General features: G+C 58.9%; 49 protein-coding genes, 4 pseudogenes and 1 riboswitch (2 of these 54 cut by a window edge). Of the genes and pseudogenes, 40 read left to right on the top strand and 13 right to left on the bottom strand.

The features are described 5' to 3' along the window. A protein-coding gene (istB, locus tag FCU66_RS26895) for an IS21-like element helper ATPase IstB (protein ID WP_136617834.1) crosses the window boundary here: on the top strand, positions 1-492 show its 3' portion. Its footprint begins 243 nt before the window's first position; only the last 492 of its 735 coding nucleotides appear in the window; the start codon falls outside the window, past its left edge; its stop codon occupies positions 490-492. Between the two features lie 318 nt (positions 493-810). Here istB and FCU66_RS26885 read toward each other — a convergent pair whose 3' ends face one another. From FCU66_RS26885 to FCU66_RS26870, 4 genes are all read right to left on the bottom strand, one after another. After that, positions 811-1,569: an enoyl-CoA hydratase-related protein gene (locus FCU66_RS26885; RefSeq protein ID WP_246094024.1), complete on the bottom strand. Its 759-nt coding sequence runs from the start codon at positions 1,567-1,569 to the stop codon at positions 811-813. 29 nt (positions 1,570-1,598) lie between these two features. Further along, positions 1,599-3,287 (bottom strand): AMP-binding protein, encoded by a 1,689-nt coding sequence (locus FCU66_RS26880; protein ID WP_136617837.1) that lies wholly within the window; start codon positions 3,285-3,287, stop codon positions 1,599-1,601. 264 nt (positions 3,288-3,551) lie between these two features. Further along, the gene (locus FCU66_RS26875; protein WP_136617838.1) at positions 3,552-5,000 is read right to left on the bottom strand and encodes a dipeptidase; all 1,449 of its coding nucleotides are present in this window, start codon (positions 4,998-5,000) and stop codon (positions 3,552-3,554) included. Positions 5,001-5,035: 35 nt separating this feature from the next. Continuing rightward, a complete protein-coding gene (locus tag FCU66_RS26870) occupies positions 5,036-5,554 on the bottom strand; it encodes an aminotransferase class III-fold pyridoxal phosphate-dependent enzyme (protein WP_246094023.1) in 519 nt (172 codons plus the stop codon). Positions 5,555-6,095: 541 nt separating this feature from the next. Between FCU66_RS26870 and FCU66_RS26865 the strand changes: the two genes are divergently transcribed. From FCU66_RS26865 to FCU66_RS26800, 14 genes are all read left to right on the top strand, one after another. Next, entirely contained in the window at positions 6,096-7,472 is a 1,377-nt protein-coding gene (locus FCU66_RS26865) for an aspartate aminotransferase family protein (RefSeq protein ID WP_246094022.1), read from the top strand. Between the two features lie 14 nt (positions 7,473-7,486). Further along, complete coding sequence (locus FCU66_RS26860; RefSeq protein ID WP_136617839.1) at positions 7,487-8,617, top strand: phosphotransferase; 1,131 nt, start codon at positions 7,487-7,489, stop codon at positions 8,615-8,617. Between the two features lie 219 nt (positions 8,618-8,836). Continuing rightward, entirely contained in the window at positions 8,837-9,994 is a 1,158-nt protein-coding gene (locus tag FCU66_RS26855) for a M24 family metallopeptidase (RefSeq protein ID WP_168991862.1), read from the top strand. A gap of 772 nt (positions 9,995-10,766) precedes the next feature. Next, a complete protein-coding gene (locus FCU66_RS26850; protein WP_136617840.1) occupies positions 10,767-11,762 on the top strand; it encodes a succinylglutamate desuccinylase/aspartoacylase family protein in 996 nt (331 codons plus the stop codon). A 531-nt stretch (positions 11,763-12,293) separates the two neighbouring features. Further along, entirely contained in the window at positions 12,294-13,400 is a 1,107-nt protein-coding gene (locus tag FCU66_RS26845) for an ABC transporter substrate-binding protein (RefSeq protein ID WP_136617841.1), read from the top strand. A gap of 244 nt (positions 13,401-13,644) precedes the next feature. After that, positions 13,645-14,643, top strand: a complete 999-nt coding sequence (locus FCU66_RS26840; RefSeq protein WP_246094030.1) for an ABC transporter ATP-binding protein — start codon at positions 13,645-13,647, stop codon at positions 14,641-14,643. Between the two features lie 20 nt (positions 14,644-14,663). Beyond that, positions 14,664-16,442 (top strand): ABC transporter permease subunit, encoded by a 1,779-nt coding sequence (locus FCU66_RS26835; RefSeq protein ID WP_136617842.1) that lies wholly within the window; start codon positions 14,664-14,666, stop codon positions 16,440-16,442. 558 nt (positions 16,443-17,000) lie between these two features. Continuing rightward, positions 17,001-18,437 (top strand): amidase, encoded by a 1,437-nt coding sequence (locus FCU66_RS26830; protein WP_136617843.1) that lies wholly within the window; start codon positions 17,001-17,003, stop codon positions 18,435-18,437. 632 nt (positions 18,438-19,069) lie between these two features. Further along, complete coding sequence (locus tag FCU66_RS26825; RefSeq protein WP_136617844.1) at positions 19,070-20,752, top strand: ABC transporter substrate-binding protein; 1,683 nt, start codon at positions 19,070-19,072, stop codon at positions 20,750-20,752. After that, positions 20,749-21,738: an ABC transporter permease gene (locus tag FCU66_RS26820; protein ID WP_136617845.1), complete on the top strand. Its 990-nt coding sequence runs from the start codon at positions 20,749-20,751 to the stop codon at positions 21,736-21,738. Before FCU66_RS26825 ends, FCU66_RS26820 begins: the two co-directional genes overlap by 4 nt. After that, positions 21,735-22,667, top strand: coding sequence for an ABC transporter permease (locus FCU66_RS26815; RefSeq protein WP_136617846.1), 933 nt, complete (start codon positions 21,735-21,737; stop codon positions 22,665-22,667). The genes FCU66_RS26820 and FCU66_RS26815 overlap by 4 nt, the downstream gene beginning before the upstream one ends. After that, entirely contained in the window at positions 22,664-23,671 is a 1,008-nt protein-coding gene (locus tag FCU66_RS26810) for an ABC transporter ATP-binding protein (protein WP_136617847.1), read from the top strand. The genes FCU66_RS26815 and FCU66_RS26810 overlap by 4 nt, the downstream gene beginning before the upstream one ends. Further along, on the top strand, positions 23,664-24,665 hold the full coding sequence (locus tag FCU66_RS26805; RefSeq protein ID WP_136617848.1) for an ABC transporter ATP-binding protein: 1,002 nt from the start codon (positions 23,664-23,666) through the stop codon (positions 24,663-24,665). The genes FCU66_RS26810 and FCU66_RS26805 overlap by 8 nt, the downstream gene beginning before the upstream one ends. 334 nt (positions 24,666-24,999) lie before the next feature. Beyond that, on the top strand, positions 25,000-25,971 hold the full coding sequence (locus FCU66_RS26800; protein ID WP_136617849.1) for an alpha/beta fold hydrolase: 972 nt from the start codon (positions 25,000-25,002) through the stop codon (positions 25,969-25,971). Positions 25,972-26,047: 76 nt separating this feature from the next. Here FCU66_RS26800 and FCU66_RS41315 read toward each other — a convergent pair whose 3' ends face one another. After that, positions 26,048-26,332: a hypothetical protein gene (locus tag FCU66_RS41315; protein WP_168991863.1), complete on the bottom strand. Its 285-nt coding sequence runs from the start codon at positions 26,330-26,332 to the stop codon at positions 26,048-26,050. A gap of 79 nt (positions 26,333-26,411) precedes the next feature. On the opposite strand from FCU66_RS41315, the gene FCU66_RS26790 reads away from it, so the two are divergent. The 14 genes and pseudogenes from FCU66_RS26790 to FCU66_RS26725 all read left to right on the top strand — a co-directional run bounded on the left by FCU66_RS26790 (position 26,412) and on the right by FCU66_RS26725 (position 41,979). Beyond that, positions 26,412-28,535, top strand: coding sequence for a prolyl oligopeptidase family serine peptidase (locus FCU66_RS26790; protein WP_246094020.1), 2,124 nt, complete (start codon positions 26,412-26,414; stop codon positions 28,533-28,535). A 282-nt stretch (positions 28,536-28,817) separates the two neighbouring features. Beyond that, a pseudogene (locus FCU66_RS26785) lies at positions 28,818-29,111 on the top strand (hypothetical protein); the annotation flags it as partial. A gap of 125 nt (positions 29,112-29,236) precedes the next feature. Further along, positions 29,237-30,490, top strand: a complete 1,254-nt coding sequence (locus FCU66_RS26780) for a methylaspartate ammonia-lyase (RefSeq protein WP_136617904.1) — start codon at positions 29,237-29,239, stop codon at positions 30,488-30,490. Between the two features lie 11 nt (positions 30,491-30,501). Then, on the top strand, positions 30,502-31,653 hold the full coding sequence (locus FCU66_RS26775) for a CaiB/BaiF CoA transferase family protein (RefSeq protein WP_136617851.1): 1,152 nt from the start codon (positions 30,502-30,504) through the stop codon (positions 31,651-31,653). Between the two features lie 133 nt (positions 31,654-31,786). Continuing rightward, positions 31,787-32,689 (top strand): HpcH/HpaI aldolase/citrate lyase family protein, encoded by a 903-nt coding sequence (locus FCU66_RS26770; protein ID WP_246094019.1) that lies wholly within the window; start codon positions 31,787-31,789, stop codon positions 32,687-32,689. Between the two features lie 122 nt (positions 32,690-32,811). Next, positions 32,812-33,738: a LysR family transcriptional regulator gene (locus FCU66_RS26765; RefSeq protein ID WP_136617906.1), complete on the top strand. Its 927-nt coding sequence runs from the start codon at positions 32,812-32,814 to the stop codon at positions 33,736-33,738. A 198-nt stretch (positions 33,739-33,936) separates the two neighbouring features. Then, entirely contained in the window at positions 33,937-35,370 is a 1,434-nt protein-coding gene (locus FCU66_RS26760) for an NAD-dependent succinate-semialdehyde dehydrogenase (RefSeq protein WP_136617852.1), read from the top strand. A 6-nt stretch (positions 35,371-35,376) separates the two neighbouring features. After that, positions 35,377-36,921 (top strand): fumarate hydratase, encoded by a 1,545-nt coding sequence (locus FCU66_RS26755; RefSeq protein ID WP_136617853.1) that lies wholly within the window; start codon positions 35,377-35,379, stop codon positions 36,919-36,921. 69 nt (positions 36,922-36,990) lie between these two features. Then, a complete protein-coding gene (locus tag FCU66_RS26750; RefSeq protein ID WP_136617854.1) occupies positions 36,991-37,488 on the top strand; it encodes an Lrp/AsnC family transcriptional regulator in 498 nt (165 codons plus the stop codon). 159 nt (positions 37,489-37,647) lie between these two features. Then, the gene (locus FCU66_RS26745; RefSeq protein ID WP_136617855.1) at positions 37,648-39,054 is read left to right on the top strand and encodes an aminotransferase; all 1,407 of its coding nucleotides are present in this window, start codon (positions 37,648-37,650) and stop codon (positions 39,052-39,054) included. Positions 39,055-39,728: 674 nt separating this feature from the next. Continuing rightward, on the top strand, positions 39,729-40,454 hold the full coding sequence (locus FCU66_RS26740) for an autoinducer binding domain-containing protein (protein ID WP_136617856.1): 726 nt from the start codon (positions 39,729-39,731) through the stop codon (positions 40,452-40,454). A gap of 100 nt (positions 40,455-40,554) precedes the next feature. Then, a pseudogene (locus tag FCU66_RS26735) lies at positions 40,555-41,176 on the top strand (acyl-homoserine-lactone synthase). A gap of 1 nt (position 41,177) precedes the next feature. After that, positions 41,178-41,429 (top strand): transcriptional regulator domain-containing protein, encoded by a 252-nt coding sequence (locus tag FCU66_RS26730; RefSeq protein WP_136617857.1) that lies wholly within the window; start codon positions 41,178-41,180, stop codon positions 41,427-41,429. Between the two features lie 121 nt (positions 41,430-41,550). After that, the gene (locus FCU66_RS26725; protein ID WP_136617858.1) at positions 41,551-41,979 is read left to right on the top strand and encodes a DUF2285 domain-containing protein; all 429 of its coding nucleotides are present in this window, start codon (positions 41,551-41,553) and stop codon (positions 41,977-41,979) included. Positions 41,980-42,008: 29 nt separating this feature from the next. On the opposite strand, the gene FCU66_RS26720 is transcribed toward FCU66_RS26725, so the two are convergent. Continuing rightward, entirely contained in the window at positions 42,009-42,260 is a 252-nt protein-coding gene (locus tag FCU66_RS26720; RefSeq protein WP_027033327.1) for a DNA -binding domain-containing protein, read from the bottom strand. 125 nt (positions 42,261-42,385) lie between these two features. Between FCU66_RS26720 and FCU66_RS26715 the strand changes: the two genes are divergently transcribed. The 3 genes and pseudogenes from FCU66_RS26715 (at position 42,386) to FCU66_RS26705 (ending at position 43,369) form a co-directional block, all read left to right on the top strand. After that, complete coding sequence (locus FCU66_RS26715; RefSeq protein WP_097571932.1) at positions 42,386-42,598, top strand: helix-turn-helix domain-containing protein; 213 nt, start codon at positions 42,386-42,388, stop codon at positions 42,596-42,598. A 217-nt stretch (positions 42,599-42,815) separates the two neighbouring features. Continuing rightward, positions 42,816-43,061, top strand: a complete 246-nt coding sequence (locus FCU66_RS26710; RefSeq protein ID WP_136617859.1) for a helix-turn-helix domain-containing protein — start codon at positions 42,816-42,818, stop codon at positions 43,059-43,061. A 133-nt stretch (positions 43,062-43,194) separates the two neighbouring features. Beyond that, positions 43,195-43,369 (top strand): annotated as a pseudogene (locus FCU66_RS26705) (helix-turn-helix transcriptional regulator). 6 nt (positions 43,370-43,375) lie between these two features. On the opposite strand, the gene FCU66_RS42875 reads toward FCU66_RS26705, so the two are convergent. Further along, positions 43,376-43,669, bottom strand: coding sequence for a hypothetical protein (locus FCU66_RS42875; protein WP_136617860.1), 294 nt, complete (start codon positions 43,667-43,669; stop codon positions 43,376-43,378). 329 nt (positions 43,670-43,998) lie between these two features. Here FCU66_RS42875 and FCU66_RS42870 point away from each other — a divergent pair, with 329 nt between their 5' ends. From FCU66_RS42870 to FCU66_RS42580, 5 genes are all read left to right on the top strand, one after another. Next, the gene (locus FCU66_RS42870) at positions 43,999-44,322 is read left to right on the top strand and encodes an ArsR/SmtB family transcription factor (RefSeq protein WP_136617861.1); all 324 of its coding nucleotides are present in this window, start codon (positions 43,999-44,001) and stop codon (positions 44,320-44,322) included. 57 nt (positions 44,323-44,379) lie between these two features. Further along, the gene (locus FCU66_RS26690) at positions 44,380-45,717 is read left to right on the top strand and encodes a serine hydroxymethyltransferase (RefSeq protein ID WP_136617862.1); all 1,338 of its coding nucleotides are present in this window, start codon (positions 44,380-44,382) and stop codon (positions 45,715-45,717) included. 54 nt (positions 45,718-45,771) lie between these two features. Beyond that, a complete protein-coding gene (gene metK, locus FCU66_RS26685; RefSeq protein WP_136617863.1) occupies positions 45,772-46,947 on the top strand; it encodes a methionine adenosyltransferase in 1,176 nt (391 codons plus the stop codon). Between the two features lie 100 nt (positions 46,948-47,047). Next, the gene (locus FCU66_RS26680; RefSeq protein WP_136617864.1) at positions 47,048-48,040 is read left to right on the top strand and encodes an adenosine kinase; all 993 of its coding nucleotides are present in this window, start codon (positions 47,048-47,050) and stop codon (positions 48,038-48,040) included. 376 nt (positions 48,041-48,416) lie between these two features. Continuing rightward, positions 48,417-49,016 (top strand): cold-shock protein, encoded by a 600-nt coding sequence (locus FCU66_RS42580; RefSeq protein WP_136617865.1) that lies wholly within the window; start codon positions 48,417-48,419, stop codon positions 49,014-49,016. Positions 49,017-49,275: 259 nt separating this feature from the next. Here FCU66_RS42580 and FCU66_RS26670 read toward each other — a convergent pair whose 3' ends face one another. Further along, positions 49,276-49,740, bottom strand: a complete 465-nt coding sequence (locus FCU66_RS26670; RefSeq protein ID WP_136617866.1) for a Ros/MucR family transcriptional regulator — start codon at positions 49,738-49,740, stop codon at positions 49,276-49,278. A 244-nt stretch (positions 49,741-49,984) separates the two neighbouring features. Here FCU66_RS26670 and FCU66_RS26665 point away from each other — a divergent pair, with 244 nt between their 5' ends. Both FCU66_RS26665 and FCU66_RS26660 read left to right on the top strand, forming a co-directional pair. Beyond that, complete coding sequence (locus FCU66_RS26665) at positions 49,985-50,287, top strand: DUF982 domain-containing protein (RefSeq protein WP_136617867.1); 303 nt, start codon at positions 49,985-49,987, stop codon at positions 50,285-50,287. A gap of 271 nt (positions 50,288-50,558) precedes the next feature. Beyond that, positions 50,559-50,807 (top strand): DUF982 domain-containing protein, encoded by a 249-nt coding sequence (locus FCU66_RS26660; protein WP_136617868.1) that lies wholly within the window; start codon positions 50,559-50,561, stop codon positions 50,805-50,807. Between the two features lie 711 nt (positions 50,808-51,518). On the opposite strand, the gene metE is transcribed toward FCU66_RS26660, so the two are convergent. The 5 genes and pseudogenes from metE to FCU66_RS26635 form a co-directional block, all read right to left on the bottom strand. Then, complete coding sequence (gene metE, locus FCU66_RS26655) at positions 51,519-53,849, bottom strand: 5-methyltetrahydropteroyltriglutamate--homocysteine S-methyltransferase (protein ID WP_136617908.1); 2,331 nt, start codon at positions 53,847-53,849, stop codon at positions 51,519-51,521. Positions 53,850-53,965: 116 nt separating this feature from the next. After that, positions 53,966-54,165, bottom strand: a riboswitch (cobalamin riboswitch). Positions 54,166-54,439: 274 nt separating this feature from the next. Then, positions 54,440-54,732: pseudogene (locus FCU66_RS26650) on the bottom strand (cytochrome P450); the annotation flags it as partial. Next, positions 54,699-55,931, bottom strand: coding sequence for a cytochrome P450 family protein (locus FCU66_RS26645; protein ID WP_136617869.1), 1,233 nt, complete (start codon positions 55,929-55,931; stop codon positions 54,699-54,701). The gene FCU66_RS26645 and the pseudogene FCU66_RS26650, both read right to left, overlap by 34 nt. 96 nt (positions 55,932-56,027) lie before the next feature. Then, positions 56,028-56,720, bottom strand: a complete 693-nt coding sequence (locus FCU66_RS26640; protein WP_136617870.1) for an OmpW/AlkL family protein — start codon at positions 56,718-56,720, stop codon at positions 56,028-56,030. A gap of 230 nt (positions 56,721-56,950) precedes the next feature. Then, positions 56,951-57,268 carry a transposase gene (locus FCU66_RS26635; protein WP_136617871.1) on the bottom strand — a complete coding sequence of 106 codons (318 nt, stop codon included), beginning with the start codon at positions 57,266-57,268 and terminating at the stop codon, positions 56,951-56,953. 314 nt (positions 57,269-57,582) lie between these two features. On the opposite strand from FCU66_RS26635, the gene FCU66_RS42095 reads away from it, so the two are divergent. After that, positions 57,583-57,671: the beginning of an AraC family ligand binding domain-containing protein gene (locus FCU66_RS42095; RefSeq protein ID WP_246094027.1), read on the top strand. Its footprint extends 286 nt past the window's final position; only the first 89 of its 375 coding nucleotides appear in the window; its start codon is at positions 57,583-57,585; its stop codon lies off the right edge, out of view.

Below are 57,671 nucleotides of genomic sequence, written 5' to 3'. Positions count from 1 at the left end.
AACGAACCTCTGATCCGCGATCTCGCCGGCGGTGCTTTCGTTGCCGATCAGCGCAACGTCGTCCTGGTCGGCGGGACAGGCACCGGCAAGTCGCATCTGGCGATCGCCATTGCCCGTTCTCTCATCCGCAACGGCGCACGCGGGCGCTTCTTCAACGTTGTCGACCTCGTCAACAGGCTCGAGACCGAGACCCGTGCCGGCCGGCAGGGCCGCATTGCCGATCACCTTACCCGGCTCGACTTCGTCGTCTTCGATGAACTCGGCTATCTTCCCTTCGCCCAGGCCGGCGGGCAGTTGCTCTTCCATCTGGTCTCAAAGCTTTACGAACGCACCAGCGTCATCATCACCACCAATCTCGCCTTCGGGGAATGGCCGAGCGTCTTCGGCGACGCCAAGATGACAACCGCGCTGCTCGACCGCCTAACCCATCACTGCGAGATCGCCGAGACTGGCAACGAATCCTGGCGCTTCAAGAGCCGCTCTCAAAGCTGAAGTCCGAAAGCCAATCAGTCGCGCCCGATCAGGCTGTGCAACCCCGACCAGCTTCGCCTGATCGGGCGCTTACCGGCGTGCCTCTCGACACCGAAAGCCGGGGTCCCTTTTGCGCGAAAAAACAGGGTCCCGATTCCGCGGTCATTGACAGGCGCTGGCGCGCGTCTTCAGGGCCACCAAGGCTGATCGACTTGGCCTTTTCGCTGATATCGGAGATCAGGCTCCGCATGCGATCCGCGTTGGCTCGGAACGGGTCAGAAGAAGTTGAGATCGAACTGCGGATGACTGGCACCTGGCTCTCCGGAATACTGTATTGGGTCAGACGCCACGCCACACCGGGAGACGCTTTTCATTGAAGGCTGCGGCTCCTTCGACTGCGTCTTCTGAAGCGATGAGAGTCTTCAATAAGTCGTCGTTCATCGCCCATCGCAGGCTACGGCCAGTCGCCAACGACGCCCTCGCCAGATCGAGGCTTGCCTTCCGGGACATCGGGGCATTCAGTGCAATTGCTCTGGCTATCATCAACGCAGTTTCTAATACTTCGGACTCGGGAACGATCCGATTGACGAGGCCAAGTTCGTAGGCCCGCTGCGCGCCGAACAATTCACCAGTCAGAAGGATTTCCGCGGCAATGACTGGCGGGAGTATTTCCCCGAGCCGGAAGGCTCCTCCGGCACCCGCAACCAGACCTCGCTTCGCCTCAGGAAGCCCGAACCTGCATGTGTCCGCAGAAACGACGAGGTCACAGGCCAACATCAATTCAAAACCTCCTGCCACCGCCACTCCGTGGACAGCGGCGACGAGAGGCTTCGTCAGATTTCGACTGACCAGTCCTCCGAGACGTCCTTCCCCAAACAGAATGTCGTCCGCCTCGCCGTCAAGGAACGCTTTCAAGTCCATCCCTGAGCAGAACGCGGCACCCTGACCCTTGATGACAGCAACCGACGCTGACGGGTCCGCGTCGAAGTGGTCGAACGCTTCTCGCAGAGCGCGGCTCAGCTTGCCATCGACGGCATTCCGACGTTCGGGCCGGTTCAAGGATATGAGAGTGATGTCCCGCCGTTTTTCGACGAGCACTGGTTGGTCTGACAAAGTAGCGTCCCCGTTTAATCTTTCTGCCTGGATCGTGCTTCGAGAGCGGCTTCTTCCTGCGCCATCTTCCTGAGCTCTCCCCGGATGATCTTGCCGGTGGTGGTCATCGGCATCTCGTCTATGAACCTGACGACCCGCGGATATTCATGCGCGGCGAGGCGCGATTTCACGTGTGCCGCGATGTCCTCTGCAAGGTTTTGCGAAGGACTGAATCCTTCGCGCAGGACGACGTACGCCGCCACGACGGAACCCCTGATTTCATCCGGCTTGCCGACCGCACCGGCCAGACGCACTGACGGGTGACCGAGCAAGCAATCTTCGATCTCAGCGGGACCGATCCGATACCCTGCGGAGCCGATGACATCGTCGTCTCGTCCGACAAAGCGCAAACGTCCATCATTGTCCCTGACACCTCGGTCTCCGGTAACCAGCCATCGACCCTCGGGTCCATGAATGAACTTCTCCCGAGTGGCATCCGGGTTGTTCCAGTACCCTAGGAACATGACGGGGTCGGGAGCGAGTGCCGCAATAGCCCCCTCCACGCCTGCAGGCTGTCTCAGTCCCGATACCGGATCAAAGACGTCGACATCATGTCCAGGGACCGGCCGTCCCATAGATCCTAGTGCGGGCGGCTCCAGGGCCGCACAAGACGAGACGATCATGTTGCATTCTGTCTGGCCGTAGAATTCGTTGATCGTCACGCCTAACGCGTCCTTGCCCCACTGGATCAGCTCGGCTCCCAACGTCTCTCCCCCGCTGGCGACGGAACGGAGGTCGAGCCCTGAGCATTCCTCAGCAGGCTTGAGTTTCAGCATCTTCAGGGCGGTAGGTGGGAGGAATACGTTTCTGATCCTCTGCGAGCGGATCAGAGTGATCGCCGCCTCGGTCGTGAACTTCGAAAAGCGGCAGGCGACGACCGGAATACCATGATGAAGCGCAGGCATCAGTACGTCGAGCAGTCCCCCAATCCACGCCCAATCGGCAGGTGTCCAGAAGCGGTCGCCGGGCTTCGGCAGAAAGTTATGACTTATCTCCACACCGGGCAGATGTCCCAACAGGACGCGATGAGCATGTAGCGCACCCTTGGGATTGCCGGTTGTTCCAGACGTATAGATGAGGATCGCCGGGTCATCGGAGTGAGTGTCGACGGGGATAAACATGTCCGACTGCTCAGAACACATCTCTTGGAATGAGACTTCGTCGCCGTCCCCCCGGCCGTCCACGCAGACGACGAGTTCTATCGAAGGCACGCGAGACCGGATGCTTGCGACACGTTCGGCGCCGGCACGGTCGGTAATGACTACCCTCGCGCCTGAGTCGCGAAGTCGGTGCTCGAGCGCCTCCGGACCGAACAGGGTGAAAAGTGGTATCGACACACATCCGAGTTTGGTCACGGCGATATGGGCTACCGCAGTCTCGACACGTTGAGGAAGCAACACACCCACTCGGTCGCCCGTTTCACCCACCTGTCGGCCAACGCCATGCCCAGAAAGTGCATTGGCTAATCTGTTCGACATCGTACGCAGGTCGGCAAATGTGTATTCGCGCGTAAAACTAGCCGGATCGACGTCAACTATCGCGAGACGAGTTGGGTCTGCTTCAGCCCACTTGTCGCAGATGTCGACGCCGATATTGAACCGCTCAGGAATAGACCACTGAAAGGATCGGCGGACCTCCTCAAAGCTATCCTTCTCGAAAACCATCTAACCGTCCCCGGCACGCTGCTGCTCCTGCCGCTGGAGCTGCTAGTTAATGTTCAATTCGGTCTGCTTGATACTCGCCACTTTCGGTCAACGAAGAGCGATGTTTGCCTCAAAAGCAGGTCGCCATTGAAACGACTGCCGCAGAACAGTCCCTTCTTCTAAAGGTCAAGCTTTTCTCCACACGAGTAGTTGGTGGAGGGATTCTCGGCCGACCCGATCGCTTAATCCTAGAGACATGCCAAGCCAGGCTCTCCAATGGATGGTTCACGTCATCAAGGCCGCATGCTTCACTTGGGTATCGGATGCGGCCGCCGCAGCCATCGATCGAAACTCATCGACGCTGAGCTCGCCGACTTGCTCTAGTAGCCTTGGCCACGCAGATAGGCCTTCCGCTAACGAGGCCAACCGAAAGAATTCGTTGGGTGCATGAATATCTTCATCATAGAGGGCAAAGCCGAACATAAGCGTCTGAATTCCGAGCAGCTCTTCGAATACCGCGGTGACGGGTATGGACGCGCCCAGACGGACAAGCACTGGCTCTTGGCCGTGCGCCTCGGACAAGACTCTTTTAGCGGCAAGCAGAAGGGGGTGTCCGGTAGGCAGGTTGAAGGCGCGACACCCGGTTCCCGGGTCATCGATCGAGAGCTCAACGCCCGGCGGGCAAACAGCACGCAGATGAGCCTTAAGCGCGTTTGAAACTTGATCGGGGTCCTGTCCCGGCACGGTTCTCAAGGACAGCTTAGCGTTGGCAGTTCTTGGGATCACTGTTTTGCTGCCGGATCCGATGTAACCTCCCCACATTCCGTTTATGTCCAAAGCCGGTCGAAGCGTCAGCTGCTCACGTATCGAGAAGCCGGGTTCTCCTTGGACGCACGCCCCAACGTCTTTGACGAAAGTGACCTCGTCGAAGGGAAATCTGGCCGTCTCAGCTCGTACGTGGACGGGGACGGAAGATATGGGCGGCACCAATCCCGGGACCGCTATCGCGCCACTCTCGTCATGTAACGAAGCAATGATCCTCGCCATCTCGTGTGCGGCGTTCCGAACCGCGCCACCGTAGAGACCAGAATGAAGGTCCTTGTCGGCGGTTTTGATCGAAATCTCAAACTCCACAATTCCGCGCAAGCCGACATTAATCGTCGGGATTTCGGAATGCACTCGCGAGTCATCAGTGGATATCATTCCATCAGCCTGCAGCAAGTCGCTGTACAGTTCCACAATCGCACGCAAACTGGGACTATTGATTTCCTCTTCCCCTTCCAAAAAGACTTTTACGTTCACAGGGCAGGCGCCTCGGACGTTGAGAAAAGCAGCGATAGTTTCTAGGGCGATTGCAGTCGAGCCTTTGTCGTCAGATGCACCGCGTGCATAGAGCCGTCCGTCTCGGATCGTTGGTTCGAAAGGTGGAGTCACCCAAGCGTCCAGCGGGTCGGGAGGCTGTACATCATAGTGTCCATAGATGAGCAACGTAGGTTTTCCGGGCGCACCATTCCAAGCACCATAGACAGCGGGATGGCCTCCGCCATCGAGAAGCTGGACATCGCTCAAGCCCATGCTTTTGAGCCAGGTCACCAGAAACGTTTGCGCGTCGCGCATCCCTCCTGTGAAAGCTGGGTCCGTGCTTACACTTGGCAGGCGCAAGAAAGCGCAAAGTCTATCTACAATGTCGTTTTGGTGGTTGTGAAGATACTGTACAATTGCATCGGTGTGCATCGCTTCTACTCCTACTCATTAATGTGCGGCCATGGTCACATCGCAGCCTCGGCCTTTAGCGCACGGTAAGTCGTATCGACCGATTTCGCGGTCGCGTCGACAATGATGTCGATTTCGTCCCGGGTGATGATCAGAGGGGGGGCAAAGCCAAGGATATCGCCATGCGGTATGGCTCGGCCGATGACCCCGTGCTCAAACAGAGAAGCGGCGGGACGCGCGCCGACCTGCAGCTCGGGCTCAAAAGATACGCGCGCTTTGGGATCCCGCGTCATCTCTTCGCCAGACAGGATTCCAGCGCCGCGAACTTCGCCGACAATGGCCTCCAGTTCGGCTCTCATGCGGGTAAGCCAATAGGGCCCGACTTCCTGGACATGTTCCAAGATGTTTCTTTCCTTAAGGACTTGAATGTTGGCGACTGCGGCCGCCGCGCACAGCGGTGCGCCGACATAGATCCCGTCCTGGTTTGCGCCAGACCTGACGGCCGTTTGATCGTCATAGAAGAATGCGCCGTTGCCCGACGCGAGGAGCCCGTCTTTGATCTGCACTTCACTCACTTGATTTCTGTCGGACGGCTTTTGACTGGCGGAGTTCGATCCGCTAGCCCACGAAATATGAGCCACCTGGCATTGGGTTCGCCAATATAATGTTGCGGACAATACCATCGCGTTTTGAGATGGCTCCAAACTTACTATTAGGACGGCCGCTCTTTTTGTTCTTCGGAAATGGTCCTCATCCTGGCGATCCTTTTATCATAGTCCGGCCGAACCGCCGGGTTGCCTGAAGCAAACACGGCGTCCTCACGCAACCTGAGGATTCGCCCATCTCACTAGGGGTGTGGTTGAGCCCGCAAATAACCGTAGCCTAGCCTTGCCCGCGGAATGGGGGGGGCATTGTAGGGTGACAGACGGTCGCCGGGTATTATGCGCAGCGCGCTGGCGAATGGCGCCGGGCGCATCGCGGCCGACTCGCGCAGTGCTTGATGCCTGCTGGTGCTTCAGCCACCGCCCCGCATGCCGATCTCGTCGCGAGAAGACACCAATCTGCAAACTGAATTGGACGCGCGCGGCCGCCGGCTATCTACTGCCGATCGAGGACATGGCACTGGATGCAGCTCTAGGAATTCCAAATGAACGCATGCTTTTCCGTAGCGCGCGGCAACCCACGCGGATCGATGCGAATGATATGAGCGATCTGCCTGAACGACTCCACGACATTATCCGACGCCGGAATATGGTGCTCGGGCCGGGCTACCAGTTTTCCGAGACTATTCCGGTGGAGTTTGTCTCGAGTTTTGGTGCCCACCTGATAGACAGCGACGGCAATGACTATCTCGACGCGTTTAACAACGTGCAGGGCGTCGGCCACGCGCACAGGCATGTAGCGGACGCCGTCTCCCGCCAGATTGCAGCGATCAACACAGATACACGCTACCCCCAGGAAGCGCTGGTGGCCTATGCCGAGCGGCTACTTGCAACATTCCCAGCCGAACTTTCGAAACTAAGCTTGCCCTGCACTGGATCTGAAGCAAATGATCTCGCAGTTCGGGTCGCGAGGTACCATACGGGCGGCGAAGGTATCATAGTTACGCGCTGGGCGTTTCACGGTCGCACTCGTGAGGTCGCCAGTTTTTCCCCAATGCTGGGCACAGGATCTCCGCTGGGACCAAACGTCCGACTTATTGCCGCTCCTGACCCCAGGTTCTGCGAACCCCAACAATCCCTTGAGAATTATATGCGGGATCAAGTGCGTTCCGCAATTGTTGATCTCGAACGGCATGGATACAGGCTAGCAGCCTTAGTTGCCGATTCCGCGTTCACCTCAGACGGCATTTTTACTCACCCTGTGGGCTTCCTGCAGGCAATGGTCAACGAAGTTCATGCCGCTGGTGGCCTTCACATCGCTGACGAGGTTCAATCAGGGTTCGCTCAGCTCGGAGATTCGATGTGGGGGTTCAGTCGGCACGGGGTAGTTCCTGATATCGTCACGATGGGCAAGGCGATTGGGAACGGTTTCCCCATCTCTGGCGTCGTCTTCCGCCCGGAGGTATCTGACGAATTCGGACAGAAGGTCAGTTACTTCAACACATTGGGCGGCCGATCGCTTTCTATAGCCGCGGCGACCGCAGTGCTCGATGTGTTCGAGCAGGAGAATGTGCGTGAACGCGTTGCCGTGAACGGAGCGACCTTGCAGTCAGGGCTCGAAACGCTGGCGCGGGACTCTCCTTACGTTGCGGAAATCCGAGGCAGCGGGCTGTACCTTGGTGTCGAGATCGTCAAGGACAGAGAGACACTCGAGCCGGATCCCCTTCGTTGCGAAAGCATTATCAAGGACCTTCGCGATCGTCGAGTTCTTATCAGCCGGACCGGCCCCTCGGGTAACGTGTTGAAAGTTCGTCCTCCAGTCGCTTTCACCGCTGCCGATGTGTCTCGATTCCTTGAGACCTTTGCCATCGTAGCGAAACAGCGGCTCTAGAAGGCTCTAGCGACATGAACAAATTACCTGACGCAATGCTCCAACGGCTCCTGGAGGAGAGCAGCCTGCTTTCATCAAGCGAATCTATCGACCCGTTGTTGCTGAACAACATGCTTGAAAGGCACTATGGGCTCACCGGACAGACTGAACGATTGGGCAGTGAAAAGGGCCATACGTTCAGGCTCAAAGCCGATGCGCGCAAATACCTCGTAAAGGTGTCACCGTCTGACGAGCCTGAACCCGTTACGGCGTTGCAGATTGCGGCGATGCGTTATCTTGATGACGCCGCTCACGCTCTGCCGGTCCAGCGGATCAAGCCAACCCTTGACCGAAGGGATAGCGTTCCAGTCGACTTGGGGGATGGCACTTGTCGAACACTCAGCGTCTTCTGCTTTGTCGAGGGCCTGTTATGGGAGCAAATGGATGCCAACTTTGAGCAGTTGACCAAGGTCGGAGGCATGCTCGGGCGATTAAACATTGCACTGCGATTATTTGGTCATCCAGCTGCCGCGCGTAGCTTAGTTTACGACATAAGGCACTTTCCCCATTGGGCGGGACTTGTTGAGTACGTGCCTGACCCCGAGCACCGACTGCTGGCTCAAGGGGTCTTCACGCTCTTCGAAGACATCGTGCTGCCGAGGCTGCCCGGTCTTGAAATGCAAGTGATTCACGGGGACTATGCTTCCAACAATGTCGTGGTGGATCCGTCCAGCGATGACTTTGTTAAGGCCATCCTTGACTTTGGTGACACTGTCCACAGCGCGGTAATCTTTGACCCTGCGAATACTGTCGCGCACCTGATCGGCCGCACGCAGGATCACCCGTGGCAGGATGCCTTTGCCTTTGTCGCTGGATACGAGCAAAGCCGGCCGATAAACGAGTCGGAACTTCCACTTTTGCCAGTTGCGGCTCTCGCGCGGCTCACCATGCTCGCGTTGATCCGATACTGGAAGGCGGAGCGAGCGCCTGACCAGAGCGAGGAGCTACTCGCTAGTGCCGAAATTTATTGGACGAACCTAGAGCGAGCGATGGCCGTACCACTGGATGACGTCATCGTGCGATTCCGTGACCGCGCCGGTGAGTACGTGGGCGCAGCGACTGGAAACGGATGCGGCTCGAGGGAACACCCGCAGGACTCCACGTGAATGCCTCCATGAATGTCAAAATCTGCGGAAAGGACGTCAAGAGGGCCGTATCCGTAAGGTGTTTATTCGCAGTTGTTCGGTCGCTTTTCAGTAAGGCCGCAACTTTTCGCTCATGGCCTCTCGTTAGTGGCTGGATCAAAAACGAAATCAAACCGTTCGGTCGTGCGCCTCACTGATTGACGGTACAATACGACGGTTGAAAAAGGAGTTAGGAATACCATGACTATCTCAGCGATTCCTCTAACGGGGATGCCCTTCCCGAAATCAGAGTATGAGCGCCGGCAGCAAAAGGTCCTTGAAGCGGTAGCGCGCGCCAACCTCGACGCACTCCTCGTTACAGCCCATGGCCATCTGCAGTATCTCACCGGGTACAACGGGCGTGGCGCCTATTTCGCGCCCTTCCCGCTGATCCTCGTGCCGGGGCGGACGCCGACGCTTGTCATCCGGGAGTATGAATTGGGCGCCGTTCGTGCTGAGAGTTGCGTTGCCGAGATCGTTACCTATACCGAGCAGAACGACTTTCCCAAAGTGTGCGCCGATGTCCTTCGGCGGTATGGATTGCAGAACAAAAGCGTAGGCTTTGAGCTAGGTTGCTGGAATCTCGCGCCGGCCGACGTGAGTCGGGTCCATACGCAACTTCCCGATATGAAGATCGCCGACGCGACTCGTCTGGTCGCGTTGGTAGCGGCGGTAAAGACAGAGCTCGAGCTCGAAGCCATGCGCGCCGCGATGGTGCTGACGGACGTGGCCGTGCGCACGTTTCAAAACTCACTGCGGGAAGGCGTCACCGAAGCGGAAGTGTCAGCGAAGATCGACCTGGATGTAAGAAAAGCCGGCGGCGTGCTTCAGGCGCCTGTCACGACTCTGTTGTTCGGCGAGCGAACGAAGCTGTCACACGGCAGCCCGATGGACCATCCGATCAGAAACGATGAGCCCGCATTCATGGAACTCGGCGGTCTCAAACAGGGCTACTCCGCAGGACTTGTCCGGTGCGCCGTGCTTGGTCGGCATCCCGAGACCGAATCCTTGCACGCCCTATCAGTGGAAGCCCTCGAAGCAGTGATAGCCGCGATCAAGCCGGGGGCAACCGCAGGCGAGGTGGATGCTGCCGGGCGAAAGGTGATTGAGCGATCTCAACGTCCGAAGGTCCTTAACCACCGGGTTGGGTACCAGACAGGCATCAATTGGACAGAGCGCGGCAATCTGAGCTTGGAGCCGGATGCGACCGATGTCCTCCAGGCCGGAATGACCTTGCATATGCCAATCATCCTGTGCGGAGAGGGCGGCTATCTGCTTGGAACCAGCGAGCATGTCTTAGTTACAGAGAGCGGCGTCGAAATACTTAGCGATACACCGCATACCCTTTATCGCGCGTGATTTTTGGCAGCGGCGCCGAGTAGCTGTAACACTGCGGAAGTCTCTGTACTTCGATTGGAATCTTGAAAACCGGGCAGACTGCACATCTGTGTCAAATTGGTATCTATAAAAGGGATCCCTGCATTTTGAGTTCAGTGCTCTCTCGTCATATGGCCGACGATCCACGACACCGTAGACGCTCGCCTTCGTCGCGTGATGTTGACGCGCGAAGGCGTGTGATCTTGTGGTCCCAGCCGCGCTATCAACCGCAGCTATTGCGTTTGCGTGTCGCGATGTTCCCACCTTAGTACCCCGAAAATTGGGAGGCTGTGCATTGCGCCCACGACGCGCCAGTCGCAGCGCGGTCGCGAGGCGTGCAGTTATCCTCGGGAAGATAGCCAATGCGGAGTTTGGGTTGGAAAGGTTACAAACAGCCCTCTGCGCTCCATGGAATAATGACCTGACGGCTGGGGCTCCTCTGGCGGTGCTGCAGTAGCAGCGGTCCTCAATCTTAGCATCTTCATCAAGGTAACGGAGCCGGGGGATAGGTGGCGAGTGTGACGAGAACTTGCGGCTTCAGCCGGCCTTCGCGTCGTTCCGGAGCCATTCCTCGAGCCAAAGCAGACGAAGCAGCCATGCCGGTTCCGAGTCATATCAAAACGAGATGTCGACGATCAGCAAACTGAATTTGACCTCAGTATCCGCGACGGAAGATAGTCCCGGGTCGCTCCACTCCTGATTGCAGGATGCAGCGAAAGGGTCTGGCAAGAGTGGTTTCGAAGAAAGCCGAACAATGAGCGAAGCACCGCACCTAACGTTCAATATCGACGCGCCTGGCTTGAGCACGGGACATCTCGTTGTTCCCAGGGGTGCCGACTGCGAAGCTCTTTCGATCCCGGTCTTCAGCCTCAATAGAGGCGAGGGACCACGCCTTCTAATTACTGGGGGAAATCACGGCAATGAATTGGAGGGGCCAATAGTCGCTCGGCGGCTTATCGAGTGGCTGCCCGAAGTCCAAACTTGCGGAAGAATTCTCGTCGTACCGGTGCTAAATCCGCCGGCCGTGCGCGCATGGGGCCGAAACACCCCGATCGACGGCTCAAACCTAAACCGGATGTTTCCGGGACGCGCTGATGGCTCGGTAAGCGAACGTATTGCAGATGCGGTTTGTCGAATGTTGGTGCCAGAGGCCGATATCATATTTGATCTGCATAGCATGGGACCAACGTGGGATTCTGCGCCTGCGGTTATTACGCATCCTATTGCTGATGCCGATCTAATGGCCAAGACACTCCGTCTGGGAGAGTCCTTCAAATTGCCAGTAACCTTGCTTTGGGAGCATAATGAGACCGCTGGTATGTTCGACAGTTGGGTGCATCGCCAGGGCAAGGTATTCATTTGTACTGAATTTGGTGGTGGCACCGTTGGTTTCGAGGATCTGAAAATCTATGAGACTGGCGTGCGCAACGGTTTGATCACGCTTGGCCTGATCAAGGGAACAGTAGACATTCCGACCTACCGTCAGCAGAAGCTTAGTCAAACACTTGAAACGTTATTGTCGGACAAGGTAACATCACCAGACACGGGCATCTTCGAACCTCGATGCTCGGTGCTGCAAAAAGTGCAGCAGGGAGACATAATCGGGAAGTTGCACCCAATGGATTCAGTGTCGGCCCAGTCCATCGATATCTGCGCGCCTTCAACATCAATTGTCTGCACTATCAAATCGGGAGCACATGTCAGCGTTAATGAAGAGGTGGCTATCATAGCGAGACCTCTCAAACGCTGAAAGTTGATTTGAGTGTCGATGTTACCAGGCAGAACAGCACGCCGTTTCGGTGGGTAGGCAAGTAGTGGCTATGATCGTGAGAAGTGGCCGGAGGCGTGAGAAGATTCTGCTGCTGAACTAGCCTAGCAACACCGCTGTCGCGCCGGTAGGTTCACTCGACCACTCGAACGAAATTTGTTGCAGGCCATGCGAACCCGTTCGCAAAATGACGTCGGCAAGTGTCCGCATCGATACCGTATGACATCGCCGCTGATTTGGCTATGCACGCGGCTGACGAACGGCGGCTCCGGACGTATCAGGCACGTTGAAGGACATATCGGTTCTAGATGCCTCCGATATACAATCAGCATTTGACGGAAGGCGCCGGGCGATGGATGTTCAATGAAGTTACAGAGCTGTCCGGTCGGCGTTTCTCCACAATTTTCCTGTAATGCTGACCGATTTCGCCTCTTGGCACGTGTCGGGAAGTAAATCTCGTCGTATCGCGGAATCCGGGGCTCTCGTGGCCAAAGGATCAACTGGGAGGAAGCAATGAAGCACCGTTTAAACCGCAGACGTTTTATCCAGGCGACGTCGTCCGCTATCGCTGTAGGCGCGCTATCTTCTGTCACTACCCGAGCTATGGCGCAATCCTCTGCAGAACTCCGAGTCTTGGTCAACGGTGGCGAAGTCGGAAAGGCACAAATTGAAGCGTATGTGAAACCGTTCGCAGCCGAGACTGGTATCAACGTAACTCCAATCACCCAAGATCTCGATTTCGCGAAGCTTGAGCTGATGATGAAAGCAAACAACGTCACGATCGACGCAAGTCCACTTAATCCAGGCGCGGTGTTTCCTGCAAGTGATAAAGGGTACCTCGAGAAGATCGACTACTCGATCTATAAGAAGGAAGAGCTTGACGGATTCTATGATTTCGCCAGGGATACGTTCGGCGTCGCCTCGCTTGTCTATTCTTATAATATGATCTATAATACAGAGAAGTTCCCTGCTGACAAGCAGCGACCGACCAACTGGACCGAGTTCTGGGACGTCGTAAAGTTTCCCGGTACTCGCTTCCTTGTGTCGGGTCAGTTGGGATCCGAAGGGCCCTGGGAAGAGGCGTTGATGGCGGAGGGCGTCGATCTCGATAAACTTTATCCGATGGATATCGACCGGATCTTCGCCAGCCTGGACAAGATAAAGCCGCATATCCGGAAGTGGTGGACGAATGGGTCCGAGATTCAGCAATTGATGAGTGGTGGAACTGGCGATATCATGAATTCTTATGACGGACGGGCAATCTCGTTGATTGATAAGGGTTCGCCGATCGAAATCAACCGCAGTCAGGCCAAGCTAACGTGGGACTATTGGGTAATCCCGAAAGGGGGGCCCAATACGCAAAACGCTCAAAAGTTCGTTGAATTCGCCACCCGGGGTGAACGCCAGGCGGCCTTCTGCAAACTCTACCCCGAAGGTCCCAGCAACCGTAACGCCTTTAAGTTTATACCGGAGGATGTAGCCCGTAAGCTGCCTACACATCCGGACTACGTAGCGAAAAGCATCCCCATAAACGGTCGGTGGTACGCCGAGGTCGGCTCGGATGGGCTGTCGAATACGCAAAGGCTCGCGCAGCGCTGGAACGAGTGGGTTTTGCGATAGATCCGGATCTGTGAGTTGGTCGGCGAGGGGCAATCTCTAATTTGCCGCCTTGCCGACCTGTGATATTCTGAACGAGCCGACCATGTCGGACGTCCTTGTTTTTCAGGATTCCATTTCGGGCGATCCGTCGATCGATCTTGGCAGCCACCATCACGATGTCGCCGCGTCCGTCCCATCTATCGAGGATAACGCATTGGAGCAGACCTCAATTCCCGCCCAGATCGAATTTCGCAATGTCACCAAGATGTACGGGCAGGTCACCGCGGTCCAAGACTTGTCACTGACGGTACGCCAGGGCGAATTCCTGACCATTCTCGGTCCGAGCGGTTCGGGCAAGACCACGGCGCTCATGCTGCTTGCCGGGTTCGTAGCGGCCAGTAAGGGCGACATTCTGATCGCCGGAAATTCTGTGGCCGCAGTCCCATCCTATCGGCGCGACCAAGGCATCGTCTTCCAGAACTATGCGCTGTTTCCGCACCTGACGGTACGTCGGAATCTGGAATTCCCGCTCGAAATGCGGGGCGTCAAGACGGCCGACAGGGCAAAGCGGGTCGATCGCATCCTTGAGCGTGTGCGTCTCAAGGACTTCGGCGGTCGCATGCCGTCGCAACTGAGCGGCGGCCAACAGCAGCGCGTGGCGCTCGCCCGTGCGCTCATCGCTGATCCGCCGTTCCTCCTGCTCGACGAGCCCCTCGGCGCTCTCGACCGCAACCTTCGCGAGCAGATGCAGATCGAAATGAAGAACCTTCACAAAGAGTTCAACATCACCACCATATGCGTGACGCACGACCAGGAGGAGGCGCTTACACTGTCAGATCGCATCGTTGTCATGCGTGCCGGGCGGATTGAACAGACCGATTCACCGGAAGCCCTTTACGATCGGCCGGCATCCCGCTTTGTAGCGAATTTCCTCGGAGAGGCCAACATTCTCGAAAATCTCGATTGTTATGTGGAATCCGATGCGGCGCAGCCGTCGGGCACCGTGCCCATGATCAGGCCAGAGCGTATCCGCGCCTCCGCGCCGGCGGCGCCGCAGAGGGCCGATGCGAGACAGTGCCAGTCCGTTACCGGCACTGTCGACGACATGATCTATGCCGGACCGTTGCGGAAATACCATGTGCGCGTCGGGAGCACCGTGCTTGTCGCGCGCGAACATGCCGCCTCGGGGCAGCAGATCTTCCAACCCGGCGACACAGTGCGGCTTGACTGGCTGCGGTCCGACGTTCGCTTCGTAGCGGCGTGAATCCCCCGGGAGATGGACGAATGCAAATGCTTCAGAAATTTGGCCGAATGCCCATTGCACTCACCGTGCCGGCACTCGCCATCCTGCTCGTCGTTTTCGGTATACCGATCGTTCAGCTCTTCCTGACTAGCCTCAATGCGCCGGACTTTTCGATGGTCAACTATCGTGCATTTTTCGGCCGGTCGGCGAATGTCCGCGTGCTGTACCAGACGATCGAGATCAGCTTGGTGGCCACGGCGATTTGCCTCATCATCGGCTATCCCGCGGCCTATCTGATCGTGACTGCCTCCAAGCGTTTGCGCATGGCGCTCATCGTGCTGGTCGTTATCCCATATCTCACCAGCGGATTGGCGCGTACGTATGCCTGGATCATAATTCTTGGCGATGGTGGCCTGATCAACAATCTTTTGCTCGAACTCGGTCTAATCTCGAGCCCGCTGCCGCTCATCTACAACCGTATGGCCGTCTATATCGCCATGGTGCACATTATGCTGCCTATGATGATCCTGCCTCTGGTCAGCGTCATGATGGGTATTGACAGGTCCCTGATGGCCGCAGCGCGCAGCATGGGCGCGGGCCCGTTCACTGCGTTCTGGCGCGTGTTCTTTCCGCTCAGCTTGCCGGGCGTGCGCAGTGGCTCCCTGTTGGTCTTCGTGATCTGCCTCGGCTTCTACATCACGCCGGCCGCCGTCGGCGGCTTGCGAGATGCCATGCTGTCAACCTTCATCGCGTCGCAGGTCTCGACCGGCTTTGATATGGCACCCATTGCAGCCTCGTCTTTCATTCTCCTGGCGATCGCCGTGGTCGTGCTCTCCATGCTTGGGCTCGATCTTTCGGGTAACCAGGGGCGCGCGGTACAAGCAGTGCGGAAGTCTCGGCCAAGCCGGCTGCCCTCATTCGGCACAATGAAAAGCTATCTCCGCGAACTTCCCGTTTCCTCACGTGCGAAGCGATGGACGGTCCAGCTCTATCAGGCCCGAGGCGACAGCCAATGGTCGAAGATCGTTGGACCGGTGTTCGTCGTTGTGGTCATGTTCTACCTGCTGTTTCCCGAAGCCGTCGTGATCATCATGTCGTTCAGCGCCGGGTCGGTTCTGGAATTTCCACCCTCGGGTCTTTCGCTGCGGTGGTACCGTTCTTTCTTCGACGATCCGTCCTGGTACGGCGCTGCCTGGACCAGCATTCAGATCGGCGTTGCAGTCGCCATCCTCTCGACCGTCGTCGGCACGCTCGCGGCCTACGGCATCAGCCGCGCCCGCCCCCAGTTGCGCAGCTCTCTGACCATGGCGATCCTGACGCCGATTACCATTCCAGTTATCGTTGTGGGCGTAGTGACCTACTTCGGGCTGGCCAATCTCGGACTGATAGGCTCGAAGACAGGTATCGTCCTGGCACACAGCATCGGCGCCATAGGCTATGTCGTCGTGATAGTGTCGGCGACACTGGCAAATTTTGACCGTACGCTAGAGCAGGCAGCAATGAGCATGCGGGCTGGGCCGCTGCAAACCTTCATGAGGGTGACGTTGCCCTTGATACGGCCGGGCATCATTGGCGGCGCGGTGTTCGCCTTCATTCACTCCTTTGACGAGGTCGTCGTCACCTCATTTGTCGGCGGATTCTCAATGTACACCCTGCCGCTGAAGATGTGGGAAAATATACGGAACCAGATCGACCCGACGGTCGCCGCAGTGGCGTCGCTATTGACCCTTCTCCCTGTGATCTGGTTGGTAGCCCTATACGTCACGTGGTGGCGATCTAGGCGAACGAGTCACCGCGCGCTTCCAGAGGTCCAAGTTTGAGGTCATGCGGACAGGATCCGGCCAACCTTGTGACGTGATAGGGCTCAACGCTTTCTGCGTTGTTCGCGCCGCACCATGAACTGAGGTCGGCTGATCAAACGATACGCGTCCGGAGCTGCAAGCTGATGTCACATACTTCTCGGTTGCTCGGACTTCAGAAATAGAAATCAGAAGTCCCCAATGGCCGAATCCCTCTTTAGGACAGCGGCAAGAATGGCGATACTTTAAGATGCTTGATCGCTGAACTGCTCCCATTTCTTGCTTCATCGGTTGCGCCGCATTAGCGCCAACCAATTTGCTGAACTTGATGTACATAACTGGAAAATGCGGGCCATTCGCATCCGGGGGACGATGAAGCGGGCCACGGCACTCACGGCTTCCAGCCATATCGTTGCGAGATGACTATGATACACAAACTGAATTGATGCGGGCTGCCGCTTAGCCAAATATAGATGCAATAGGCGACGTCAATGCAGCACAACAAGATCGGGAAGGTCACAGAATCAACAATAGCTCGCACTTTGTGCCCGAAGAAACTGAATATAGCGGACCTTGTAAATGAAGAGTCGTTCATCTGTGCCAACATCTCTTGAGGGTCTGACGGCATGCGAATGCCTGAAGCTATACCGAAGGCGGCAGCTCTCGCCCGTTGAAGTCGTTGATGACTGTCTTGGCCGGATCGATGCAAACAACCCGACGCTGAACGCATTTTGCCTCGTCGATCACCAGCGGGCTAGGTCTGTTGCGCGGGCTTCGGAGGGGCGCTGGATGAAGGGGGAGCCAGCCGGAGTTCTCGATGGCATTCCGGTTACCATCAAGGATCTAACCTTGACGCGGGGCTGGCCGACAAGGCGTGGATCGCTGGCCAGTAGCGCCGAGGGTCCTTGGTTAGACGACGCGCCCGTGACAGCGCGCCTTCGCGAGGCCGGCTGCGTTATCCTCGGCAAGACAACCACTCCGGAGTTTGGCTGGAAAGGTGTGACAGATAGCCCCCTCTATGGCATCACTCGCAACCCTTGGGATCCTGAGCTGACGCCGGGCGGCTCCTCGGGCGGCGCCGCAGTTGCGGCGGCCCTCAACCTCGGCTTTCTTCACCAGGGTAGCGACGGTGGGGGATCAATTCGGATACCAGCGAGCTTCACAGGAACCTTCGGCTTCAAGCCGACCTTCGGCATCGTCCCGCAATGGCCTGCTAGCGCCATGACCACACTGTCTCATTTGGGGCCGATGACCCGCACAGCCGCGGATGCAATCTTGATGATGAATGTCATCGCGCGAAAGGATGCTCGCGACGGTTACGCTGGACCCACCTATCCCGGCCTCGAGGTCAATCTAGCAAAAACCCTCAAGGGTCTGCGCATCGGCTACAGTCGAGACCTTGGGTATGTGAAGGTGGCTCACGACATCCAAAGAGTCACCGATATTGCGGTCGATCAGCTTCGGGCTCTTGGAGCCGAGGTGGTCGAAGTCAATCCGGGATTCGCGGATCCCGTCAAGCCATTTGAGACATTTTGGTTCGCCGGCGCCGCCCGTATTGTGTCGCGAATGAACAACAAGCAAAGACGACTAGTAGATCCCGGCTTTTTGGAAGCTGCCGAACGCGGTCTGACGATCACGCTTGCCGAATTTCAGGAAGCTGAGGCGATGCGGTTCGAACTTTCCGCTCTTATGGCGAAGTTTCACGAAGACTATGACTTCCTGGTCACACCGACAATGCCGATCGCCCCGTTCCCAGTCGGGCGAAATGAGCCAGATGATAGTTTCAAGGGGTGGGTGGACTGGACCCCCTTCACCTATCCCTTCAACCTGACTCAGCAACCAGCAGCGTCCCTTCCATCAGGACTAGATGATCAAGGGCTCCCTGTCGGGCTACAATTGGTCGGTGCGCGTTATTCCGACACCACCGTTCTTGCTGCGGCGTATGCCATCGAAAGCCGCCTGGGACATATTTCGATGGCGAGAGCGAGTATGCCCCAGTCGTCCCCTGAGCGATGAGCCCCCCTGTGCAATCGATCCGAACCATGCGGGGGATCCTCGGAGTTTTCTCCGCACGCTGGCCAAACAGTTGGTCATTCAGCGCCTCACCCGCTGCGATCCTCCTGCGTCTCCATGCAGCCCTCTGCAACAAAACCAAAGCAGAGTCCTAAGGTCTTGCCACTCCTCCTTACAGGGCACGTGGATCTTGAGGTGCGGAGTGCGGCAAATCATTCGTTGCGCGCGATTTCCAGCCTATAGATCGGACCGCTTCCGCAGTCTCAAAAGCCTGCTCACTAGTGGCATGTCCGCCGAGCTCCACCGCCCGTTTGAACCGCAGACTGTCAAGATTTGCGGAAAGCGCGAATTAGATCTTGCTAGAACTCTCAAAGGCAGAATTGACCAGCTACCCCCTCCCGCCGCCTACGGGCGCTGAAGCCCGCAGGCGACACCCACTTTCGCCTCGGAACGACGGGCAACTATCTGGATTCCAGATTGTTGCAATATAAAAAATATCCTTGTGGGATCAAGCAGCGGCAACTCCAATAGAAGCGCTACAGGGAATCCGCCGCTTTTTGATTCAGGGATGACACGCGTGTCGCGTCGCCGGCCTGCTCCAAAAGCAAGACACACATAATTTGAGGGGAGAAACTATGAACAAGTGGCCACTCACTCGCCGCGCCGTAGCGAAAGCAATGCTTTTGGCATCGGCTGCACCTTGGGTCATGAATTTGGAGGCGCGTGCCGGCTCATCTTGCACCGATGGCATCGTGCGTATCGCCGGAATTGCCGCACCCGACACAATGAATCCCTTTGCCACTTGGAGTTCGTCCTGGCCCATGTACTTCACCTATGACGCCCTGGTCGGCGTGGACGCCCAGCGCCACGACGATCGGAGGGGATTTGCCAAATCATGGTCCGTTGCCAAAGACAACCTCACGTGGACATTCAAGATTTGGCCTAGCATGAAGTGGTCTGACGGCCAGCCTGCGACGGCGCGGGACGCTGCGTTCACTTATAACTATTTGCGGGGATCCATCGGCAAGCCGGACGAACTGAACGTTGGCTACAATAATACGGGTGGCTTGGAGAACATCGAGTCCATTACGGCACTGGATGACGAGACTCTGCAAATCGTGACCAAGAGCCCCACTCGTTGGCCTGTCGACAACTACACATTGATGGTTCCCGAGCACATCTGGAAGGACGTATCTTACGCCGAAGCTCGCAGCACCTTCCAAAACAAGCCGCCGCTGGTGGGAACCGGGCCTATGTTCGTTTCAGAATTTCAACCCGGACAGTTTGCCAGTCTCACGCCTAACAAGTACTTCCGCGCGGGGCGACCGGCGACTGCCGGCATGACCTACCGCTTCTTCAATACTGCCGATCCTATCGCTCAGGGGTTGAAGAGCGGCGATCTCGATTACGGAATGAGCTTAACTGCTGCCCAGTGGGCCGATCTCTCGAAGGATTCCAAGATTGTGGTGGGTGAATCGCGTGTCGAGCAACGGAATTACCTAGCCTTCAACACAGCATCCGGCCAGGGAAAGGGCAGTACAAAGGCGCTGCAAGATCCAGCGTTTCGCGATGCGATCGGCTTCGCGATCGATCAGAAGACCATTGTCGATCGGGCCTTCCGCGGGCACGCCGACCCGGGGGTTGGAGTCGCAATGCCGGTGGCGGCCGATTACTATTCGGATCTGAGCGATATCAGGCGTCGCTTCGACCTTGCTGAGGCAGGGCGGCGGCTTGATGCCGCCGGCTATCGGGATACCAATGGCGACGGTCTCCGTGAGGATCAGGAGGGAAACCCGTTCCAGCTGCAGCTGATCACAGGGACCTCGTCGGGTGTCCTTGAAATACCGACCGCGGCCATACAGCTTATCGCGGGCTGGCTTGAGCAAGTTGGAATACCTGTCACCGTGACTCAGATCGATTCCGGCGCGCTCGCGGCTCGCACTGCAGCTCCCGCGGATGGCGGCGGCGGGTGGGATCTGCTCGTCAGCGCAGGCTGGCTGGGTCCATCGGCTCACGACCTGCTCAGCTTGGGCAATAGTAAGCTCATCGGCACCAGCAACACATCTTACTGGAAGAACGACAAGTTCGATAAGCTGCTGTCGGAAGCCGACGTAACCGTTGACCTCAAGAACAGTCGGGAATTAGTCGATCAGGCCTCGCGCTTGATTTACATCGAAGCGCCCTACATCATCCTATGTTACCCCTTCCTGCTCGAAGCCCATCGAAAGGACTGCTTCCAAGGTTGGGGGACGAACGACGCGGTGTCGATGTGGGGCTATTTCCCGTTTGATCGCCTGAAGCCGGTCCCAACGCCGTGAACGGAGGCGGGACGAGCCGGCATATCGGACGCATCATCATTAGGGCGATTGTGACGCTTCTGATGGTGGCGATCCTTAACTTCATCCTGTTCCGAGTCATTCCAGGTGATCCTGCCAAGCTTCTGCTTGGCGGTGCGCGTACCAGCGTGACCGCTGAGCAGATCGAGGCGCAGCGCCAGAACTGGGGCCTTAATCGGCCGCTGTTTCCGGACCAGTTGGTCGACTACCTGTCGGCAACTGTCCGGGGCGATCTGGGCTACAGCTTTAAATTCAGGGGCAGGCATGTCGCCGACCTGATTTTGGAGCGCTTGCCAGCCACTATCATCTTGGTCGGGATTGCTCAGTTAACAGCAATTGTTATTGGGGTGATGGTTGGCATCTATGCGGGCTGGCGCCGAGGAGGAACACTAGACAATCTTGCCACCGGCAGCTCTCTGCTGCTCTATTCGACACCTTCCTTCTGGATGGCCATGATCCTGGTGGTGATCTTCAGCACGTCGTTGGGTTGGTTTCCGGGTTATGGTGCATACTCGCCCGGAGCGATCACGGGCTTCCTTGGTTCGTTCCTCGATTACCTGCGGCATCTCACGCTCCCGGTCACCGCGGTCGCCCTTGGACTTATCGGTCAATACGTGGTGGTCGCTCGCGCTGCGATGAGCGACGTTGTCACCGAGGACTACATGGTGACTGCACGGGCAAAGGGACTGACCGGCGGTCAGATGCTGATGCGTCATGCATTTCGTAATGCAATGCTGCCGGTCGTTACCTTGATTACCCTCAATCTTGGCTATGTGGTGGCAGGTGCCATCACCGTCGAAGCCGTATTCGCCTGGCCGGGCATCGGCGGCCTGACGGTGGAGGCGCTCAATGCACGGGACTATCCAGTCCTTCAAGGCATATTCCTGTTGCTTGGTGCCTCGATTGTTGTCGCAAACCTCGTAGCCGATCTTGCCTACGGCCTTCTTGATCCGAGGGTCCGACAATGAGTGAAAGTACAGTTCGTTATTCCCAGCGAGGCGGCGCGCGCGCGATGAAAGGCTTTCTGCGTCAATTTCTCAGCTACGGCGGCGCTCAGGTGGGCCTCGTGTGTCTGGTATTCTTTCTTGTTGTGGCACCGATCCCAAATATTCTGGTGGGGCCGCTTCAGACTGCGATCAATGCAACCGGCGATTTCCTCGCACCTCCATCAGGCGAACATCTGCTCGGCACGGACGAAGTCGGGCGAGACGTGCTCAATCTGGTCGTCCATGGTGCCCGGATATCGCTCACGATCGCGCTGCTGGCGACCGTGATCAGCCTCATCGTTGGCACTACGGTTGGTATCACCGCTGGCTACTATGGTGGCAGGGTTGATGTCTGGCTGATGCGCCTGACGGACTTCTTTTTCGTCATGCCGTCTTTCGTGCTGGCACTGGTCATCACACCCGTGGTTCTCGAGGTGATGGGGCGCGGCGGAGAAATCCTCGGCTTCCGTCCTTCTCCTTTCGTGATCCTTGTCGTTATCGGCCTGACAAGCTGGGCGTTCGTCGCGCGCATCGTTCGCAGTCAGACCCTTTCGCTTAAGGAGCGAACATTCATTGATCGTGCCCGCGTTGCAGGTAGCAGTAATTTCAGCATTATGGTGCGGCACATCCTGCCCAATCTCGTGCCGCAAATCGCAGCCAACGGGGCTCTGGTCGTCGCCGGCGCGATCTATGTCGAGACGTCGCTCTCGTTCCTCGGGCTTGGCGATCCGTTGCAGCCCTCATGGGGGACTTTGCTTTCGCTCGCTCAACGGGCCGGTGCGGCCAGTGCTGGAGCCTGGTGGTATCTCGGTGCCCCCGGAGTGTGCGTCCTCACGGTTTCCCTTAGCTTCGTCCTGATTGGCAATGCCCTCGACGACACATTCAACCCACGGCGGCGGGTGATCCCATGACAAGCTCCTCCCAGGAGAAGCCCCCGCTTCTGGACGTTAAGGGCCTCTCTGTTGACTATGGGCTCAAGGGCGTTCCATCGCGTGCGATCGACAGCGTAAGCTTCGCGCTCCGGGCCGGAGAGGCCGTTGGCCTCGTCGGAGAATCGGGCAGTGGCAAGACCACGACTGCAATGGCGATTGCGGGTCTGCTATCACCCAACGCGCGGGTCAGCAAGGGCGAGGTACGCTATCGCGGAGAGCAACTGCCGATCGATGACGATGCGTCGATGCGGCCACATCGCTGGAGCGAAACGTCCGTTGTCTTTCAGGGCGCGATGAATGCGCTCAACCCAGTACACCGCATCATCAAGCAGATCGCCGAGCCGTGTATGCTGAAGCTCGGCATGTCGCGTGGCGAGGCGACCGCGCGGGCAAGGGAACTGCTCGAACTCGTCGGCATCCCGGCGGATCGCGGTTCCGCCTATCCTCACGAATTGTCGGGCGGAATGCGACAAAGGGTGATGATTGCCATGGCGCTCGCGTGTCGCCCCTCAATCATAATCGGCGACGAGCCGACCACGGCGCTCGACGTCATAACACAGGCCCAAATTCTGAAGCTGCTGGGTGAATTGCGGTCGAGGCTTGGCCTTGCCCTCATTTTGATCACCCACGATCTTTCTGTGGTGGCCGAGTGTTGTGATCGCGTGATGATCATGTATGCGGGCCGGATCGTCGAAGATGGCACGGTCGCCGAGATCTTCGCCCAGCCCAAACATCCCTACACCCGCCTGCTGATCGAATCGATCCCAAACCCGGCGAGCGGCAAAAAGATGATCCGGCCAATACCCGGTGATCCTCCCAACCTGGTGAACCGACCGTCGGGCTGCGCCTTCCACCCACGTTGCCCGTCAGTGATGGCGGTTTGTGCCACCGAAGTCCCTAGCCTCGATCAGTTCGGGCGGGGACGCGTCGCCTGTCATCTTTACCGGTCCTCGCAAGAAGACAAGGTTGCAGTCCATGCCTGACACCGCCGATATCCTGCGACTTGAGAGCCTGCAGGTCCATTTTCCTATCCAGGGCGGGCTTTTCGACCATGTCCTGGGCCGACCCGCCGGCGCCGTGCGCGCGGTGGACGGGATCGACCTCAACATCGGGCGCGGCGAGATCGTCGCCCTGGTCGGGGAATCGGGAAGCGGCAAGACGACGGTGGGCCGCGTCATCACCAAGCTTGCCCAGCCAACGGGTGGCAGAATGCTGTTCGAAGGCCGCGACATGACGTCGGTTCAAGGCTCCTCGGCCTTGCGTCCTTACCGGCATCGCGTGCAGATGATCTTCCAGGACGCTTATCAGGCGCTCAACCCGCGACACACCGTGTTCGATGTCGTGGCGGAGCCGTTGCGGTCACTGCGGCTGGTCGGCAACGCCAGCCAACTCACGGAGCGGGTCAGCGAAGCTCTCGCGTCGGCCGGGCTCAATCCTCCCGGAGATTTCTTCGCCCGTTTCCCACATGAGCTGTCCGGTGGGCAGCGTCAGCGCGTCGTCATTGCCGGAGCACTTGCCGTTAGGCCGGGGCTCATCGTTGCTGACGAACCTGTGTCGATGCTCGATGTCTCGATACGCGCACAGATCCTTCAGGTCCTGGTTGCTCTACGTGACAAGCACAATATGGCGCTGCTTTTCATCACCCACGACCTACCGCTCGCCTGGTTGATCGCCGACAAGATTGCCGTCTTGTATCTTGGAAAATTGGTTGAGATCGGCAGCGCCGACGACATCACATTCAACCCGCGCCATCCCTATACCGTCGCCTTGCGTAACGCCACACCGCAGGTTGGCGCCAATGCAGGTCGCGCCGAGTTGCGGGGCCTGCAGGGCGAGGTTCCAAGTGCCGCCCGAGTGCCGAAAGGCTGTCGTTTCCATCCTCGCTGCCCCCTGGCCTTCGATCGCTGTAAGCAAGAGGAACCGCCGGCCATCGAAGTCGGGCCGCAGCACATGTCTGCATGCTGGTTGGCAGCGTGAACGCCGGCGCAGCACTTTCAGACTTGCTCCGTCGTCGAGCGTAGGCTGCACAGTAGGAGTGGGTGTAATGATCAAGATGGCCGACTACAGCATAATTCATTGCAATATCCGGAAACGGCCCTGCAACTGCGATAATTTGCAGTCGGCTGCTACGTTTCGTGCGCGTGTCGATTGTCCAGAGCTGCAGTCAACACATCTCGCTCTCCCAGATGGGTACGATAAATCCCGTGGGAATCGTCGCAAGTAAACCATCGGTTGTGACAGCAAGTTTATCCTGAACCCGGAGCAGTAGTAAAGCGGGCTGCTCTCTTCGATATTGTGAGGAGACACGATTTTGAAAAGACCACACTATACCGATCCATCATTCCAGACGGATCCATCCGCGGCTTCATCGTTTGTAGAAGTTCAGGAGGAACCATCTTTCATCGAGAAATATCTAACCCCGCGCGTTTTCGAAGTCCAAATGTCGCAAGGAAGGACTGTCCGAGCCTATGAGGTTGGGCCGCCTGACGTTCCAGTCGTGGTCGGGATCCATGGGACCCCCAGCACCGGGCTTGGCCAGGTTGTGAACTACATAGCCAGCGGCGCAATCTTCTGCCGCCTCGTTGCGTTCGATCGTCAAGGCTACGGGGGCTCAACCCCGGAGCCCGGGCGTAAGGTCCGCGACATCGCCCCGGTCGTGGAGGCCATCCTTGATGACTTATCAGTCGACACGGCAGCGGTGTACGGCCATTCTGGGGGTGGAATGCTCGCGCTTGCTACCGCAGCGCTGCTGCCCAAGCGCATTTCGCGGGCTGTGTGTAATGCCGGCAATGGCCCGAACTATGGTTCGGGGGGGTTCGACTACGCCGACGGTCCTTCGCCCCTTATGCGCGAGGAGATCCTTGAGGCGCGAAAAGGTCCACAGGCATCCCGCGAATTCTACCGCCGCGTACGCGATCCTGAAGTTGAGAAACAGTTGCATTCTGAAAATGATCGTCGCATTGCGCGTGTACTGGCTCCCTTAAGAGACAAGATCACTCAACAGCTGGCGTTGCCTGAATCTCGTTATTCGGAAGAAGATGCCTACGTTGATGATGTTCAATCATGGGTGCAGCCATGGGGCTTTGAACTCGCATCAATAACGGTACCTACCAGGATCTTTCATGGCCTCGAGGATCTTCAGGCGGCGCGGCGTCACTCCGAGTGGCTGCAGACGCAGATCCCGAATTCGAGCTTGGAGCTTTTTCCCCACTTCGGGCACAACTTGAGCCAACTCATGCCGCATATGTTGGCATGGCTGGTGCACGACGAGGTTCGATCCTAGTGCGCATCCACCGCTTGGCAGCAGGAGCCTGCGACCGACAGAATTGGTATCGTGGCAGGGTACAGGCTCGTCTCGGTCACACCATTCCGGCGCTGCGGGGGGCGAGGTTCCAAAGCGCCGCGCGCGTGCCAGAGGGCTGCCGTTTCCATCCGCGTTGCCTGCTGGCTGTCAACCGCTGCCGGCAAGAGGAGCCGCCGGCCATCGAAGTGAGGTCGGAACATGTGGTCGCGTGGTGGCTGGCGAAGTGCAGCATCGGGGGTTTCGTCGCAGCGGCTTTGGCGAGCACCGCACGCGGTGCCGCCATCGTTGGAGGGACAAAGATGGCAATCACATGCGCCATCGCTGGATAGAGGGTTTTCACGCTATTCTCTGGGAGGAACATTGATGCGCAAACAATATTGTTCGCAAGATGCAGCATACTCTTGTGTTCAGGGGGCGATATGATGGGAGACGAGCGCCCGCAACCACCGCTTCCTCGTGCCGAGCCACGGATCAGGGTGCTTCATGACGACGTCACGGAGGATTCGTATGGTTGGCTTCGCGACCGCGAGAATCCCGATGTCCGCGCGTATCTGGAAGCCGAGAACAGCTACGCGGAGCAAGCGACAGCTCACCTGGCAGAGCTCAAGGCCGAGCTCATCGCCGAGATCGAAGGGCGTCAGCCTAGCGAGGGCGCCCCGCCAGCGTTCCAAGTTGGACCTTTCGAGTACTTCCAAAGACCCGAACCGGGCCTGTCTCATCCGGCCTGGTGGCGCCGGCATATGGCCGGAGACTCGGCCGAGCTTGTTCTCGACCCAAACGCAATTCCCGGAGCCGAGGTCTTCTATTCGCTCGGTGTCTTCGAGCCGAGCGACGACGGGCGTTACATCGCGTTTAGCTTCGATGTCATCGGTGACGAGAACTACGAGCTTACGGTGCTGGACATGGAGACCGGCCGCGACGTCTGGCGCGACTCGCGCCGCGCCGGGCGGGCCGTCTGGGCCGCCGACAATCAAACGCTCTTTTTCACACGGGAACGGGCTGATCGGCGCCGACACGATCAGATCGTCCGGTTGGACATTAAGGTCGGGCACTCCGAGGTGGTGTTCGAGGAGGCCAACGAGAGACTGGAGGTACTGGTCCGGCGTTCTGATAGCGGCGCCTGGTTGTTCCTCGACCTACTTACGACCTCGGACATTTCCGCTTCCGTTCAGCGAGGCGCCGCAGAGGTGTGGTGCCTTCCTGCAGGCGATCCGGGGGGACAGTGGCGCCGGATCTTGGCGCGTGAACTCGGATACGAAAGTTTTGTAGAACACTGGGAGGACACGTTCCTGTTCCGCGTGAACGACAATGGACCGTACTGGCGTCTCGTACGTGCGCCGATAGGTGACCCGTCACGGTCGCGCTGGGAGGAAGTCGTTCCACATCGAGCCGGGGTGACCCTCGAGGAGGTTCACGTCCTCGAGCAGCACTTGGTTGTCCTGGAGCGAGAAGGCCTCCGTCCTCGCCTGGTCTCGCGTGACGGGGGCGGGCGGGTTGGAGCAACGATCGCTCCTGATGAGCCGAGTTGCACTCTCACGGTAGGCCTGTCAGCAGGCGGTCGTCACTATTCGGTCGCACGGCATCCGTTCCGAGGCTCGAAGTTGACCTACTCAGTTAGCTCATTTGTGACGCCCGACACCTTCGTCGAGCATGATCTCGTCCACGATTGCTCGGTTGTCCTGCATCAGGTCCGGATTCCCGGATATGACGCGACTAAGTACGTCGCGACGGTCGTCATGGCGGAGGCAGAAGACGGGGTGCAGGTCCCGATCTCGTTGGTCGCGCGGCGCGATCGAGCTGGCCCCGGGCCGGTGTTATTGAATGTGTACGGCTGTTACGGAATAACGAGATGGCCCTCTTTCTTCAGTTGGCCCTCATACATGGCCAAGCGTTTAAGCCTGCTCGATCGCGGAGTTGCGTTCGGCATCGTGCACGTACGAGGTGGTGGTGAGCTCGGACGCCCATGGCACGAAGCGGCTACCCGAGATCGGAAACTTGTTACCCACACAGATCTGATCGTCGCTGCGGAGGGGCTCGTTGAACGGGGGATCGCTACCCGAGACGGCCTCGTCATTGAGGGGCAGAGCGCTGGTGGAGGTGTGGTGCTGGCTACGGCCGCCTTGCGGCCCGACTTGTTCCGCGCCGTGCTCGCCGAGGTTCCGCTCGCCGACATCCTGGATACTGAGATGGACTTCACGATGCCCTATGCCATACAGGAAACGGCGGAGTACGGAGACCCCCACATCGCCGACGAGTATCGGTACCTGCGCAGCTACGACCCCTATTACAACCTCAGCGCCGATCGCCCGCTTCCGCCGACCTACGTCGACAACGCGATCGATGATGGCCAGGTGCTCCACTACCAGCCCGCTCGCTACGTGGCGGAGCGTCGGTCCTGCGCCGCCGATCGCGACCCTGAGCTTGTGTTCCGCACCCGGACGGTAGGCGGCCACAGCGGCGCTTCACATGGGCCTGGGGTCGCCGAGGAATCAGCATTTCGCATGGCTTGGGCGCTCGATCAGCTTCGACGCGCGAGCTGTTGAGCGAAATTCTGTCCGGTTCCCGACGGTTCTGTTGCAATTTTCTTACCTGGGTCGGCATCTTCAAAGACAGGCCTGTACTGCAGTCATCGGCGTTGCGGAATTGGTGCAAACCGCGAACTCGGCGCTTCGACGCTTGCGCTCGCCGCAAACTCGGGATGACCTGATGGAGGGAAACAGAAGACCTTTCGCAATACCCGCTGGACCTAACCGGCGAGAACATTCCGATGGTGCGCTTTAAGAAAGTCGCCAAGCGTTACGGCTCCCTGACTTTTCTCGAACACCCCGATCTCGGCGCTCGATCCTCAGGTCATCGGCGAAGTGACGAACGTCATCCGCCGGCTGGTGTCGGATTACAATCTGACCATGCTGATGGTCACTCATCAAATGGGATTTGCGAGCGATATTTCAGACCTAGTCTGCTTTTTCTACAGGGGTAGAATTGAAGAACAGGTGCCCCCAAGCGAATTGTTTGTTAATCCAAAGAGCGACCGCACCCGGCAGTTTCTTTCAGCCGTCAAGGAAGCGGTGGAGGCATTAAAGGGCGGCAGGTCAACGATTTCGGCTAGGCCATCTTAAAAAGTGATGGCTATGATCGGGCCATTATATTGGCGGCTTCAATTGCAGATGTTGCATACTTTGCGTGACGCAATTCGTTGACCTCGCCAGCCACTGATAAGCTGGCCAATCTCGGCGGCAGAAACGTGCGAATCAAAGACGTTCTTTTAACGCCCGGCAACGGCGCCTTTTTCTACGATGATCAAGCGGCCATTAGGGCAGGGGCCGGACAGGACGGCTTCATCTACGTGGGAGAGCCGCTGTTGCCTGGCTTCCGCTCCATCCGCATTCCCGCAGCATCTGTCAGCATTGGCCTGGTCCTTCAAGATGATACGGTCGTCTGGGGCGATATGATGGGCGTCCAGTACTCCGGCGCTGGCGGTCGCGCCCCTTTGTTCGAGACCGCATCGATCATTGACCTCGTCTCAAGAGTCGTTGTTCCCCGGCTGCGCGAAATCGATTCTTCGCACTTTTTGGATGCCTGTAGCGAGGCGTTCGCTTTTGTGGAGGGCGAGCGCCTGCCCCTCTCAGTCGAGTATGGGGTAAGCCAGGCTCTTCTCGGCGCAGCCGCCCACGCTGCGCGCACGACCATGGCCGAGATCGTTTGTGCCGAACTTGGCCTGCCGCTTCCCAACCGAAGGGTACCGCTTTACGCCCAGAGCGGCGATGCCCGCGAAATCAACGTCGATAAAATGATCTTGAAGGCGGTGGATATACTCCCTCACGGCCTCATCAATTCGCGCAGCAAATTCGGCGTTGGTGGGAAAACTTTTCTGGATTTCGTCAAATGGGTGGCACACCGCGTCAAGCAAATCGGCCAAGCAGGCTATCATCCTGTTCTGCATTTCGATGTGTACGGTTGGATCGGGATGGAGATCGGGCTCGACGTTCAGCGCATCGCCGATTTCATCAGTAAGGTTGCCGACGCGGTTCCGGAGTTCACGGTGAATATCGAATCGCCAGCCGACTTCGGGTCTACCCCGGCGCAGGTCGAAAACTACGCCCAAATCGTCAGCATTCTGGATGCGCGCGCGTCACGTGCGCGCATCGTTGTCGATGAACGCTGCAACACGCTTGAGGATGTGCGTCTGTTTGCGGAGGCGAAGGCCACCCATCTCGTGCAGATCAAGACGCCGGACGTGGGCTCGATCGCCGACAGCGCCCGAGCGGTGCTTGTCTGCAAAGAAAACGACGTGGGCGCCTATGTGGGAGGCAGCTGCAGCGAGACAGATCTCTCCGCGCGAGCGACGGTTCACATCTCGGTGGCAACGCAAGCGGACATGATGCTCGCCAAGCCTGGCATGGGCGTCGACGAAGGCCTTTCCATTGTCGGCAATGAACAAAATCGGTTGCTAGCGATGCTTGATCGGCGTCGGGCACAAAACCGGAAAGCCGCGTAGGAAGCGCCCTGATGCTAAACAGTCTCAAGGACATCACGGTTGTGGCGGTCGAACAAGCCGTTGCAGCACCCTACGCATCGTCTCGCCTTGCGGACGCCGGCGCCCGGGTGATCAAGGTCGAAAGGCCCGAAGGGGACTTTGCGCGAAACTACGACAAGTTGGTGCGGGGACAGAGCGCTTACTTCGTCTGGCTCAACCGGGGTAAGGAGTCGGTCTGTCTGGACCTGAGGTTGGAGGCGGATCGCGCTGTCCTCGACACGCTCATTGCCAGTGCTGATGTCTTTATCCAGAACCTGAAACCGGGCAGTATCGAAAAACTGGGTTTCGCGGCTGCTGATCTGCGTCGACGTTTTCCGCGGCTGATCACCTGCGACATCTCTGGATTCGGGGACACAGGGCCGTATTCCCATTTGAAGGCCTATGATCTCATCGTCCAGGCCGAAACAGGTCTATGTGCGATCACCGGCAACCAACAAGGGCCCGCGCGTGTAGGGGTTTCGGTTTGCGACATTTCGGCGGGCATGACAGCACATAGCGCCATTCTTCAGGCGCTGTATCACCGCGAGGTCACCGGTGAAGGCGCCAGCATCCAGGTGTCACTGTTCGATGCCGTCGCCGACTGGATGAATGTTCCGGTTTTGCAAAACGACTATAGCGGCTATCACACGGTACGCGCTGGCGTGAAACACCCGTCGCTGGCGCCGTATGGCGCCTATCGTTGTGCCGATGGCAAAGAGGTCATCTTTTCGGTTCAGAATGACCGCGAATGGGTGAATTTTTGCGAGAAGTTCCTGAAGCAGCCCGGGCTTACACGCGCATCTGGCTTTGCTGATAATATGGAGCGTCTCAGTCACCGTGCGCAACTTGATGAGATCATTGAACGGCGGTTTTCCGAACTATCCTGCCACCAAGCGATGCAGGAGCTTGAGGCGGCCGGCCTTGCATATGGCCGACTGAACGAAGTGGTGGATCTTTCAAGGCATCCACACATTCGCAGGGTTGAGGTTGGCACACCCGAAGGAACCGTCGAGACGATAGCGCCGGCAGCGATTTTCAACTCGGAGCACCCCGCGCTGCGCCCAGTTCCGGCTCTTGGCGCTCATACCGAGGCTGTCCGCGAGGAGGTTCTGGGGCTTTTGCGCGAAAGAGCCGCGTCAGCGTGAGCGCGCGTCTGAGTAGGGGGAGTGCGCTCGCGGTTTGCGAAAAGCCTGAGTACCTCGGATCATCTCAGCGCATCGGCCATCCAGCAAGCCCACTACCGTCACGCTCGCTAAGATTGATTGCAGAGGCGACTGCATGATCAAGGACACCTTTCCGGCCGTCGAAAGCGCGATGTCTGTACCTCGCTGGAGATCCCTGCTCTTCGTACCCACTCACGTACCGCGCTTTGTGGAGACGGCCCATGAGCGGGGTGCGGATGGCGTCATACTCGACCTCGAGGATTCCGTTCCCCAGGATCAGAAGGGAGAAGCACGGCGGCAGCTTCCTGAATGCGTGGCCAAGGTGGGCCGGAAAGGCGCATCTGTCTTAGTCCGGGTTAATCATGGTTTGCGCGCTTTGGCGGGCGATCTTGATGCAGCAGTGATAGCGGGTGTTGACGCGCTTGTTCTTCCGAAGACGGATTCGGCAGAGTGGGTACTGGAGATCGCCAATGCAGTTTCAGAATTTGAACGGGAAAGAAGTCTTCCGCTGGGACGCATCCGGTTCCTTGCCCAAATCGAGACCCCGGGCGCCTTGCAAAGGCTCGGGGCCATTGCGTTGGCACATCCCAGGATGGTCGCAATGGCGCTCGGTCCTGAAGACTTCAGTGCCGCTGTCGGCGGCTCCCCTGAGTTCGACCTTCTGTTGGCGCCGAACCTTTCTGTTTTGTTTGCCGCCCGTGCGGCAGGCTTGCTCCCGCTGGGCTTCGTCGGGAGCATCGGCGAGTTCTCCGATAGTGATAAACTTCGTGAAGCCGCGACGCGTGCGCGGCGGCTTGGCTTTGTCGGAGCCTTCGCCATCCATCCGACACAAGTGGCCATATTCAATGAGGCTTTCTCGCCAAATGCCCAGGAACTCGAGTGGGCCCATAAAGTCGTCGCGGCGGAAAATGATGCCGCCACGCGTGGACTGTCCGCATTCTCGTTGAATGGCAAAATGATCGATCCGCCAGTGGTGCGGCGCGCCCAGGAGATACTGGCCTTGGCCAGCGATAACTGAGCCTATAATCGGCCGCACAGGCGGTTTTGAAACTAGTGCGACAGTTTTGTGGCTTGCCTGCCATCTCGTTTCGAGATAGATAAATAGCACTGGGGAACATGCCCCGGTTGGATTTGTTCATCGTGGACATCAGGCAGTTAAGATACTTTGTCGGCGTCGTCGAGGCCGGCAGTTTCACGAAAGCAGCTGCGACCCTCAACGTTGCTCAAAGCGCTCTAAGCCTGCATGTGCGTCAACTGGAGGAGGGATTCGGCACCCAATTGCTGGTTCGCGATAGGACTGGTGTCAGCGTCACGGCGTCCGGAGACAAGCTGCTTGAGCGCGCGCGGATCATCCTGAAGGAAATTCAGCTCACTGAGGCGGAATTGACCAATACAGCCGCTTCCCCTGCCGGGGAGGTGACCATTGGCATTCCGTCCGGAGCCGCTCGCGTCCTTAGCGGCCCCCTGCTTGAATCAGTGAGAACCGAACTGCCGAGGGTCTCACTAAAGATGATCGAGGGTATGACGGGACCCCTGGAGGAGTGGATGGCTGCTGGACGCTTCAATCTGGCAGTTCTCTACCGCACCGCGGACAGTGTGGGGCGAATGACAGTCCTGGCGCGCGAAGACCTCTGTCTGGTGGTGCCGTCAGGTGAGCCGCCTTTCGAAGAGTCGATATCTCTGGCGGACCTGCATGCGTTCCCGTTGGCGGTTCCCATGCGCAATAACAACGTCAGGCGTTCGGTGGCTGACGTCGTCGCACAACACGGCTGCGCGCTGGATGTCAAGTTTGAAGTGGACTCGCTCTCAACTATCATCAACATGGTCATAGAGGGAAAAGCCCATTCTATTCTCGCCCCATCGGCCGTTCAGAAAGAAGCCTGTCAGGGGCTGGTCCGGACGGTCAAAATCGTCGATCCGGTGATTACCCGCGCCGTCGTACTTGCTGTAAATCCGAAAGATGAGCGTTCTGCGGCCGTGTCCGCGGTCCGCAAGCTCATCCCCAAGGTCGCCAGAGAATTAATTGAGAGCCGGGGCTGGGCAGCCGCGGCTCCTGACGCGGCCTGATAACCCTCGACCTATATGGCAATGCCATGACCTCTTGCGGCGATCAGAATCAGATCGATCTGGATTCCAGATGGATTTCGGCAATATTCGATATTTGACCTGGCGCGACACTCGCGATGAAACTGGCTCAGGCGAGTTACCGGGTTCGGTATCGAACGGCGCTCGTATGGCAAGAATTCACTTTGAGTGGAGCACGCGATGGTCGACGCCAGGAGCTACGAGCTCTTCATTAACGGCAAATGGCGAGCCGGTGGCAGCAAAGCAACATTGCCGGTGATTAACCCGGCGATGGAGAAGGTATTTGCCTCGGTGGCTTCGGCGACGGTGTCCGATCTGGATGAGGCCCTCGCTTCGGCAGAGCGCAGCCGCAAGGCGTGGTCCTCACAGCCAGCCAAATATCGTGGCGAGATCCTGGTAGCAGCCGCAAGAATTTTGGCAACGAAGATTGAAGCAGCAGCCAGGGACCTGTCGGCCGAACAGGGAAAGACGATTGCCGAAGCGACAGGTGAGTACGCACGCGCCGTCGAAACACTGGAGTGGAACGGCGAGCACGCCGAAGAGCTGTCGGCCCCTATTCCGTTGGGCCCGAACCGGATGATCGTCCCCGAGCCCCTTGGTGTCGTTGCTGCCTTCACGCCCTGGAACTATCCGGCCGTTCTCATAGCCCGCAAGCTCGCCCCCGCGCTGGCGGCAGGCTGCCCGGTGATCCTCAAAGGGGCTGAAGAGACACCGAGCGTTGCTGTCCATATCGTTGAATCGTTGCGCCAAGCAGGCATCCCCGACGGCGTGGTCAATCTGGTCTTCGGTGTTCCGGTGCATATATCGCGGCATCTCCTGAGTTCCCCAACCGTGAAGGTCTTGACTTTCACCGGTTCAACGGCGGTTGGAAAACAGCTGGCCATGCTCGCCGCGAATAACTTGCAGCGCTGCATTCTTGAACTCGGTGGGCACTCTCCGGTTATTGTGTGCGAGGATGCCGACCTGGCAAAGGCCATACCCGCGATCTCGGAATACAAGTTCGAGTGCGCGGGCCAGAGTTGCAATGCGCCCAGCAGGATTCTTGTCGCTCGGTCTCTCTATGAGCAATTCCTGTCCCGGATGACGGATGCGGCCCGCAAGATAAAGATCGGCGCACCGGACGACCCTGCAACGGACATGGGTCCGATGGCAAATGCGCGGCGAATCGAGGCCATGCAGCGTCTGACCAAGGATGCGGTCGATCGTGGCGCCCGCATCGAGACCGGTGGAACCCGCCTCGACGGACCGGGCTTTTACTGGCCGCCAACCATCCTAACGGGTGTGCCAAAGGATGCCAGAGTGCTTCATGAAGAGCCGTTCGGGCCGATCCTCACGGTGGCGCCGTTCGACACGCTTGAGGAGGCCATCGAGGAAGCCAACGCCACCGAGTACGGCCTGGCCGCCTATTTCTTCACCGGCGCTGCCGATGCGCAACAGAAGCTTATCAACAGTCTTTCAGCAGGCGCTGTCAGTGTGAATTACCTGAAAGGGGTTTCCGCGGATGCGCCCTATGGGGGCGTCAAACAGAGCGGCTATGGATATGAAGGAGGCGAGCAGGGAGTGCGGAGCTTCCAGATCTTGAAAATGGTCAACGGCCTCAGCTCATTTGGATGAAATCCGGTGGGAAATAGAACACGGACCATAGCCGGCAAGGACATCACAAGGAGCGTGGCCGACGCCCTTCAGTACATCTCGTACTACCATCCTCCAGATTATATCCGGTCTCTTTCGCAAGCATACGCGCGCGAACAGAGCCCGGCGGCGAAGAATGCCATCGGGCAGATTCTACTGAATTCCCGCATGGCGGCCTTCGGGCGGCGGCCGATCTGCCAGGACACCGGCCTTGTGGTGGTCTTTGCAAAAGTCGGCATGGAAGCCCGCATCGAATCAACGGTCAGTTTCGCAGATCTCGTGAATGAGGGCGTCCGTCAGGCATATCTCGATCCTGACAATCCTCTTCGGGCATCGATCGTTGCCGATCCGCTCGCCGGACGGGTCAACACCCGTGACAACACGCCGGCGGTCGTCCACGTTGACCTTGTGCAAGGTAACCAGATTGAGATCACCATTGCCGCAAAAGGGGGCGGGTCGGAGAACAAAGCACGTTTTACCACCTTGAACCCCAGCGCCTCCGTTTCCGACTGGGTGATTGACACAGTATCGACGCTTGGCAGTGGGTGGTGTCCGCCCGGCCTGATCTCCGTTGGCATCGGTGGTAGCGCTGAAAAGGCGATGCTGCTGGCCAAGGAGGCCATGAACCAGCCCATCGATATGGCGGAATTGATTGCCAGGGGGCCTTCAGGCGCGGAAGAGGCACTGCGGATTGAACTTTATGAACGGATTAACGCGCTGGGCATCGGCGCCCAAGGCCTTGGTGGCCTGACGACAGTCGTCGATGTCAAGGTTGCGACCTATCCTACCCATGCGGCGTCCAAGCCCGTGGCGCTCATTCCGCAATGCGCCGCCAACCGGCACTTGAAGTTTACTTTGGACGGCTCTGGACCCATCAGGCTTCAGCCGCCCGATTTGCGCGAATGGCCCGACCTTGGAACCGACGAATTGAGTCCAGCCGGCGTGCGAAGAGTCAACCTCGATGCGTTGACCAAGGAAGAGACGGCATCGTGGCGCTGTGGTGAAACGCTCCTTCTGTCCGGAAAGATGGTGACAGGCCGTGACGCTGCCCACAAGCGAATCGTCGAGTTGATTGACGCCGGCAAGCCGCTTCCGTTCGATCTGCAGGGACGCGTTATCTACTACGTTGGCCCCGTCCGCGCGGTGAGAGATGAGGTCGTCGGACCGGCTGGCCCAACAACCTCCAGCCGCTTGGACGATTTTACGGACAAGGTGCTCGCCGAAACCGGGCTTTTCGCGATGGTCGGCAAAGCGGAGAGGGGGCGGGCGGCCATCGAGTCGATTATAAGACACAAAACGCCGTATCTCATCGCAGTGGGTGGGGCTGCCTACTTGATATCAAAATCAATCAAGTCAGCGCGGCTCATTGCCTTCGAAGACCTGGGCATGGAAGCAGTCTATGAATTCGAGGTGCAGGATATGCCTGTCATCATGGCTGTCGATGTTGAGGGAAACTCCATTCACAATTCGGGGCCTCTTGAGTGGCGTAAGCGCATGGCGGCGGACAGCATCGCACGCAACATCGGCGTTTGAGCGTTCCCGGCCAGGCTCGGTTGGTTGGCGTCAGTTCCATTGTCGACAACGGCTTAAGAGCACAAGGTCATGAAGTCGAAACCCAATCCTGCGCGCCTGGACGCTTGGGACTTCCGGATTCTCTCAGAGATTCAGTCAGACGGCCGGATCTCAAAAAGCGAGCTTGCAAAACGCGTTCATCTTTCGGCGTCGGCCTGCTCGGAGCGGCTCCGTGCACTCCAGACAGCAGGGATTATTGAGGGGTTCTACGCGCGGCTGAGTCCGGCCCTCATCGGCGGCATGGTCTTTGTCATGGTGGAGGTCGTGCTGGAACGTCATCGCCTCGAGGACCAAAGACACTTCGAGACTGCGATCGGAGAATTTCCGGAAATCCTGGATTGCTGGGCTATCGGGGGACGGATCGATTATCTGATGCGCGTCGCATCTCCGTCTATGGCCGCGTATCAGGATTTCATGGAGGGACTGCTGCAGGCAGGCCTAGGGATTGATCAATATTACAGTCTTGTCGTGACCAAACCAGTCAAATCCAATTCGCCGATTCCCTTGTCCGCACTAAAGCAACAGTGACCCAAGTCTTGGTTTCCACGGCTTTTGATCCCGATTCCGCGAAATCGTCGGCTAAGGACATGCATTCCCGCGAAAGTTGAGGGGCGTTTGCGGTATGCTAATTGCTAAGGAGGCGGCTGACCGAGTGCCCTCCGCCAATCCATCGCGAGGAGAGGGACCATGCGCTTGAGCAATCTGGGGACCGAGCAACTCAGAGAGAAGGATCGAAGCTTCGTCTTTCATCCGTCTACGCATCTGGCCAAGCACAGCCGAGGCGAGACGCCAAACCGAATTATGGCCGGTGCGGAAGGCGTCTATATCTGGGACACCGAGGGCCGAAAGAGCCTCGACGGTTTCGGCGGGCTCTACTGCGTCAATATGGGATATGGCTGCACGGAAATTGCCGATGCCATTGCCCGGCAAGCACACGAATTGCCGTTCGCCCATGTCTATGCAAGTCAAGGAACAGAGCCAGTCGCCCTCTTGGCAGAGGCCGTCGTCGAATATTTTGGTCAGAACATGCGAAGGGTCTTTTTCGGCCTTTCCGGCTCCGACGCCAACGAAACCAACATCAAGCTGGTCTGGTACTACAACAACATTCTGGGCCGCCCTGAAAAGAAGAAGATCATCTCGCGACATCGTGGCTATCATGGGTCTGGCTTGGTCACCGGGAGCCTGACAGGCCTTGCCTTCTTCCATAATTTCTTCGACCTGCCGCTGGACTTGGTACGCCATACCACGACGCCGCACCACTATCGCCAGGCGCATGACGGCGAAAGTGAGGAGGCGTTCTCCCGCCGTTGTGCCGACGAACTTGAAGCCCTCATCCACGCTGAAGGCCCCGAGACCGTCGCAGCTTTTATCGGAGAGCCGGTGCTTGGGACAGGCGGTATCATTCCACCCCCAAAAGGATACTGGACCGCTGTCCAAGGCGTGCTCGACAAGTACGATATCCTGCTGATCGCCGACGAAGTGGTCTGCGGGTTTGGACGAACCGGTGAGAAATTCGGTTCCCACCTCTATGGCATGCGGCCCGACTTCGTGACCATCGCCAAGGGGTTGAGTTCCGCCTACCTGCCCATCTCCGGGTCAATCATTGGCGACCGCGTCTGGTCGGTCTTGGAACAAGGAACAGAGAAGCATGGCGCCCTCGGCCATGGCTGGACATATTCGGGTCACACGCTTTGCGCTGCGGCCGCGCTCGCCAATATTCGACTCCTGAAGGAAAGAAACATCTTGGAGCATGTCCGCGATGTCGGACCGTATTGGCACGCCCGCATGAATACCGAACTGGCCGGACACCCCATCGTCGGCGAGGTTCGTGGTGTCGGAATCCTCGCCGCAGTAGAGCTGATGCGGGATCCAAAACAAAGGATACCGTTTGAACCCGATCTTCAGGTCGGCGTTCGCGTCGCCGCTGCTCTGTTCGAGAACGGTGTCATCGGCCGCGCCATGCCGCACGGCGATATCCTCGGCTTTGCCCCGCCTTTGATTATCACCCGGAAGGAGATCGACATAGTCGTCGACGCAACCGCGAAATCAGTCGAGACGACCTATCGCGCGCTGAAGTCCGAGGGTGCGATATGAAACTTGAGAGCGCCGACGGAAGCGAGCCCCGAGTTCAACGACATCCCGGTACCCAATGTGGTGGTCACTGGGAGGAACTTTCCCACGGACCAGACGCTTTGACGCCAGCCTGTCGTTAGGACTGGTTACCATTGGTGTCCCATTGATGAGGACGGGTTGACAGCGCATTTCGCGCCGAGCCGACCGAAACTGCTAAACTTCAAGCCGTCAGATTCTAAGCATGCTTCGGATGACTTCGATCGCAACCGGTAACCAAATCAGTTCTGCCGCCGCTGTCCTGTTGCCCAACGACCAGGACGTTTGTGCGGCGCGCCCTGCCGGTGTACCTCCCCGCCGGCAGGGCGCCTTTTTTGCCCCGCTGGATCAGGATGATTGTAGCGCGTCCGCAATCGAGAGTTCGAGAAGGAGGTCATCTGCATATCCGGATGCCACATCGAGCGTCGATATTTCTATTACACCATGGCAACCGCCCACAATCGCAGTTTCCGACGCGCGGCTGACGGCAGCCGGCGTGGAGGTCGCACGCATCTCCCTTCACATGACCCAAGGTCCGGGGAGTAGTTACCGCGGTGAATTCTCTCCAGCGTCGAATATCTTGGGGGGCGAGTCTTCTCGCCGTAGCTGCCAAGAAGCCAGAAAGTCCCATGTCTAATTGAAAACAGCCGCAGGAGAAAATGCAGCTCGTCTTCGAAACTTTGCTGGAACAGTTGTCTTTGAGCGTTGATGAAGTCGACTTCCATAACGCACTGGCCAGCGCCGCCGGTGCCTTCGACATTCCCGCATTCGCCTATCTGTCTCTGGTGTCTGATCGCGTCACCAAACCCAGGCTGATATCGAACTATAATTCCGGCTGGACGTCGCACTACTTGCGCCACCAATATGAAAGGATTGATCCGGTCATAGAACGGGCACGGTGCAGCGAATGTCCCTTTCAGTGGGGACTGGGTTTCGGCCATGCCGGCATTTCAAAGCGACAGCAACAGCTTTTCGACGAGGCTGCCGAATTCGGCATCTGCTGCGGACTGACGATACCACTTGTCGACCGCCGCGGCGGTGTCGCTGCGATGACCTTCGCGGCAGACAAGCTCGATCCGACCTTCCTGCGCACCGCCGAGCAATATGAGCAAGCGCTCGAGATTATGGCAATGTGTTTTCACATTGGCGTTCGCCGCAAGCTTTCGGGTGGGCTGGCGGTGGATGGTGTTTCGCTGACGCCTCGTGAGTACGAATGCCTGCAATGGACGGCAAAGGGCAAGTCCGCCTGGGAGATCGGCTGCATCTTGGGGATCAAGGAGCGCACGGCCGCTTTCCATCTGGACAATGCCAAGAAGAAGCTCGGCGTGCGCACCAAAAATCAGGCGGTGACGCTGCTGGCCTCCTCACGATCATCAATTCCCTGAGGAACAAAATCTCTCTTTATTCCACCTGTGCAAATGCACAGGCAGTCGCGGCATGAAGGTTCGCCTCCAATGGCAGGGTCATATCTGCGAGGAGACCATCATGATTGAGCTTATTGCGCCCGGCTGGTACGGCGCCTTTGCCGACGAACTAATACACCGCCTGCGCTACCGCGTCTTCAAGGAGCGGCTCGACTGGAACGTGCGCACGACCGGGGGCTTCGAGATCGATTCAATCGATTCCCTGAAACCGCACTATCTTGTGTTGCGCGATTCGGCCAGTCGCGTCGGGGGCGGCGTACGCCTCCTGCCCTCGACGGGGCCGACGATGTTGCAAGATGTCTTTTCGAGGCTGTCGGAGGGGAGAACGGTACCCGAGGAACCGAGTGTCTGGAAAAGCAGCCGTTTCGCCCTTGATCTTCCACCGTCTGAACCGAAGGGCAGTGGGAACATTGCTGCTGCCACCTATGAACTCCTCGCCGGCATGATCGAGTTCGGTTTGTTGCGGCGGCTTACCCATACCGGTTACAGATTTGCGCATGGAGCGAATCCTGCGTCGCGCCGGATGGCCGCTGGCCCGGATCGGTCAGCCCCAGACAATCGGCACCACGCGCGCCGTTGCTGGCTGTTTGGATGTCTCAGAGGAGAGCCTTGCTGCGGTCCGCCACAATGGCAGTCTTGGCGGTCCCGTACTGTGGGCGCCGGTGCTCTGCACGGGCGCCTGACATGGCTATGATAGGTAATGACGCCGACTGGCCGGACTGGCAGGATGAGAAATCTTATCGCTATACGCGGCACCTGACGCGACGCGGCTGGGCCTGGGAATTCCTGCGGCGCAATCCGGCCTTCCAGCGTGACTGCAGGCACGCGCTTGAGCAGGCAGAATTTGCAGAAAGGTGGTTCGAGGTAGAAGTGGTGAGATCGTCGCTCGATCTCACGCAGTGGGGGCTCCTGTTTCGCAAGCTCGTTAGGGCCTGATGCGGCTGTGTTCTGGTGCTCCCGCCAATGCCCGCATGTCCTGCCGGTCATTGCGAAAAAGGCACTGTCGCCCGGAACGCTTTCGTTTGATCTCGCTACATTGCCATGTCAGGCGGCACTCATGATCACGGCGGACGGTCGACAGCACGTCATGCTGCGAAATGCTCACCGGGACCTCCAACTTGTCGTGGAGGGCGCGGAGGTTTTGCGCCCCGTTCGGCTCTCCGTCGACGCGATCTGGCCCGCCGATCGGATGAGGCAGCACCTGAATGCGCTCGAATGCCTTAATGCTCTTCACGCGACCGGACAACTTCCCGACAGGCTGTTTCCGCCCGAAGCGCGCGCTAGCCGTCTGCGCTTTGTTCTTCAGGCGCTCGACGGCTCGCTAGGCGGGGCATCGCATCGCCAAATCGCAATGGCCCTGTTGGCTCGACAACGCGTCCAGGCCGACTGGACGGATCCGCGCAACCACCTTCGCGATCGAATTCGCCGTGCCGTCCGGCGCGGTCACATGCTCATGGATCGTGGCTATCGGGATTTCCTCGTCTAAGATGATTGGAATAGCTCACCTGGAGCCGCTCAGCGCGCGAACAGTTCTTTGTATCCAGTCGTAACCATCCAGTTTGCCCGATCGAGATGGCTGCGAACCGCCATTCGAGCACGCTCAGGTTCTCGCATCGGATCGATGCCGAGGACGAGCTGCGCCATCTCGTCTTCGCTGGCGTCGTCGGCGGACGCGTCCAGGAGCCTCATATAGATGGTGAAGTGCTCATTGTCGTAAGCGGTCAGGCTGTCCGACCAGGGGACTTCGTCTTGGACTTTGCGTTTCATCGCGACCCTCTTGCCGGTTTGGGGTTTGTTGTGATCGGGCACGGCTTCTCCTCGGTCGGCTCACCATAGCGAATAGGAACGATCGTTCCTAGAACGATAGTTCCGGTTCTGGTCCCTATCTCGCCATGGACCTCACGGAAGTCATGGCGATCAACATGCGTCGTTTGCGCCATGATCAGGACCTGACGCAGGAAGAATTGGCTGCCCGCGCAGAGCTGAGCATGCGCTATGTGGGCTCGATCGAGCGTGCTCGGGTTTCGGCAAGTGTCAGTGTGCTTGGCCGGTTGGCAAAAGCGCTTGACGTTGATCCTTGTGAGTTGATTAGGCCGCCGCAGTAACAAAGGCGATCCGGCCCCATCCCGGATTGCCGAAATCGATCTGGATGGCGCGCAACCGCCGCCCATGAACTGAGCCCGCTTTTCTTCGACATGGTCTCGACCATACAGTTTGCTCCATGGTGCGGCTTGCCTTGTGGATTGCAAATATATCCTAAAATGGGATAATCCGAAACTGGGATTAGTCGATGAGCCGGTTCCCTTCTGGCCGGTTCATCTGATGCCGAAATCCCTTCGTTCGCCCCGCCAACGCCGGCTGCTGGAACAGCTGATAGCGGCGCGCAAGAACAAGGGCTTAACCCAGGCCAAGGTTGCCGAAGCGCTTCGCCGCCCACAGTCTTTCGTGGCCAAGTATGAGGGCGGTGAACGTCGCATGGACGTCATTGAGTTCCTCGACGTAGCGGAAGCGCTCGAAATCGACCCTTGCGAGGTTCTCGCACATGTGCGTCGCTTGCGTGACCGATAACTCGTGCTGTGCTTGGCTCGAGCGACCAACGTGTCAAATCGCATCCCTGGATTTACTGCCCCCCGCGGCAGATGGTTCGGGCAAATCGATGACAAGGTCCGTGATCCGCTGACCCGCGCATGGAGCGCGCAAGCTGGTCGGACGAAATGCTCGCAGGATCGGAGAGAAGACCGGCTCGACGCAGGAGCAGCTTGCCGAGATCTCTGGCTTCAGCCAGCAGTACATCAGCGGGCTGGAGAAGGGCAACAGGAACCCCACCATCGTCACGTCCTCCGTGTAGCCATATCGATCTGGTGCGACCTGACTGACCAGGATTAAGCGCTATTGGAGATGGCGCCGACGCGCCGCGGACATTTCGAGCGCATCCGCCGTGTAGATGATGCTGCGCGCACTCGGATAGGCGAAGAGGCACGACGTGCTGCCAGTCGCGCCGCCAGCTTCGAGTGATCGCCGGGTATCGCCGGCCCGGTCGCCGGCCTCGAAGTCCTCCAGACCCTCCGTGCCGGCTTGCCGTTCGCGCCACGGCAGATAGCGCTGAGCGTCGGCACGACGGCTTTGCGATCCTTCTGTGATACGAAATCAAGTAAATGGCGGATCAGGTGCACCATGCAGGTTAGCACTGCCGCCTGGGGAAAAGTGCGCCGATCGCCTCCCCCTCTTGGCCAAGCAGTTCGCCAGCTTGCCGTCTTACCAGCACCTCGCCAATCTCGTTGCGTTCTTGTTTAGGCGTTGCAACAGATCCTTCAAGGAAATTTATGGAATCTTTGCGACCGCAAATCGCTGTCAATGTTACGCTCACCACAACTTTCAAGTTCAGTGGCGGCAGAAACCTGGTGTCGTTTAATGTTCCGCCGCCGGACAGCATCTGCGGAGAGCGCGAAATGACAAAGCCGGCAGGACGAGGGTTCGGTTCTTCTATTTGGCGTCGTGCCGACCAATGAAGATACTTGTCGATCGCCTGATGACAGCAGCGCATCCTGATCGCCTTCGGATCCTGGGCCTTTGCGCACATGCCGACCTCACTGTCCGCGAACTGGCGGAGATTCTCGATCTTCGTCGGGAGCGCGTTGCGCGACACGTCCAGATGCTCGCCAGAGCTGACTTTCTTTGCCGCAATCGACAAGGTCCTTGGTGCTCATATCATCTCAATGCAGGAGGCAAGGACAGAGGGTTGGTTCAATTCCTGGTCGATCTCCTGCCCCACGACGATGGGTATCATAAGCGCGACCTGGAGCGGCTCGAGGCGGCACAAGACGCGTGATCGAAGGGGACTGCTGCTTGATCGTGGAATAGATTAAGCCAATGGAGCGCGACTACCATGGACAACTCCGCTGACGCAGCCATCGCAGAGCCCGGCACATACGGACGGTCTTCCTTGATCCACGTCGATTGCCGCGTTCACGAACTGCTTCTAAGACAGGAGCGGCAGGAACGGACAACGCTCAAACTCATCGCATCCGAGAACTTTGCCTCTTCGGCCGTACTGGAAGCGACCGGCTCTATATTCACGAACAAGTATGCCGAAGGGTACCCGGGTGCGCGCTACTACGCGGGAAACGAGATCGTCGATGAGCTTGAGACCCTCGCCATCGAGCGCCTGAAAGCGCTCTTTGGCAGTGAGCACGCCAACGTCCAGCCTTATTCGGGCTCGCCAGCCAACCAGGCTGTCTATCGTGCGCTTTTGAGCCCCGGTGACAAAGTCATGGGCTTGCCTTTACCCGAAGGCGGCCATCTGACTCATGGTTGGTCCGTCAACTTTTCCGGCACTGATTATCAACGCGTCCCATATGGGCTGCACGAACAGACGCAGCAAATTGACTATGACCGCTTGCGCGAGACCGCCAGGCGGGAACGGCCGAGACTGATTTGGGTCGGCGGAACTGCCTATCCGCGTGCCTTTGACTACGCGGCAATGGTAGAAGTCGCTCTGGAGGCAAACTCCTATCTCGTCGCCGACATTGCGCACATCAGCGGCCTGATTGTCGCTGGAGCGCATCCGAATCCCGTGCGCCATTGCGACGTCGTCACCAGCACGTCTCACAAGTCGATCCGCGGCCCCCGTGGAGGCTTTATTTTGTCGAAGAATGAAGATCGCTATCAGGCGCTCTATCATCCGACGAGCAAATATAATCTCGCCAGACGGATTGATCGCGCGGTGTTTCCTCAACTGCAAGGTGGGCCGCACATGAATGTCATCGCCGCGCTAGCTGTTGCTTTGCAGGAAGCCGCGACCCCCTCTTTCCGTACCTACGGTCAGCAGATCGTCAAAAATGCCAAGGCTCTGGCCGAGGCGCTTCTGGACCGTGGTTATGACCTGGTCACCGGCGGGACTGACAATCACATGCTGATCCTTGATCTGCGGGACCGGCCGCTATCAGGCAAAGCCTATGCCGAGCGCCTGGCCAAGGCAGGCATCATTACGAACTTCAACATGGTGCCGGGCGACCCGCGCGATCCAGCGGTTACAAGCGGGATCCGGTTAGGGTCGCCGGCAGTGACGTCCATGGGCATGCGTGAGGGGGAAATGGTGCAGATCGCCGCTTTTATTGACTCGGTCTGCCGCCAGCCCGACGACCCAGAAGTTCATGCGAGCGTACGAAGAGACGTTGCTAACTTCTGCACTGCGTTCGACGTCCCCGGCATCCCCGACCGGTAAGCCACCCCAATCCAGAAACTCCCCACCTTCCAACACTTGCAGCGAGGACATTCCATGACCAGGCAGTTCGTGTTTTCTTCCGAATCCGTCGGCGCGGGACACCCCGACAAGATGGCAGATAACATCTCCGATGCCATCCTCGATGCCATCCTCCGCACCGACCCGAAGGCGCGCGTCGCCTGTGAAACGTTGGTGAAGACAGGGATGGTCGTTCTGGCTGGCGAGATCACCAGCTACGCGGAAATCGATTACAGCCAAGTCGCCCGCGATACGATCCTCGATATTGGCTACGACGACGATGCCATCGGCTTTGATGGTCGACGTTGCGCCGTTGTTCTGGCTCTCACCGAGCAGTCGCCCGACATAAGCCAGGGCGTTGACGAAGGACGAGGGCAGGATCTCGAGCAGGGGGCGGGGGATCAGGGCCTCATGTTTGGATTCGCATGCAACGAGACCGATACATTGATGCCGTTGCCGATCCAACTCGCTCACCATTTGACGAAAAGACAGGCAGAGGTCCGGAAAACGGGACAGCTTGGCTGGCTGCGTCCGGATGTGAAGTCTCAAGTGTCCGTACGCTACGAGGGTCTCCGCCCGGTGGCGCTGGACACCATAGTCCTGTCAACGCAGCATGACGCGGCGGTCTCCCAAGATACAGTCCGCGAAGGCGTCATTGAGGAGATCATCAAGCCGCTCTTGCCGCCTGACTTGGATACTTCGGGGATCAGATTTCTGGTCAACCCAACAGGGCGGTTCGTCGTCGGTGGGCCTGCCGGCGACTGCGGCCTCACTGGACGCAAGATCATCGTCGATTCTTACGGTGGAACGGGGCGTCACGGCGGCGGCGCCTTTTCGGGCAAGGACCCATCCAAGGTTGATCGCTCGGCGGCCTATGCCGCCCGGTATGTCGCGAAGAATATCGTCGCCAGCGGCCTTGCGGAGGTCTGCGAGGTTCAGCTTGCCTACGCGATCGGCGTGGCCAGTCCGGTTTCTGTCATGGTCAACACCTTTGGAACCGCAAGGATTGAGGAAAAAAGGATCGAGTGCCTTGTTCTTGAGCTGTTCGATCTCCGACCGAAAGGCATCATCAAGATGCTTGATCTCTTACGCCCGATATACCGCAAGACTGCGACATACGGACACTTCGGCCGTGAAGAGCCTGAGTTCACCTGGGAGAAGACGGACAGAGCCGAGGACCTGCTGCGTGAAGCAGGACCGGCAGCTGCGTGAGGGCCGCTGGATCAAGCGCATGCGGCAACCCATTTCAACTCGCTAGACCCGCGCCTGGCCGGCATGGCAGAAAGCCGGTGGGTAGTTGGCGGAGACATTGATGCCGGACTATGACGTGCTTTGCATCGGCAATGCCATTGTCGACATCATCGCCCAGTGCGACGAGGACTTCCTCGAGACCAACGGCATCATCAAGGGTGCGATGAACCTCATCGATACCCAGCGCGCCGAACTGCTCTACAGCCGCATGGGCCCGGCGATCGAGGCCTCCGGCGGCAGCGCCGGCAACACAGCGGCCGGCGTCGCCAGTTTCGGCGGGCGCGCCGCCTTCTTCGGCAAGGTTTCGAACGATGCGCTCGGCGAAATCTACGCCCACGACATCCATGCGCAAGGCGTCGCCTTCGACACCAGGCCGCTCAAGGGCCTGCCGCCGACGGCGCGCTCGATGATCTTCGTCACCCCCGACGGCGAGCGCTCGATGAACACCTATCTTGGCGCCTGCGTCGAGCTCGGGCCGGAAGATGTCGAGGCCGACAAGGCTTCCGGCGCCAAGGTCACCTATTTCGAGGGCTATCTGTGGGATCCGCCGCGCGCCAAGGAAGCGATCCGGCAGACGGCGAAGCTGGCGCACGCAGCCGGCCGCGAGGTCTCGATGACACTCTCGGATTCGTTCTGCGTCGACCGCTACCGCGACGAGTTCCTCGACCTGATGCGCTCGGGCACTGTCGACATCGTCTTCGCCAACAGCCACGAGATCAAGTCGCTCTACCAGACGTCATCGTTCGACGAGGCGCTGGCGCAGATTCGCAAGGATTGCCGGATCGCCGCCGTCACCCGCTCGGAAAAAGGCTCGATCATCGTTCGCGGCGACGAGACCGTGGTCATCCAGGCAACCACGATCAAGGAACTGATCGACACGACAGGCGCCGGCGATCTCTACGCCGCCGGTTTCCTGCATGGTTACACGCAAGGCCGCGACCTCAAGGCCTGCGGCGATCTTGGCTCGCTGGCGGCCGGATTGGTGATCCAGCAGATCGGCCCCAGGCCACGGCAGAATTTGCGCCGCGAGGCTGAGCAGGCGGGGTTGATTTAGCCGGGCGATTTAATGACGAGCTGCCCGTCTGCCCTCCTGCAGGCTGTGCGGAAAAAGTGCGCGTAAATCGAAATGTCGGATGCGCATCCGCGTGAGACGGCAGCCCGCGGCATGCCGTGATCGATAGGTTGATGCCGTTGTCGCCCTCCAGTGCGAACCTTCTGCCTTGCGATGCAGGGGAGCTTTCCGTTCAGCAGCTCGATCCGTCGCATATAGTGCTCACTCGCCATCGTCGACTCGTGTGGCAACAGATCGGCCGGGATCGTGATGCGATCGAGCGGGCGAAGCGGCCAACTGGTGAATTGACATCAACGCATCGCCGATTGAGATTATCCTGCCGGGAGCGCAGTGCGTTGTTCAAGCCAGTCGGACGATCATGGGCAAATACAAAGACCATCGTGAGCCACGCCGGCATCGTCATGACAATGACGCGGTTTCTTTTTCCGAACGGTCTTCCGAGCCAAGCTACTTTCAGCGTTCGTCCACTGTAACCGCGGATCCTGTCGACGCCGAAGTGGTGTGGTTCAACACCAGCAAGGGTTTTGGCTTTGTCAAATTGCAGGAGGGCATCGAGGCCTATCTGCACATCCGGGTGCTGGAGGCGGCCGGGAGCCGCGGTGTTTCCGAGGGAACGCGTCTCAAGGTCACAACGGAAGAAAGTCCAAGAGGTCATCAGGTCGCGCAAGTGCTGGAGGTCAGCGATCAGACCGCGAGAACTCAGCTACATACGCGTCGCACTGGAGAGTCCACCGCCGGGACGAGTGCCCAGCTGGAGAGCGAGGCCACGGTCAAGTGGTACAATCCCCAAAAGGGCTTCGGCTTCATTGCTCCTGAAAACGGTGAGAAGGACATCTTCGTTCATGCCACCGCGCTGACCCGCTCAGGACTGAGCATGCTGATGGAGGGTCAGAAGGTGTTTGTCCAATACGGGCAGGGCAAGAAAGGCCTGGAAGTTCGGAGCATTCGCCTCGCTTAGAGCCAAATGCGTTGGCCCTACCGAAATCGCGCCTCAGACAAAGAAAAAGCCCGCTACCGGGAGGAGGTGGCAGCGGGCTCGATTTAGAATGAGACGCGGGAGGAGGTGCGCCCCATTCAGCGTCGGCACCACATCTGGGAGGAGTAAATGGCCGACAACATGATCATACCGATTGCCGCGGATATTGCAACGCACAAATTTTATCTCGCGAGTGCGAAAAGGATGTCTGATCCGCTTAGCCCATCCTGAAAAAGTGCGGTCAGGCTGCGGCTTTTTTGCGGGGACGCTTGGCAGGTGCCGGCGTTCCCGGTTCCTTCGGCTTGCGGCCCAGACCCATCGTCTTGGCCAATGCCGAGCGCGCCGCAGCGTAATTCGGCGCCACCATGGGATAGTCCGCCGGCAGCTCCCATTTCGCGCGATATTCGTCGGGCGTAAGGCCATAGTGGGTAGCCAGGTGACGCTTGAGCGACTTGAACTTCTTACCGTCCTCAAGGCTGAAAATGTAATCGGGTGTAACCGATTTTTTGATCGGTACGGCAGGCTTGAGAGCTTCTGACTTTTCTGGTGCGGCACCACCAGCAGTGCCTTTCAATGCGATGTGTATCTGGCCGATAAGCCCAGGCAGTTCACCGACGGGAACCGGATTGTTCGAAACATAGGCTGAGACGACATGGGCGGTGAGTTCGATGAGGTTGTCGGCTTTGCTCTCGGTTTCGTCGGTCATGAAAACGCTCCTGCGGAATTAGACTAGCCGGTTAAGAATCACTTCATAGCTTAATAGTGACGACCGCCTTTGATGGCAACCAAGCCATTGCATGATGTGTTGGCGGATCGCTGCACGCCCGGTCGCCGTCACGGATCTTCCTCTTGAACCGTCATCGCCCTGACAACACATTGTGCCAGGGTCGCCGTGTCGATGCGGCGCCTCTTCACCGCAAATTGGCTATTTAGAAAGTTGGGAGAAACCAATGAACGCTGAGGCTTTCAGCAGCCCCCTTTTTGTGAAGCGCGCAACGCACATCATCCAAGAGATTGCCGGCCTTGCGGATGCAATCGATTTTCTCAACGAATGGCCGGAAGACCGCAGAGACCTGATCCACGAAGCCGCCCTGAGGGCATGCTACGATGCATACGATGGGCGCAAGCCGGTAAGCACGGCGCGCAATGCCTTTTTCGGCTTTGCGAAGCGGGTCGCCATATTGGAAGATGCAACCACCGCGATGCAGTGGATCGCCGCCTGCAGATCGGGCAGTGGAAAAGTGCAGGTGTAGACATCGACGACATGTTTGAGACTGGCGAGGCGCGTCAAACAGTGCACTATGTCCAGGTTTCACAGCTAGACCACGCGAATGAGAAGCAGTTCCTCACCATCGACTGCACAACCGCAGATCGCACGCAAGCTGACCATGGCCGGACGCGCCTCATGGCGATCGCTTGCCCGCCAATGGCCAGGCTCAATGGCGCAGGTGCAGCGGTCGCGTTCGGCTGAGTTAAGAAATGCGACCCGGGCTGTTTGCCGCATAGTGGCTGTGGAGGAGGGGGATGACCGGGTTGATCAGATTTGAGAGGCCAGTCGTAGTTCAGCTTAGCCGCCGCAGCTCGGAGCGTGTCGTGTTCGACGTCAACGACGCGGCCGCTATCTTGATGCGGGATCTGCATCATGAGACCGATAAACGCAGGATAGCGATGGACACCTGTCTGCAGGTGTTACGCGGTAAGACCCATCCACCAGCCGCTCGACGAGCTTTCGTCGCAGCCGCACTCGAAGCACGCATTCTGCGCAGCGATTGAGATTTGGGACGCCGCTCGTGAATTTCGGCCATCTGCGCATCGCGATTGAGCGCGGTCCGAATACCTCTGCCGGCCTCGGCCAGGAGCAAGCCAACCCCGCTCTTTCCGCGACGGCTTTCCTAGTCCGGCGCCTGATCTTCCACCATCAAAACACAAGGGTCCGCCAGCCAGCTGCGGCCGCTCGGCTTCGCCGTCGCGGTGATCGTGATTGCAGCCAGAGGAGACGGAGCCATCGAGCGGGAATTGGCCCGCTGCAGATGGCAGAGCGTCGGCCGCTTCAACAGTCTCCGGAAGTGCCGTTTGAACCTTCCCCCAGCTTGGCCCTGCATCCGATTTCCCGGAACACGCTCCGCGGACCGGCGGCGCGTGATCGCCAATGCCTCTCCCGATGGTCGGGACCGGGGTTCGGCGACCAAGGTCGGGGAGATGATAGTGATGCTGGATTATCCCAATCCGGAATAATCCGAAACTGGCTGGCGGTGAGCCGTCTCGTTTCTGGCCGGCTCATTTGAGACCGAAGCCTGCTTCGATCGCCGCCAACGCCGGCCTCCGGAACAGTTGACTTCGAGGCGCCGCAACAAGGGCCTCGGCCAGGCCAAGCTTGCCGAGGCGCTTCGTCACCGGCAGCACGATTTTTTTGGGTGCGCCGGAGACGCCCCTCGATCGTCCGGTGTGGCGTTGCCGCTCACCGCCGGCGAGTGTGACCGAGCCCTACGCGGTCTGCGCTTTTTCCCGGATTGCGCGTGCCGCAGCCACCATGTTCACCAGGGCAGGGCGGACCTCCTCCCACCTGCGCGTTTTGAGACCGCAGTCGGGATTCACCCACAGTTGGCCATCCAACAATCGCTCGCGCGCAAGCATGATGAGGTTGGAAATCTCGCCCACTTCCGGGACCCTCGGCGAGTGAATGTCATAGACGCCAGGACCGATCTCGTTCGGATACTTGTAGGTTCGAAGCGTATCGAGCAGTTCCATCTGCGAGCGCGAGGTTTCAATGGAGATCACATCGGCATCCATTGCGGCAATCGCGTCCACGATATCGCCGAACTCGGAGTAGCACATATGGGTGTGGATCTGGGTCGCATCGCCGACCGCCGTTGAAGCCAGCCGGAAGCATTCGACGGCCCAGTCGAGATAGGCCTCCCAGTCGGCCTCGCGCAGCGGCAAGCCCTCGCGCAGTGCGGCTTCGTCGATCTGGATCATCCTGGCGCCGGCCTTTTCGAGGTCGCTCACTTCATCGCGAATGGCGAGCGCGACCTGGCGGCAGACGGCTGAGCGGGCAAGGTCGTCTCGGACGAAGGACCAGTTGAGGATCGTCACCGGGCCGGTAAGCATGCCCTTCACCGGCTTTAGCGTCAGCGACTGGGCATATCGCCACCAGTGTAGTGTCATCGGCTGTTGTCGCGACACATCGCCAATGATGATCGGGGGTCGCACAAAGCGCGAGCCATAGCTCTGCACCCACCCATGCTGCGTGAAGGCAAAGCCGCGGAGCTGCTCGGCGAAATACTGCACCATATCGTTGCGCTCGAATTCGCCGTGGACCAGCACGTCGAGTCCGATCTCTTCTTGCCAGCGAACGGCGGCTTCTATCTCTTTTTTCAGGAAGGCCTCATAGTCGACGTAACTCAGCTCGCCCTTGGCATGGGCTGCCCGCGCCTTGCGAACCTCGGCTGTTTGCGGAAACGAGCCGATCGTCGTGGTGGGGAAGGATGGCAAGCCAAACGTGTCGCCCTGAAGCTTGGAGCGCACGTCGAATGCGCTCTTCCGGCGCGTCATGGCGACCTTGATGCTGGCGACCCTACCTTCGACGAGCGGATCATGCACCTTAGCGGATGTCGCGCGAGCGGCGGCAGCCTCAGCCGACGCCTCTAGTTCGGCGGCGACCGCGTCCCGGCCTTCAGCCAGGGCACGGGCGAGCACGACCAGCTCGTCGGTTTTTTGCGCCGCGAAGGCGAGCCACGATTTCACGTCCGCATCGAGTGCCGTCTCCATGTCCAGGTCGATCGGCACATGCAGCATCGAGCAGGACGGGGCGATCTCCACGCGGTCCAGCGGCCAGCCGGCGACGATCGGCTTGATGCGGTCAAGTATGGCAGGCAGGTTCGCGCGCCAGACGTTGCGGCCGTCGATCAGCCCGAGCGAGAGCACAAGGTCCTTCTGCGCGAGCCGGCCGACGGTCTCCAACTGCTCTGGAGCGCGCACGAGATCGACATGCAGTCCCGCCACGGGCAGAGAAATTGCGGTCTCGAGATTGTCTCCCAGCGATCCGAAATAGGTAGCGACTATGATCTTCAACTCCGGTGCTGCTTTTGACAGCCGGCAGTAGGCGAGTTGGAGCGCATCCCGTTCGTTGGGAACCAGATCGACCACGAGCGCCGGCTCATCGATCTGCACCCAATCGGCTCCCGCGAGCTTCAGCCTCCGCAGGAGCTCCTCGTAGACGGGCAGCAGCCGTGGCAGGAGCGCGATAGGGTTGAAACCTTCCTCAGGTGACTTCGCCAACTTGAGAAAGGTAACCGGTCCAAGCAGGACCGGGCGCGTGTGGATGCCGAGCGCCTTGGCCTCGAGGAAATGATCGACCGGTTTCGCCGACGAGAGGGCAAAGCTCTGATCGTCCGTAAGTTCCGGCACAATGTAGTGATAGTTGGTGTCGAACCATTTGGTCATTTCCATCGCGGCAAGGCCATGCCCGTTGGCCGCATGCTCGTCACCGGCATGTCCACAATCAGCGGCCTGACCTTGGTTGCCGCGCGCCATGGCGAAATAGGTATCGAGTGGGACCTCGCCGTCAGTCCAGGTGTATCGTGCCGGCACGGCGCCGACCATGGCGACGGTGTCGAGCACATGGTCATAAAGCGAGAAATCGTTGGACGGGATTTTCGACACGCCGCGATCGTGCTGCTCCCTCCAGCCAGCGGCACGCAGCGCCTTCGCTGTCGCGAGCAGGTCGGCAGCGGGCGATTTTCCGGACCAGTAGCTTTCAAGCGCGAATTTCAGTTCCCGCCGTCGACCGATACGCGGCACGCCGAGCGTTGCCACAGGAATTTGTTGAGAGACAGTCATGCCATACCCCGATGGTTGGGGCGTGGGGACAAGGAACGCGCGAGCAGGCGGCACGAAGCCAGGCTACCGCGGCCACCGAGACACCCCGCCCGTGGACGTTGTTCGTCGTGGCAGGTCTCCTGGCTCGCGGGTCAAAGCCTCTGCCCGTCTTCCCGAGGCCGTTCGCCTCAGTGACACCAATGGGCTTGGCTCGCCGCTAACAGTTGCGGGGGCAGCGCCGGCATCGCACCGGCTTCCCTCTTAGCTCCGCTACGGCAGTGCCGCGCGGAGAACCATGACATGCGCACAATCACAGCAGCTTCGCTCCTTGTCAATACATATAACGAGATGTTTATGTGATGATGCGAATAGTGCCCTTGCGCTGATCGGTCTCTTTCTCCCAAGGCCGTGTACGATGCGGCCTCACATCAGTGCAGGCTCGGAGAGATCCTTGTCCCCATCGGCGACGCCGGATCAGATCGAGGTCGCCGGGCTCAAGAGCGTAAAGTGGGGCGAGGCCGTCACGGTCCGCCGCGAATCCCGGTATTTGTTCCCCGCTCGGCTTCGCTCAGCGTGCTTGCGCATTCGCCCATCAGCACGCTGATAACCATGTCCGGAAGCGGAAAGGAGAGGTGGCGCCTCGGTCGGCGGACTGGGGCTGGGCCGCCAGCGTCTCGAACAACTGCGCGGCGATCGCCTCGACCTGCTGCGCGAGCAGCTTCACCCTGCGATTGCTGAAGGCCGGCGCCACGATCGTGCGTAACCGGGCATGCTCGCCCCCGTCGTGCGAGACCAGCCACCCCGGCGAACCGGGAATCACCGAATCCGGGGTGAATGCCGCACTCTCTAAGCGACGGAAGGGCGGAAGCTGACCGGCAGGCGCTGCGGGCAGCGAATGACGTAAGACGGCATGTAGACGATGTCCTCCGCAGCGATGGTCAGGGCCAGATCCTCCAGCCGCCCGAACAGCGCGGGGAAGGCGCAGCGCAATTCCAGGCGCGCCAGCGCAGCGCCCAGGCAGGAATGCGGCCCCTCGCCGAATGACAAGTGCGGGTTGTGCCGCCGGGTGACATCGAACCTGTCGGCGCCGGGACCGAAGGCCTTTTCGTCCTGGTTCGCCGCATGGAACGCCATCAGGACGGCATCGCCGCGGCGGACCATGCATCCGTCGATCTCCACGTCCTGGGTGGCGTAGCGGAACGGCAGATTGGCCGCTGAGCTGCCCCAGCGCAGGATCTCCTCGATCGCCTGTGACCAAGGAACTTGGCCGCTGCGCACCAGGTGCAGTTGCTGCGGATGCGTCAGCAATGCCAGCACGCCATTGCCGATGACGCTGGCGGTGGTCACGAAGCCCGCAGAGAGCACCATGAACAGCATGTCGATGAGCTCGGTGTCGGAAACGAGCTCGCCTTTGTCACGGGCGACGATCAGGGCCGAAGCCAGATCATCGCCGAGCTGGCCCCGCTTGAGCGCGATAAGGCGACGGAAGAACTCCGGGATGCGCTGCCGCGTCTGTCGCACCTCTTCGGCTGTGGCGGAGGTGTTGGCCAGGCTGTAGGTGAGCGCGACGATCTCTTCACGCTGTTCGTCCGGCAAACCGAACAGTTCGGCAATCACGTTGGTGGGCAGCGGAACGGCGAACTCGCACATCAGATCGGCACTGCCGCCGCGCTGCGCCATCTCGGCCAGGAGTCGATCGACGCATTGTTCGATCCGTGGCGCCAGCAAGGCGATACGACTGGGCGCGAAGCTGCTGGACAGCAGGCCGCGCAAGCGACGGTGATCGGCGCCGTGCGCCGTGGTCATGTTGTCCACTTTGCATATCCCGATCAGCGGATGATCCTCGGGAATCTCGCCGTCCTGCAGCGCCCGCCACTGTCGCCAGTCCTTGTTGAAACGGTGGTCGGAAAGCATCTGCCTGAGCGTCTGGTGACGGCCTGCCGCCCAGGCCACCACACCGCCTGGCAGCGACACTCGCGCCATCCCCCCCTGCTGCAGAATCGCAGAAGAAAGACGATCAAGTTGCGTGGGAGCGGCCGGCACACCGATCACGTCGCAATGATCGTTTTCTACGCGCATGCCAACAACTCCTTTAAGAACCATCGCGGGTCCACTTCTCGGCACGGATGATCCGCGCGCGGACTTCGAAAAGTGCCCCTTTTGTGTGGTTCGTCCTCAGAAGCGGTAGGTGAGACCTGCGCCTATCAACCAGGGATCGAGCTTGGCCTTGCCCGTGAGCTTGGCGCCGGCGACAGTGACGTCGAAGTCGGGCTTGAGGAAAAGCTTCTTCACGTCGAAGTTGACGCCCCAGTGCTCGTCCACCATGTAGTCGAATCCGACCTGCAGCGCGGCGCCGAATGTGTTCTTGACCTTGAGATCATCGGCGCTGCCGACTTGCTGATGATAGAAGATCGTATAGTTCACGCCGGCGCCGAGATAGGGTTTGAAGGCGTCGAAATCGGTAAAATGATACTGCAATGTCACCGTTGGCGGCAGCAGCCAAACCTTGCCGACCTTGCCAAGCCCGCCGATCGCACCTTGGCCGTCGATGTTGGCATAGGTGGTGCCGAGTATGAGTTCGGCGGCGATGTTGTCCGTGAAGAAATATGAGATATCGAGTTCCGGCGTCACGGTGTTCGAATAGGAAAGACCGGAGCCGGGCACCGCATTGACATAGCCCGAATCCTCGGTGATCACCCCCAACGCACGCAGGCGGATTTGCCAGGGGCTTGGCGCTTCCGCGACGCAGGCTTCTGCCTGCGGGACGCTCGCGGCTTGCCCAACATCTGCCGCGCCGGCCTGTCCCGCAACGATGAGGACGACAGCCGCTGTCATTGCCCGCGCCACGCCAATTCGCGCTCTCGCCATACTTTTCTCTCCTTGATCTTCAGAAGCGACGCACTGCGCCTTGATTGAATCCTGCTCGCATCAATCGAGATTGACGGAGCGCTCATGCGGGATAGCCCCCGCATGTGTCGTGCCAAATGAGAAAATCGTTGCAGAACAATGCGGTCACTCCGATAGCGCTGTGTCTGATGTCCGACTTCGTCGAAGATCCGACAATGAGTGCAGCCGTAGCCGCCCCTGGTAGCCGTTCGTCAACATCGGCCGGCAGTTCGTTGGCACGCTCGTCCTCGGCTTCGAGTTTTGGCGTATTCTGCGTTCAGCGCCTTGATCGGCGCCTGCTGCTTCGCCGTCAGGCCGGGGAACGTTCCAGCCAGTTGGCGCAGTCCGTGGGCATGTCCGTAAGGCGTCTCGACCGCGACCGATATGGGCGGGAAATCCTTTGGCAGCATGCGCCAGCCGCCATCTGATCGGGCCATGTAGCGGATCGCGTTCAAGACCTCGCGCAGGTCCGTCACCACGCGCCGCCCGGTCTTGGCCGCGCCCGGCAGGAACGGTTTATCCGCGACCATTCCTCATGCGTCAGATCGGAGGGGATAGCGCTTGGTCTTCTTCTTGATATCGGCCACACGGCCACGCGTCGCTCGGGTCCACATCCCAAGCTTGAAACACGATTAATCCCGCCAATCCGCTGCCCGCCCTGCAGCAGGCCCCTCTTCGGCGGCAACTAATCCTGCTTCGGTTTGAAATTCGCGACGTGTGCACGATATCGTTGTGACGACCGACCTGGATTGATCATCAAGTGGCCGATACCGCCGTAGAATGCGACGAAAAGGCGCGTGGCCGTTCTGAACCCTCGGGGCGGCCGCCGCGCAATCGTGCGGTGATGAAGCACTCCGATGTCCTTGGCGGGCTCGATTACCTGGCGGCCGACTATCACCGGCAGGATTTTTCCAAGCATGTCCACAACGAGTA

Origin of the sequence: Mesorhizobium norvegicum (assembly GCF_004919685.1) — a bacterium.
In the GTDB taxonomy this organism is placed as follows: domain Bacteria; phylum Pseudomonadota; class Alphaproteobacteria; order Rhizobiales; family Rhizobiaceae; genus Mesorhizobium; species Mesorhizobium norvegicum.
Note: the sequence above shows the minus strand (reverse complement) of the source record. Positions and strands in the feature narration are given on the sequence as shown.

Coding starts and splice junctions, on each gene's coding strand:
- FCU66_RS26710 (WP_136617859.1), top strand. CDS start 42,816: ATGCCGAAATCCCTTCGTTCGCCCCGCCAACGCCGGCTGCTGGAACAG.
- FCU66_RS26640 (WP_136617870.1), bottom strand. CDS start 56,720: ATGGCGAGAGCGCGAATTGGCGTGGCGCGGGCAATGACAGCGGCTGTC.
- FCU66_RS26720 (WP_027033327.1), bottom strand. CDS start 42,260: ATGAAACGCAAAGTCCAAGACGAAGTCCCCTGGTCGGACAGCCTGACC.
- FCU66_RS26850 (WP_136617840.1), top strand. CDS start 10,767: ATGAGCGAAGCACCGCACCTAACGTTCAATATCGACGCGCCTGGCTTG.
- FCU66_RS26730 (WP_136617857.1), top strand. CDS start 41,178: ATGGCTATGATAGGTAATGACGCCGACTGGCCGGACTGGCAGGATGAG.
- FCU66_RS26670 (WP_136617866.1), bottom strand. CDS start 49,740: ATGACCGACGAAACCGAGAGCAAAGCCGACAACCTCATCGAACTCACC.
- FCU66_RS42875 (WP_136617860.1), bottom strand. CDS start 43,669: ATGGTGCACCTGATCCGCCATTTACTTGATTTCGTATCACAGAAGGAT.
- FCU66_RS26845 (WP_136617841.1), top strand. CDS start 12,294: ATGAAGCACCGTTTAAACCGCAGACGTTTTATCCAGGCGACGTCGTCC.
- FCU66_RS26745 (WP_136617855.1), top strand. CDS start 37,648: ATGCGCTTGAGCAATCTGGGGACCGAGCAACTCAGAGAGAAGGATCGA.
- FCU66_RS26740 (WP_136617856.1), top strand. CDS start 39,729: ATGCAGCTCGTCTTCGAAACTTTGCTGGAACAGTTGTCTTTGAGCGTT.
- FCU66_RS26680 (WP_136617864.1), top strand. CDS start 47,048: ATGCCGGACTATGACGTGCTTTGCATCGGCAATGCCATTGTCGACATC.
- FCU66_RS26770 (WP_246094019.1), top strand. CDS start 31,787: ATGATCAAGGACACCTTTCCGGCCGTCGAAAGCGCGATGTCTGTACCT.
- metK (WP_136617863.1), top strand. CDS start 45,772: ATGACCAGGCAGTTCGTGTTTTCTTCCGAATCCGTCGGCGCGGGACAC.
- FCU66_RS42870 (WP_136617861.1), top strand. CDS start 43,999: ATGAAGATACTTGTCGATCGCCTGATGACAGCAGCGCATCCTGATCGC.
- FCU66_RS26830 (WP_136617843.1), top strand. CDS start 17,001: ATGAAGAGTCGTTCATCTGTGCCAACATCTCTTGAGGGTCTGACGGCA.
- FCU66_RS26865 (WP_246094022.1), top strand. CDS start 6,096: ATGGCACTGGATGCAGCTCTAGGAATTCCAAATGAACGCATGCTTTTC.
- FCU66_RS26665 (WP_136617867.1), top strand. CDS start 49,985: ATGAACGCTGAGGCTTTCAGCAGCCCCCTTTTTGTGAAGCGCGCAACG.
- FCU66_RS26760 (WP_136617852.1), top strand. CDS start 33,937: ATGGTCGACGCCAGGAGCTACGAGCTCTTCATTAACGGCAAATGGCGA.
- FCU66_RS26840 (WP_246094030.1), top strand. CDS start 13,645: ATGTACGGGCAGGTCACCGCGGTCCAAGACTTGTCACTGACGGTACGC.
- FCU66_RS26880 (WP_136617837.1), bottom strand. CDS start 3,287: ATGGTTTTCGAGAAGGATAGCTTTGAGGAGGTCCGCCGATCCTTTCAG.
- FCU66_RS26775 (WP_136617851.1), top strand. CDS start 30,502: ATGCTAAACAGTCTCAAGGACATCACGGTTGTGGCGGTCGAACAAGCC.
- FCU66_RS26750 (WP_136617854.1), top strand. CDS start 36,991: ATGAAGTCGAAACCCAATCCTGCGCGCCTGGACGCTTGGGACTTCCGG.
- FCU66_RS26855 (WP_168991862.1), top strand. CDS start 8,837: ATGACTATCTCAGCGATTCCTCTAACGGGGATGCCCTTCCCGAAATCA.
- FCU66_RS26660 (WP_136617868.1), top strand. CDS start 50,559: ATGACCGGGTTGATCAGATTTGAGAGGCCAGTCGTAGTTCAGCTTAGC.
- FCU66_RS26825 (WP_136617844.1), top strand. CDS start 19,070: ATGAACAAGTGGCCACTCACTCGCCGCGCCGTAGCGAAAGCAATGCTT.
- FCU66_RS26690 (WP_136617862.1), top strand. CDS start 44,380: ATGGACAACTCCGCTGACGCAGCCATCGCAGAGCCCGGCACATACGGA.
- FCU66_RS26725 (WP_136617858.1), top strand. CDS start 41,551: ATGATCACGGCGGACGGTCGACAGCACGTCATGCTGCGAAATGCTCAC.
- FCU66_RS26810 (WP_136617847.1), top strand. CDS start 22,664: ATGACAAGCTCCTCCCAGGAGAAGCCCCCGCTTCTGGACGTTAAGGGC.
- FCU66_RS26645 (WP_136617869.1), bottom strand. CDS start 55,931: ATGCGCGTAGAAAACGATCATTGCGACGTGATCGGTGTGCCGGCCGCT.
- FCU66_RS26805 (WP_136617848.1), top strand. CDS start 23,664: ATGCCTGACACCGCCGATATCCTGCGACTTGAGAGCCTGCAGGTCCAT.
- FCU66_RS26715 (WP_097571932.1), top strand. CDS start 42,386: ATGGACCTCACGGAAGTCATGGCGATCAACATGCGTCGTTTGCGCCAT.
- FCU66_RS26835 (WP_136617842.1), top strand. CDS start 14,664: ATGCAAATGCTTCAGAAATTTGGCCGAATGCCCATTGCACTCACCGTG.
- FCU66_RS26860 (WP_136617839.1), top strand. CDS start 7,487: ATGAACAAATTACCTGACGCAATGCTCCAACGGCTCCTGGAGGAGAGC.
- FCU66_RS26815 (WP_136617846.1), top strand. CDS start 21,735: ATGAGTGAAAGTACAGTTCGTTATTCCCAGCGAGGCGGCGCGCGCGCG.
- FCU66_RS26635 (WP_136617871.1), bottom strand. CDS start 57,268: ATGGTCGCGGATAAACCGTTCCTGCCGGGCGCGGCCAAGACCGGGCGG.
- FCU66_RS26790 (WP_246094020.1), top strand. CDS start 26,412: ATGATGGGAGACGAGCGCCCGCAACCACCGCTTCCTCGTGCCGAGCCA.
- FCU66_RS42580 (WP_136617865.1), top strand. CDS start 48,417: ATGGGCAAATACAAAGACCATCGTGAGCCACGCCGGCATCGTCATGAC.
- FCU66_RS26875 (WP_136617838.1), bottom strand. CDS start 5,000: ATGCACACCGATGCAATTGTACAGTATCTTCACAACCACCAAAACGAC.